Below are 56,623 nucleotides of genomic sequence, written 5' to 3'. Positions count from 1 at the left end.
GGGCGCCGGGCGGCGGCGTCGGATCCTGCGGCCCGTTGACGCAGACCTGCTCGGCGGGGCGCGGTTCGGTGTTGCTCATGCTGACCTCCGACGTCGGCGTCGTGCCTGGTGCGGCCAGCCTAGCGGAGAGCTCCCGCGAGCACTGAGTGGTCACTTGTGACGACGATTCGCCCGGGTGGAACGATCCACTCGCCGCAGAAGCCGTCAGGAATGGCCACTCAGCGCGAGGCGGGGAGGCATCGGCCGGGCGGCCCCGCCCGGCATCCCTGCGGCACCGGTCACCACTGCGTCGTCCAGAGGAGCTCGACGACGATCGCCGTGGCCAGCTGGCTCGCGATCAGCGGCCGGTGCCAGCGCACGGGCAGCAGCACCGGCAGGATCAGGACCCACAGGGTGAACGGCAGCCAGATCCGCTCGACCTCCCCCTTGCTCATCCCGGAGAGCGTGGCCACCAGGATGGCCGCCATCCCCGCGCAGCCCAGCACCGCGACCACGAAGCGATCCCGGCTGGCGCGCCGTCGCACCTCGGCGACCGCCCGGGGGAAGGAGGCCCATGTCGCCAGGCCCGCGGTGAAGGTCCAGACGCCCAGATTCGCCCACACCCAGTACCCGTAGGGCCGCTCGGTCTGGATGCCGTCGTAGTAGCGCGTGACCAGCACCGGGTAGGCCTCCCACCAGCTGAAGCCGGCCAGGGAGAACGCCCCGGCGACCAGCAGCGCGGCGCCCGCGGCCCAGGGGAGCGCCCACCATCGCCGGCCCAGGAACAGCACCGCGAGGGCCAGGACGCCCAGCAGCACCAGCCCGTAGGACAGATGGACGCACAGACCGAGCACGAGCCCGGCCGCGACGCCGCATCCCACCAGGCGCGTGCGACGTCCGGCCGTGGCGGCGAGCGCCAGGAGCGCCAGCCCCCAGGCGCCCGCCGCCGTGAAGAGCGCATCGCCCGAGACGCCCATCCAGATCCACGACGGCGCGACCACCAGCCAGGGCGCGGCGCGCCGGGCCAGCCGCTCGGAACCCAGCGCCCGCAGGGTCAGCAGGACCGCGACCACTGCCGTGCAGCCCAGGCTCAGCACGATCATCCCGGCGGTGTAGGGGTCCTGGATGCCCAGCCGGTCCAGCAGGATGAAGAACATCGTCGCCGCCGGGGGATGGCCGGCGATGTGGACGGGCCAGTTGTCCGGCGCGTCCAGGGGGATGCGGTCGATGAATCCGGAGAGGAACTCCGGGACGGAGGAGACCTCCTTGGCACCCACGAAGTACTCGCTGTCCCGGCCGAAGACCCTGCCGATGCTCTCGGCCCCGCCCACGTGCCCCAGAGAGGCCGTCCACAGCCACGACGCGGCGAACGTCAGCAGCAGGAACGGGGCCCAGGTCAGCCGGCGGCTGACACGCCCCCAGCACAGGAGTCCGAGGACCGCCGCCACCATCGGCGGCAGCAGGGTGGCCGTCAGCTCCGGCTCCCACGCGGCCTTCAGCGGAGTCCAGTCGTCGAACACCGCCTTGCCCGTCGCGACGTCGGTCCCCGAGGCCCGCGGCCAGATGATGGCGGCGGCGACCAGTGCGACACCTGCGAGGACACTGGACACAGCCTTGATCCTGGTCAGGCGCGCAGACTGCAGTGTATGGTCAGCCATCACCACATGCTACCCCGCTGATAACATCAGTCCATGGAAGGCCCGATGACGGATCATCCGAGGTGCGACGTGATCGTTCCCTGCCGGAACGAGGCACCCGCTCTGCCCGACGTGCTGGCCCGCGTGCCGCAGGGCATGGACGTGATCGTCGTGGACAATGGGTCCACCGACGACACCGCCGCAGTGGCCCGCCGGCTCGGCGCGACGGTGGTGCCAGAAGGAGTGCCCGGCTACGGCGCCGCCGTCCATGCCGGGGTCCTCGCGGCCGCGGCGCCGCTGGTCGCCGTGATCGACGGCGACGGGTCCATGGATCCGGCCGAACTGGCCGAGCTGGCCGCGGTCGTCTCCCGCGGCGACGCCACGATGGCGGTCGGCCGCCGGAGGCCCGATGAGCGCGGCGTCTGGCCGTGGCACGCCCGCGCCGGCACCGCCGTGCTGGCCGGGTTGATCCGCCGCCGCAGCGGCTTCGGGATCCACGATCTGGCCCCCATGCGGGTCTGCCGGCGCGAGGAGCTGCTCGCCCTGGAGATCGCCGACCGACGATTCGGCTATCCGCTGGAGCTGATGATCAAGGCCGCCCACGCCGGCTGGACCGTCCACGAGCAGGACGTCGTCTACTCCCGGCGCGCCCGCGGCACCAGGTCCAAGGTCTCGGGATCGGTCAGAGGCACCGCCCGGGTGCTCGTCGACTTCGCCAAGGTCCTGTCATGAGCGACGAGCCGACTCTCCTGATCGTCGCCCGGGCGCCCGTCGCCGGACAGGCGAAATCCCGCCTGGCGGCCACCGTCGGCGACGAGCCGGCGGCGCAGATGGCCGCCGCCGCCCTGCTCGACACCCTCGAGACCGCCGAGGCCCTCGGCTGGCCGCTGGTCGTCGCGATGACCGGCGAGCTGCGCGACGCGGCCCGCGCCGAGGAGATCGCCGCCGTCTGCGCCCGGCACCGGGTCGTCGCGCAGCGCGGCGAGGACTTCACGTCCCGGCTGATCGCGGCCCACCACGACGCCGACGCCGGCCGCGGAGTGGTCCAGATCGGCATGGACACACCGCAGGTCTCCGCCGACGACCTGCGGCGGGCCGCCGTCCCCCTGGAAGACCATGAAGCCGCCCTGGGGCCTGCCGAGGACGGCGGCTGGTGGGTGCTGGGGGTCCGGGAGCCGGGCTGGACACGCTGCCTGACGGAGGTGCCGATGTCGCGACCGGACACCGGCGCGCAGACCGCAGCCGCCCTGGAACGCTCCGGCGCGCGCGTCGGCCGCGTCCCGCCCCTCGCCGACGTCGACACCTGGGCCGACGCCCTCGCCGTGGCCGCCCTGCGGCCCGGCGGACGCTTCGCCGCCGAGGTCTCCCGCACGCCCGACCACGAGCAGGCAGGACCAAGCCCATGACCGATCTGATGAACATGCAGCCACTGACCGCCTGGGACGCGGTGCTCTCCGGACACGACTGCGAGGTGATCGGGTCCGACGGCACGGCGATCCCCATGGACGTCCGCCGCTGGATGGGCCTCTCCGACGCCGCTGATCACGCCCTGCTGGTGGACCGCTGCACCGGTCCGACGCTCGACGTCGGCTGCGGCGTCGGACGCGTGACGCAGGCTCTGGCGGCGCGCGACATCAGGGCCCTGGGCATCGACATCTCCCCCGAGGCCGTGAGGATGGCCCGGGAACGCGGCGCCGACGCGGTGCACCGGAACATCTTCGACGAGGTGCCGGAGGAGGGGAGCTGGCGGGAGGCGCTGCTGGCCGACGGCAACATCGGCATCGGCGGAGATCCCGTCCGGCTGCTCCGCCGGCTCCGACGCCTCATGCGCCCGGACGGAGCCGTCATCGTCGAGGTCGACGGCCCGGGGACGGGCGTGGTCCATGACATCATCCGGCTGCGCGTGGCGGGGCGGCTCACCGAGTCCTTCGCCTGGACCTGGGTGGGCGTCGACGCCGTCGCCGAGCTCGCGGCGGAGGCCGGACTCGCCGTCGGCGAGATCCGCCGCCACGACGGCCGGTGCGTGGCACGGTTGATGCCGAGAGCCGCAGGGAAGGAGACCGCATGACTCCGAGACCAGAGATCGCCATCATCGGCGGATCCGGGTTCTACACGTTCCTGGAGGACCCTCAGGAGGTGGACGTCGAGACGCCGTTCGGGACGCCGTCCTCCCCCATCGCCGTCGGCACGGTGACGTCCGACGAGCCCGGCGGGACCGGCCGCACTGTGGCCTTCCTGCCCCGACACGGGCGGCGCCACGAGTTCCCCGCGCACCGGGTGAACTACCGCGCCAACCTCTGGGCGCTGCGCAGCCTGGGCGTGCGTCAGGTGCTGGCACCGTGCGCGGTCGGCGGGCTCCACGACGGCCTGGGGCCCGGGACCCTGGTGGTCCCGGACCAGCTGGTGGACCGGACGAGCCGCCGCGAGCAGACCTATTTCGACGAGGGCGCCTGCCACATCTCCTTCGCGGACCCGTACTGTCCCCGGCTGCGCACAGCCCTGGTGGACGGGCTCGACGACGAGGAGTCCCCGCCCGTCGACGGCGGAACCATGGTGGTGATCGACGGCCCGCGGTTCTCCACCCGCGCGGAGTCCCAGTGGTATGCGAAGCAGGGCTGGGACCTGGTGAACATGACCGGGCAGCCCGAAGCGACGCTGGCCCGCGAGCTGGAGCTCTGCTACGCGGCGACGGCCCTGGTCACCGATCTCGATGCCGGGATCAGCGCCGGACACGCCGTGGACCAGGAGCAGGTCTTCCGGGTGTTCGCCGAGCACACCGCGGCGCTGAAGCGCCGGCTGCACACGGTGATCTCCTCCCTCTCCGGCGAGCGCGACTGCTCCTGCTCCGCGGCGCTGGCGGGCATGACGCCGCCGCTGGAGCTGCCATGAAGGTGCTGCTGACCGGCGCGGCCGGCTTCATCGGCCGCCACATCGCCGAGGCCGCCGCCGACGCCGGCCACGAGGTCGTCGGCGTCGACATGCTGCTGCCGCAGGCCCACGGGGAGAGTTCGACGACGCCGCCGGGCGTGGTCCGGGGCGACGTCCGCGATCCGGATCTGCTGGATCGACTGCTGCCGACGGTGGACGTGGTGTGCCACCAGGCGGCCACTGTGGGCAACGGCGTCGACGCCCAGGATCTGCCCGGCTATGCGGCGCACAACGATCTCGGCACCGCGACGCTGCTCGCGGCGATGGCCCGCGCCGGCACGACGCGGCTGGTGCTGGCGTCGTCGGTGGTGGTCTACGGCGAGGGACGGTACACGTGCCCCCGCGACGGCGACGTGCCTCCGGCGCCGCGGCGGGAGAGCGACCTGGCCCGGGGCCTGTTCGATCCGCGGTGCCCGCGATGCGGCGACGACGTCGAGCCTCGCCTCGTCGACGAGGACGCACCGTTCGCCCCGCGGTCCGGATACGCCGCCTCGAAGATCGCGCAGGAGCACTATGCCGCCTCCTGGTGCACGCTGGAGTCGGCCCGGGCGATCGCGCTGAGGTATCACAACGCCTATGGCCCCGGCATGCCGGCCGACACCCCCTACTCCGGCGTGGCCGCCATCTTCCGCTCTGCGCTCGAGCACGGGGAGCCGCCGCGGGTCCTCGAGGACGGCGAGCAGCGGCGCGACTTCGTCCACGTGGCCGACATCGCCCGGGCCAACCTCGCCGCGATCGAGGCGGTGGGCTCCGGACCGGTCGGGCTGCGCGCCTACAACGTCTGCTCCGGCAGCACGTTCACCATCGGCGACATGGCCCGCCGGCTGGCCGCCGTGATGGGCGGGCCGGAGCCGGTGGTCACCGGCGAGCACCGGGCCTTCGACGTCCGGCATGTGACCGCCTCGCCGGAGGCCGCCCGGGCGGAGCTCGGATTCGAGGCCGCCGTCGGCCCGCACGAGGGCATCGCCGAGCTGGCGACGGCGCCGCTGCGGCACCGGTAGCGGCCGGCACCGGCCGCCGTCGAGCGGACGGAGGCCGCAGCGGCGCCCTGAGTGGTCACTTCTGACGACGGATCGCCCCGTTGAAACGTTCCATCAGGGGGAGAAACCGTCAGAAGTGACCACTCAGCGCGGGGCGGGACGGGGAGAGGGCCGCTCAGCGCAGGATGGAGGCACTCAGCCCGGCGACCACTCAGCGCGGGGCATGCCGCAGCGCCGGATCACAGCCCCTGCCAGCTCGGCTTCGAGGCGTAGGCCTGTCGGTAGTAGTCGGCCAGCTGCAGCCGCGAGGCCGCGCCCTCGTCGAGCAGGACGGTGGCATGCGGGTGCAGCTGCATCACGGAGGCCGGCCACAGCGCCGAGACCGGACCCTCGACCAGCTGGTGGACCGCCTCGGCCTTGTGCCGGCCGGTGGCCAGCAGCACCAGATGCCGTGCGTCGCTGATCGTGCCCAGCCCCTGGGTGAGGCAGTGCGGCGGGACCTGGTCGACGTCGTCGTCGAAGAACCGGGCGTTGTCCTGCCGCGTCTGATCGGTCAGCGACTTGATCCGCGTGCGCGAGGCCAGCGAGGAGCCGGGCTCGTTGAAGCCGATGTGGCCGTCGGTGCCGATGCCCAGCAGCTGCAGATCCACTCCCCCGGCGTCGGCGATGGCCTGCTCGAACGCCGCGCAGGCTGCCGGCAGGTCCTCGGCGAGCCCGTCGGGTCCGTGGACCTGATCGGCCGGCCAGGCCACCCGGTCGGCGATCTCGGCGGAGATCACATTGCGGTACCGCTGCGGATGCTCGGCGGGCAGGCCCACGTACTCGTCGAGCATGAAGCCCTGCGCCTGCGCGAAGGACAGCCCCTCCTCCGCGTGGCGGCGAGCCAGCTCGTCATAGACGGCCAGCGGGCTCGATCCGGTGGCCAGCCCCAGCGCCGCCGTCGGCTTCGCGCGCAGCAGCTCCTCCACGGCGTCGGCGGCCAGTCGGGCCAGCTCCTCGGCCGGAGCGATCACGACCTCCATCACCCATCACATCCTCTCGTCTCGTCCCGGACTGGTCCTCCGGATCAGCAGGGTCAGCTTCTCGCGCCCGGTCACCGAGCGCGAAGGTCCTCGGGCCGCGGCGTGTCGACGACGTCGCGGCCTGCCGCTGAGTGGCCACTTCTGACGACATTCTCTGCGATTTGAACGATTCGTCCAGGGCAGATGCCGTCACAAGTGGCCACTCAGTGCGCGCCGAGCCCCGCGCCAGGCCCCGGGGCAGGCGCCGGGGCAGGCCCCGGGCCCCCGGCGATGACGTCGGCCAGCACCTCCAGCACGTGCCGATAGTCCCGGCCGGTCGCCCGGGTCATCGCAATCTCGCAGGCGCGGTTGCAGGAGGCGTGCTCGACGGCGTCGAACGCCTCCACCTCGACGGCCTCGGCGGCAGCGGCCGCGGCCGTCAGCTCCGGATGGAGCATCCCGCGGTCGCCGGCGAAGCCGCAGCAGCCCCAGTCGACGGGGATGTGCACCTCCACCGCGGCGGCCTCGGCGACGGCGCGCAGATCGCCGTCGAGCCCGGCCCGATGCGCCGAGCAGGTCGGGTGCACCGTCAGCGAGGCCACCTGGGACCCCTCCGGGATCTGCAGCCGCGGCAGCACGTCGTCGGCGACCAGCCGCAGCGCGTCGACGACGGCGCCGGCCCGCGGATCGCCCGCGCGCTCGGCGGTCTCCATGATCGCCGCGACGCCCTCGGTGCAGGAGCTCGCGTCGACGAGGACCGGCACGGCCTCCGCCTCCCGGCCGTCACCGGCGGCGACCCGCTCGCGGGCGGCGGCGACGGCGTCGAGGACCCTCTCGGCCATCGCCTCATGGCCGGCGGTGAAGCCCTTCGACGACCACGGGGTGCCGCAGCACAGCCCGTCCAGCCCCTCCGGGACCACCAGGCTCAGCCCGGCGGCCGCGCACAGCCGGGCGACTGCGCTCTGCACTCCGACGGATCCCTCCGCGGGGGCGAACATCGCCCCCTGGCAGCTGGACAGGAAGACGGCGGCGACCTCGCCTTCCGAACCCCGACCGCCCGACGCCCCGGCCGGCACGCCGGTGCCGCCCGGCGTCGCGCTGCGCCGTCGCCCGCCGCGCGGTAGGTCCGTGCTCCACTGCGGCACCGTCTCCGCACCGAGCACCGACCGGGCGAGCGCGTTCGGCCCGGTCACCGCGACTGAGGGCACCGTCGCGGCGAGGTCCAGCCCGCGGGAGGCCGCCGTCGTCGCCGCGCCCCAGTGGTCGGCGGCGGTGCGCCAGGCCCGCTGTTCCACCGGCCCGCGGGACTCGGCGCGCAGCCGCTTGACCAGCGCGCCGGTGTCGATCTGCACCGGACAGGCGGTGGCGCACATGCCGTCGGCGGCACAGGTGTCGAGGCTGTCATAGGCCTGCTGCTCGTCCAGCTCGGCGGCGAGCTCGACGTCGCCGTCGGCCAGCGCCCGCTCGCGCGCCCGGCGGACGACGATCCGCTGTCGCGGGGTCAGGGTGAGATCCCGGCTCGGGCAGACCGGCTCGCAGTAGCCGCACTCCACGCAGCGGTCGACCTCCTCGTCGACGCGGTCGACGGGCTTGAGGTCGTGGACGTGGGCCCGGGCGTCCTCGGTGAGCACCACCCCGGGATTGAGGATGCCGGCGGGGTCGAAGGCGGCCTTGACCTCGTGCAGCACCGCCACCAGGGTCGGCGAGTACTGCCGGTCGATGAACGGCGCCATCGCCCGCCCGGTGCCGTGCTCGGCCTTCAGGTTCCCGCCGCGGCGCAGGATCAGCTCGACCAGATCCTCGGTGAAGGCCTCCAGCCGGGCGACGGCGGCCGGGTCCTCAGTGTCCTCGGTGAGCATGAAATGCAGGTTGCCGTCCTTGGCGTGGCCGAATATCACCGGGTCGGCGTAGTCGTGGGCGGCGAGCAGCCCGGCCAGCTCGTCGCAGGTCTCGGCCAGCTGCTCGACCGGCACGACGACGTCCTCCAGCAGCGCCATCGTCCCGGGCGGCCGCGCCCCGGCGACGGCGGCGTAGAGGCCCTTGCGCACTCCCCACAGCGCCGCGCGCCGGGCCGGATCACGGGTCAGATCCGCCTTCGGATCGACCTCCCGAGTGGTCTCCAGCCCGGCGAGGACCTCGGCGGCGGCCGCGACGCGGGCGGCCAGGGCGGCGTCGTCGTCGCCGCGGTACTCCACCAGCAGTCCGGCGTGCTGGTCGACGTCGAGGGCGGTGATCTCCTCCGGCGCGTCGGGCCCGCGGCGGGCGACCTGCAGCGAGGTCGCGTCCATCAGCTCCAGGGCGGCCGCACCGGTGTCCACCAGCGCCGGCAGCGCCCGGGCGGCGGCGTCGACGGAGTCGAAGACCAGCAGCCCGGTGGCCGCGCGGGGCTGCACCGGCACTGTGCGGAAGACGGCCTCGGCGACGAAGCCCAGCGTGCCCTCGGAGCCGATGAGCAGCCGGGAGAGCAGCGCCACCGGGGAGTCGACCTCGCAGAAGGCGTCCAGGGCGTAGCCCATGGTGTTCTTCATGGCGAAGCGCGCGGCGATCTCGGCGACGGCGGCCTCGTCGGCGCGGACGGCGTCGCGCAGCCGCTCCAGCGTGGCCACCAGCTGCGGCTCGGCGGCGCGCAGCCGCGCCTCGGCGTCGTCCGCGGCGGTGTCGACGACGGTCCCGGAGGCCAGCACCACCGTCATCGACTCCAGCGTGCGGACGGTGTTGTGCTCGATGCCGGCGGCCATGCCCGAGGAGTTGTTCGCGATGATCCCGCCGACGGTGCAGGCGGCCTCGCTGGCCGGGTCCGGGCCCAGCGCGCGGCCGTGGCGGGCCAGCCGGGCGTTGACCGCGCGCAGCGTGGCGCCGGGCTGCACCCGCACCCGCGCGCCGTCGTCGAGGACCTCGATGCCGCGGAAGCCGCGGCGGGTGTCCAGCAGCAGCCCGTCGCCGGAGGCCTGCCCGGAGAGGCTGGTGCCGCCGGCGCGGAAGGTCACCGGCGTGCGGTGCTCGGCGGCGACGGCGAGCGCGGCGGCCACCGCTTCGGCGTCCTCGGCGACGGCGGCCAGCTGCGGGACGAGCAGGTAGTGCGAGGCGTCGTGGGCGCGGGCATGGCGGTCGATGGCGCGGCCCAGGACCTGCTCGGCGCCCAGGGCGGCGGCGAGGTCGGTCGCGAGGTCGGTCGCGGGTGCGGTCGAGGGGTCGGCGGAGGCGGAGCCGGTCGGCTCCGCGGGGGCGGCGGTCATGTCCAGAGGAATCCCTCCTGCGTGACGATCCCGGAGGCGGCGGCCAGCCGGGCCAGGTGCAGTGCGCCGTCGAGCGGGTCGCCGGCGACGGCGGCGATCTCCGTCTCCGGGCGGCGGGCGGCGATCTCGGCGGTGAATCCGGCGGTCAGCGCCCCTCCGGCGGCGGCGAGCCCGCCGGTGAGCACCACGCGCCCCGGGTGCTCAGGGGTCAGGGCCGCGAGCGCGCTGGCGGCAGCCTCGCGGCCGGCGGCTTCGACGAGTCGGCCGGAGACGACGTCGCCGGAGGCGGCCAGGGCCACGACGTCGGCGGCGAAGCCGGCCAGCACGCCGGCACGGTCGTCGCGGGTGTAGAGCTGCGCCGGCCAGTCCGCCGGCGCGCCGAGCCGTTCCCGTCCGGCGGCGAGCAGCGCGGCGCCGGCCGGGTCGACGCCGTCGTGGGCGCGCAGCGCCTCCTCCAGCCCGCGGCGGCCGAGCCAGGCCCCTCCGCCGCGGTCGCCGAGCAGATGGCCCCAGCCGTCCACGCGGCGCCAGCCGGCCGGGCAGGCGGCGGAACCGGTGCGCTCTCCCGCCGCGCTCGGCAGCGTGCTGCCGGGGTGCCCGACGGCGACGGCGCCGGTGCCCAGCGCGACGATCGCCCCGCCGGCGCCGTCGAGGGCGCCCAGGTGGGCGGTGACCGCGTCGATGGCCGCGGCCGCCGGCACGGAGAGCCGCTCGGCCATCCGTCGCGGCAGCGTCTCCGGCTCGTCGACCAGCGAGGCCAGCCCGGTGGCACCCAGCGCGACGCCGCGGAGCCGGTGGTCGCCCGCGGCAAGGTCGAACACCTCCGGCCAGGCCTCCGCCGCATGATCGAGCAGCGCATCGACGACGGCGGGAGCGCTGCTGCCCTCGGGGCCGATGTGCACCCGGGGACCGGTCAGCTCGCGGCGGGACGCCGCAGATCCCGCACCGTCTCCGGCATCCGGCAGGGCGCCGGAGGCCGGATCCAGCGGGGCCAGGGCGATGCGGCTGCCGGTGCCGCCGACGTCCAGGCCGAGGACCAGCTCGCTCACCCGCGGCTCCCCTCGTCAGCCCTGTCGCCACCAGCGCCGGCCCCGTAGGCCGCCGCCAGCGCCTCGCGCACCGAGCCGTCGTGCCGCCCCAGCAGACTCCGGGCGGTCTCGACCGCGACGTCGGCCAGCGTGGCCACCAGCGCGACCTTCAGCTCGCCGTCGGCGCGCTCCAGCAGCTCCCGGGCCGGCTCCTCCTGAAGTCCTGTGGCTTCCTGCAGGATCCGCACGGTGCGGTCACGCAGCTTCGCGTTGGTCGCGACGACGGAGACCATCAGGTTCTGCCAGGTCCGGCCGATGGCGATCATCAGTGCAGTGGAGAAGCCGTTGAGCACCAGCTTCTGCGCGGTGCCGGCCTTCAGCCGGGTCGAGCCGGTGACCACCTCCGCTCCGGTGTCCAGCGTCAGCACCGTCCCGGCGCGGTCGGCCAGCGGAGCCCGCGGATTGCTGGAGATCAGCACCGTCTCCGCCCCGGCCTCGGCCGCGGCGGACAGCGCCCCGCCCACATACGGGGTGGAGCCGCTGGCCGCCAGGCCGATGGCGACGTCGTCGGCCCCCAGCCGGGCGGCGTCGCGGCGGCCGGCCTCCTCCGAGTCCTCGGCGTTCTCCACCGCGTCGACCAGCGCGGCCGAGCCGCCGGCGATGTGGCCGACGACCCGTCCGGGCTCCAGGTTGAAGGTGGGCATCAGTTCGCTGGCGTCCAGGACGCCGAGCCGCCCGGAGGTGCCGGCGCCGAAGTAGTGGACGGTGCCGCCGCGCCGCAGCCGCTCGGCGGCCTGCTCGACCACCGGGGCCAGCTGGGGCAGCACCGCCGCGGCGGCGTCGACGGCGACGCGGTCCTCGGCGTTGAGCAGCTGCAGCACTCCGAGGGTGTCCAGCTCGTCGAGGGCGGCGCTGCGCGGGTTGCGCCGTTCGGTGGGCGGCAGCGAGGTGTCGTGCTCGGTCATCGGCGGGGTGCGTCCTTCCGGGTCTCGTCACGGGTCTCGGCGGCGAGGCCGGTCCGCGGCGCCGCCGGGCGGCGCAGCGAGAGCAGACCGCCGACGACGAAGGTCACGATCACGCCGAGCAGCGGGTACCACTGCCAGGCGACCCAGACCTCTCCGGTCACATACTTCTCCATGACGAAGAAGTAGGCGTTGACCGCCACGGCGGCGACGAAGGCGATGTTCGCGTCGGCCGCCGTCGCCCGCCGGTTGAGGATGCCGAAGGCGAAGGCGCCGAGCAGGCCTCCGTAGGTGATGCCGGCGACGCCCAGGGCCAGGATGACGATGTTGCCCTCGTCGGACTGGAAGATCGTCGCCGGGGCGATGAACGCCAGGCCCCAGCCGATGGTGGCCCAGCGGCCGACGCGCAGCCCCTGACGGTCGGTCAGCGGCGTGGAGCGGAACTTGCCGATGACGTCGGTGACCGTCGAGGAGGACAGCGCCGAGAGCGAGGAGGACAGCGTGGACATCGCCGCGGCCAGGATGCCGGCGAGCAGCAGCCCGGAGATGCCCTGCGGCAGCCCCTCAATGATGAAGTGCGGGAAGATCTCGTCGTCGCGCGTCAGACCCATCGCCGACGGCGACTGCTGGTCGTAGTAGCTCCACAGCGCCAGGCCGACGACCAGGAAGATCGCGAACTGCACGAAGACCACGACGCCGGAGGCGATCAGCGCCTTCTGCGCCTCCCGCTTGCTGCGGCAGGTCAGCAGCCGCTGGACGACGAGCTGGTCGGAGCCGTGCGAGGCCATCGCGAAGATCGCGCCGCCCACCAGGGAGGTCACGAAGGAGCTGTCGGCGGAGACCGGGTTCCCGTCGAAGAGGAACATGGTGAACTTGCCGGCGTCGGCGGCCTCGGTGAACCAGCCGCCGCCGGTGGCCGCGGAGACGACGATGATCGAGAGGATGCCGCCGGCGACGTAGAGGCCCATCTGGGCGACGTCGACCCAGACGACGGCCTTGATGCCGCCGATGAAGGTGTAGAGGATCGTCACCACCGCGAGCACCACGATGATGGTGAAGTAGTTGGTGTGCACCCCCATGCCGTCGAGGATGGTCTTCAGCGGGATCGCGGCGGCGAGCACGCGGATGCCGTCGGCCATCAGCCGGGTGAAGAGGAAGGTCACTCCGGCGGTGGTCTGGGTGCTGCTGCCGAAGCGCTTGCCCAGATAGGCGTAGGCGGTGACCATCTCGCCGTCGTAGTAGCGCGGCAGCATGAAGAAGGCCACCACGATGCGGCCGATTATGTAGCCCAGCCCCAGCTGCAGGTAGGAGATGTCGCCGAGGTAGCTCATCACCGGGATGCCGATGACGGTCAGGGCGCTGGTCTCCGTGGCGACCACGGAGAGGCAGACCGCCCACCAGGGCAGGTCACGCCCGCCGAGGAAGTAGTCCTTCAGGCCGGACTGGCGTCCGCTGAGCTTCAGGCCCAGCCAGGCGGTCGCGGCCAGATAGGCCACGATCACCACGAGGTCGATGATCTGCATGGCATGTCTCCTTCGTCATGATGCGAGTGCGAGCGGGTCGAGGTCGGGTGTGCGGCGCGCGTCAGCGCCGCACGATCAGTCGTCGCGGGGCATGCTCGCGCGGCGCGGGAAGCCGCAGCGGCCGCGCGCCGGGGGTGAGTCGTCCGGCGAGCGTGGCCCGGCGCGCGCCGGTCAGCGCCGGGGCGACGGCGTCCAGCCCGTGCCAGCTCAGCCAGCCGACCAGCGTCATCAGACAGGCCTCCTTCGCCCCTTCGGGCAGCCCGAAGGCCTCGTCGCTGGTCCGCACGCCGACGGCGTCGCCCAATTCGGCGCGCAGCGCGGCCATCAGCGTCGGGTTGCGGGTGCCGCCGCCGGAGGCGACGACGGCGCCGACGTCGTGCGCGGCGCAGGCCTGCGCGACGGTGCGGGCGGTCAGCGCCGTCAGCGTGGCGATGACGTCGTGCTCGTCCAGGCCCGGATGCGCGGCCAGATGCCGGTCGAGGTAGGCGGCGTGGAAGAGCTCCTTGCCGGTGGACTTCGGCGGGACCTGCGCGTAGTAGGGCTCGGCGAGCAGGTCGTCGAGCAGCGCGGGGATCACGCGGCCGCGGGCGGCGAGCGCGCCGTCGCGGTCGAAGCCGCGCTCGTCGCCGGTGATGCGGCGGGCCATGAGGTCGATGAGGGCGTTGGCCGGGCCGGTGTCGAAGGCCATCGGCTCGGCGTCCGGGGAGATGACGGTGATGTTGGCGATGCCGCCGAGGTTGAGCACCGCCGTCGGCTCGGCGACGTCGGCGAGCAGCATCCGGTCCAGGATCCCGACCAGCGGCGCGCCCTGGCCGCCGGCGGCGACGTCGCGGGCGCGCACGTCGGAGAGCACCGGGGTCCCGGTGCGCTCGGCGATCCAGGCCGGCTGGCCCAGCTGCAGCGTGGAGGTCACCGCGCCGTCGGCGACGTCGTGGCGGACGGTCTGGCCGTGCGAGACGATCAGCTCCGGCTCGACGCCGGCCTCGGCGGCCAGGGCCGCGACCGCCTCGGCGCTGGCCTGCCCGAGGCGGGCGTCGACGTCGCTGACCAGCGCCAGCGGCACGTCCCGGGGCTCGAGCAGGCGCAGGATGTCCAGGCCGAGGGCGGCGTCGAAGGCCACCTCGCGCGCGGCGAGCAGACGCATGGTCAGCGCGTCGCCGTCGGCGTCGCTGTGGGGCTCGAGCTCCACCAGAGCGACGTCGAGGCCGTCGGCGGAGGTGCCCGCCATCAGTCCGGCGATGATCATGACGCCTCCTCCGTGCCGGGGGCGGTGAGCTCGGTGCGGATCTTGTAGCGGTCGCCGCGGTAGACCGAGCGGACGAACTCCACCGGCTGGTCGTCGGCGCTCCACGAGGTGCGCTCGAAGAGCAGCGCCGGCGAATGCACCGGCACGTCGAGGTCGGCGGCCTCCTGGGCGTCGACGACAGTGGGCTCGATGGTCTGGACGCTGCGGGCGACGACGATGCCACAGCGTGCGAGCAGCAGGTCGTAGAAGGACTGGTCCTCCAGGTCGGCGGCGGCCAGGTCCGGGACCAGCGCGCGCGGGACGTGCAGCTCCTCCAGGGCGATGGGCTCGTCGTCGGCCAGGCGCAGGCGGGTGACCTGGGCGGCGTCGTCGTACTCGGCCAGCTTCAGCCGGCTGCGGATGCGCGCGCCGACGGGGCCGACGTCGAAGGAGAGCGTCCGGGCGCCGGGACGCAGGCCGCGGGCGCGCATGTCCGCGGTGAAGGAGCTGGCCATCAGCGCCTGGTCCAGCTTGGGGCCCAGGGCGAAGACCCCGGAGCCGTGACGGCGGCGGACGGCGCCGCGGGCGACGAGCTCGTCGATCGCGCGGCGCAGGGTCATGCGCGAGACGCCGAGCTCGACGGCGAGGTCACGTTCGGGCGGGAGCTGCTCGCCGGAGGCCATCTCCTCGAGACGGTCCAGCAGCTGGTCGCGGACGGCGTGGTACTTGGTCACGCACCTATTGAGACACAGCCCACAGCCGAAATCAAGACCACTGGACTAACTTTTGGCCTCGCGGGGATCTCGCCGGGGCGGATCGGGCGCTCCGGGAGCGCTCCGGGGCGCCCCGAGACGTCCGCGCGAGCCCTGAGCGGCGCTCCGGGAGTGCTCCCCGACGTTGAGTGGCCACTCCTGACGACACTCACCCCGGCCGGAACGATTCATCCGGGGCAGATGCCGTCACACGTGGCCACTCAGCGCAAGGGAGGGCCTGCGAAGAGCCCGAGGCGCCGGACCCGCCGCACCGGGACTCGCCGCTCGTGTAGCGTCCTGCCCATGGACCAGCACTCCGACGACGCCCCGTCCCGACCGCGCCGCCGGGTGACGATCGCCGACGTCGCCGCCGAGGCCGGAGTCTCCACCGCCGCAGTGTCGAAGGTGCTCCGCGAGGCCTACGGCGTCAGCGAGGAGATGCGCACCAAGGTCAGGACGGCCGTCGACGCCCTCGACTACCGCCCCCACACCGGAGCCCGCACGCTGCGCGGACGCTCCTTCACCGTGGGCGTGATGCTGCTGGACGTGGCCGCGCAGTTCCAGTGGGAGATCATCGAGGGGATCAGCACCCACCTGGAGCCCACGCCGTTCCAGGAGGTCCTCATCACCGGAGGGCTGGACCCCGCCCGGCAGAAGCGCGCCGTCGAGGCCCTGCTGGACCGCCAGATGGACGGACTGATCCTCATCACCCCCGGTATGGAGGCCGCGTGGCTCGAGGAGCTGGGACGCCGCGCGCCGCTGGTGACAGTCGCGCGCCACGGCCCTGCGGATTCCTATGACTCGGTGGTCACCGACGACCACCTCGGCGCAGGCCTGGTGGTCGATCATCTCGTCGCCCTCGGGCACCGGCGGATCGCGCACATCACGGCACCGCTCGGCGAGCTGGCACGCCCTTCGGTGCTGTCCCAGACGCCGCGGCTCGACGGGTACTGCGCGGCCATGGCCCGCCATGGACTCTCGCCCCACGTAGTCGAAGCGGACTATTCGGAGGCCGGGGGCCACCGCGCCACCGCCCGGGCGCTGGACGCCGCCGTCCCGCCGTCGGCGATCTTCGCCGGAGCTGACAGCAGCGCCCTGGGCACCCTGCGCGCCGCCGAGGAGCGGGACCTCGACGTACCGGGGGACCTCTCCGTAGTGGGCTTCGACAACGCCTCCGTGGCCGGCATCGGTCGGATCTCACTGAGCACTGTGGATCAGGACGGACCGTCCACCGGGACGTTCGCCGCAGAGCTGCTGCTGCAGCGGCTGGACGGCCGGGCCGACCCCGCGCATCGGGTGATCACCCCCGAGCTGGTGATCCGCGGCACCAGCGCTCCCCCGCGCTGACCTGGGCCTCCCGGGGCGCGCGTCGACGCGCTTCATGAATCGTTTCACCATCCGCTTGTAAAACGTTCTACGCACCTCTACGCTGAGTGATCACGACCACGTGACCGGGCTCACCGGACGCCCTCCCGTCCGGCGCCCCCTCCGCACCAGAGGAGCTGCACCGATGCCCCTGATCCCCTCGACTCCCGAACGCCGACGCGCCTGGTGGACCGCCGGCGTCGCCGGCATGGCGTCCTACCTCGACGCCGGTGCCATCGTCACCACCGGCACCGCGCTCGTGCTCTATCAGGAGCCGATGGACATCACCTCCGCCCAGTTCGGTCAGCTCTCCGGGCTGCTGACGCTGATGATCGGTCTCGGCGCGCTGATCGGCGGCAACCTCTCCGACCGCTTCGGCCGTCGGCGCGTCTTCACCGTCACGGTGACGCTCTACGCGATCGGCGCGCTGCTGCTGGCCGCCGCACCGGGAGTCGGCGCCCTCTACGTCGGCATCCTGCTGCTGGGCTTCGCCTCCGGCGCCGACCTGCCGCCCTCGCTGGCGATGATCGCCGAGGCCGCCCCGGAGCACGACGAGGGCAAGATGGTCGCCTTCTCGCATGTGCTGTGGATGGCCGCGATCCCGGTGGTCAACGTCTTCGGGATCATCGTCGGCGACATGGGCGCCGCCGGCGCGCGCATCATGTACGGCCATCTGCTCGTCGTCGCCACCGTCGTCCTGCTGCTGCGCCTGCGACTGCCGGAGTCGCCGCTGTGGACTCGGCACGCGATCAGCATCGACACCGGCGCCGTCGACCGCACCAGCCTGCGCCGGCTGTTCTCCCGCCGGTGGCTGCCCACGCTCGCCGGCGTGGCGCTCTTCTACGCGATCACCAACATCGTCGCCAACACCCATGGCCAGTTCTCGCAGTACCTGCTGGTCAACGTCGTGGGCACTGACGTCTCCACCGCCTCGGCGGTGAGCCTGATCGGATTGGGCTGCAGCCTCGCCGCCGCGCTCTTCCTGATGCGCATCGTCGACACGCGCTTCCGCATGCTCGGCTTCGTGCTCGGCTCGATCGCGGCGATCATCGCCTGCCTGGTGCCGGCAGTCGTCGGGATCTCCATCGCCGCGGTGGTCATCTTCGGCGTCGTCTACGGCATCTCCGGCATCGTCTCCGGTGAGCCGATGTTCAAGGTGTGGTCGCAGGAGCTGATCCCCACCGAGCACCGCAGCACCGCGCAGGGCATCTCCATCGCCTTCGCCCGCGCAGTGGCCGCGGCGTTCGGCCTGGTCACTCCACTGATCATGGACTACAGCGCCGAGCTGATGTTCCTGGTGCTGGCCGCGGCGATCCTGGTGTCCGGACTCATCGGCCTGCTCTGGGTCTCGCGCCGGCCGCAGGTGCTGCGCGACGAGAAGACCACGATCCCCACCGGCGCCGTGCCGGCGGCGGACAGCACGCGCGCGTCCGGAGACTGAACAACACCCCCGCCCGCCCCGCACCCCGTGACAGAGAGAATGGGCCCATGACCACGCTTCCCCCGCTCACCGCCTCCGCCGTCGCCCCGGCCGCCGCGCTGGACTCCGCACCCCGCTTCCGCCGGGTCTTCCGCCTGGAGCCCGGCCACGGCGCCGTCGTCTCCGCCATGCTGCGCGCCAGCGCCCTGGGCGTCTACGAGGCGCAGCTCGACGGCGCGCCCGTGGACGAGGACGTCCTCGCGCCCGGCTGGTCCAGCTACGAATGGCGGCTGCGGTACCAGACCTATGACCTCACCGACCGCCTGCGGGGCGCCTCCGCCGAGGACGGGGGCCCGCATGTGCTCGCCGCCGTCGTCGGCAACGGCTGGCATCTCGGCCAGCTGGGCTGGCAGGAGAAGCGGCGGCTCTACGGCGAGCATCGCGCGCTGCTGGCGCAGCTGGACATCGTCTACGCCGACGGCCATGTCCAGACCGTCGGCACCGACGAGTCGTGGCAGGCCCGCGGGTCCGAGATCCTCACCGACGACCTCTACGACGGCCAGACCATCGACGCCCGACGCCGCGAGACCGACTGGGCCTCGCCGCGGCGCGCCGACGACGACGCCGACTGGGCCGCCGTCGCCGCCGTCGGCGTGGACGCCGAGCTCGTCGAGCCGATCGGCCCGCCGGTGCGCCGGCAGCAACAGATCGCCCCGCAGCGGATCTGGACCTCGCCGAGCGGCAGAACGCTGGTGGACTTCGGGCAGAACCTGGTGGGCTGGATCCGGCTGACGGTCCGCGGCGCCGCCGGCAAGACGGTCACCGTCCGCCATGCCGAGGTCCTCGAGCACGACGAGCTCGGCACCCGGCCGCTGCGCCACGCCGACGCCGCCGACCGCTTCATCCTCTCCGGCGACGAGGACACCTTCGAGCCGACCTTCACCTTCCACGGGTTCCGCTATGCCGAGGTCAGCGACTTCCCCGGCGAGCTGACCGCCGCGGCGCTGACCGCCGTCGTCGTCCACTCCGAGATGCCGCGCACCGGCACCTTCCGCAGCTCGCACGAGCTGGTGAACCAGCTGCACGAGAACGTGGTGTGGGGACTGCGCGGCAACTTCCTGGACGTGCCCACCGACTGCCCGCAGCGCGACGAGCGGCTCGGCTGGACCGGCGATATCGCCGTCTTCGCGCCGACAGCGGCCCACCTCTTCGACGTGCGCGGCTTCCTGGCCGACTGGCTGCGCGACGTCGCCGCGGAGCAGCGCGCCGCCGACGGCTTCGTCCCGTACGTGGTGCCGGACGTGCTGAAGCACCAGGACATGCCCGAGGAGTTCACCCCGGTGGAGTCGGCGGCCATCTGGTCCGACGCCGCGGTCTGGGTGCCCTGGGCGCTCTGGGAGGCCTACGGCGACCGCGAGGTGCTGGACGCGCAGTATGAGTCGATGACCGCGCATCTGCGGCGCGTGGAGTTGCTGCTCTCGCCGACCGGGCTGTGGGACACCGGCTTCCAATTCGGCGACTGGCTGGATCCCGACGCCTCGCCGCACCGGCCCGCCGACGCGAAGGCCGACCCCTCGGTGGTGGCCACCGCCTGCGTGATCCGCACCGCGCGCATGGTCGCCGAGACCGCGGAGATCCTGGACCGGCCCGACGACGCCGATGCCTTCCACGCGCTGGCCGAGCGGGTGCAGGCCGCCTTCCTCGAGCACTACGTCGACGGCGATGGGCGGATCACCTCCGACGCGACGACCGTCTACACGCTGGCGATCGTCTTCGACCTGCTCGACGAGCCGCGCCGGGCCGCCGCCGGCGAGCGGCTGGCCGAGCTGGTGGCCGCCGCCGAGTACAAGGTCTCCACCGGCTTCGCCGGGACCCCTTACATCACCGAGGCGCTGAGCCGGACCGGGCATGTCGAGACCGCCTACCGCCTGCTGCTCGAGACCGGCTGCCCGTCCTGGCTCTACCCGGTGACGATGGGGGCGACGACGGTCTGGGAGCGGTGGGACTCGATGCTGCCGGACGGGAGCATCAACCCCGGGGAGATGACCAGCTTCAACCACTACGCACTGGGGTCGGTGGCCGCCTGGCTGCATCGCGTGGTCGGCGGTCTCGCCCCGGCCGAACCGGGGTATGCGCGGGTGCGGATCGCCCCGCAGCCGCCGCAGGGCGCGATGGCCAAGGAGCTGACCTGGGCGGAGACCGCGCAGGAGACTCCGCAGGGACTGGTGACCGTCCACTGGGAGCGCGTGGGCGAGGAGCTGGTGCTCGATGTGCGGCTGCCGGAAGGTGTGGAGGCCGACGTCGACGTCTCGGCGACGGTGCCCTCGGCCGCGCCGCAGGTGATCGTCGGCGATGGCGCCGAGCGGCGGATACGGTTCAGTCGGGAGGAGGTCGGGGCGCCGATGCGGTGAGCGGAGCTCGCCGCGGCCTCGAGTGGCCACTCCTGACGACTTCTCGGCCGGCTGGAACGATTCATCCGGGGCAGAAGCCGTCACACGTGGCCACTCAGTGCGCGCACATCCCCCGAGACGCGAGAAGGGGGCCGAGCGTGATGCTCGGCCCCCTTCAGCAGCGGCGAACGCCTCGGACGAGGCATCTGATCGCCTCGGTCAAGAATCGCGGGCGATTCTCGCCTCTCGGCTCGATCAGTCGTCCGTGACGACGACCTTGACCTCGATGTTGCCCCGCGTCGCGTTGGAGTAGGGGCACACCTGGTGGGCCTTGTCGGCCAGGCTCTGGGCCTCGTCGTGCGGCAGCTCCGGCACCACGACCTCGAGGGTGACCTCGAGGCCCATGCCGCCGTCGTCCTGCTTGCCGATGCCGACCTTGGCCCCGACGGAGGAGTCGCCCAGCTCGGCCTTCTCCTGGCTGGCGACCAGCTGGAGCGCGCCGTGGAAGCACGCGGCATAGCCAGCGGCGAACAGCTGCTCGGGGTTGCTGCCCTCGCCGGAGCCGCCCATCGCCTGCGGGGCGGCCAGGTCCAGGTCCACGCGGCCGTCGTCGGTGCGGGTGCGGCCGTTGCGGCCACCACCCGTGGCGATCGCCTCTGCGGTGTACAGGGTCTCCATAGTGCACTCCTCTCGATCGGGGTCGATCCACCGATCAGCACATCACATGCCCCGGAGCTTGGCCAGGGCTTTCTCCCCGTATTCGCTGAGAGCTGTGCGACGTTCATGCCGCGGCTCCGACCGGGCCGCAGCCGCCCGTTTCGCGCCGTCGTCGCCCAGACGGCAGAATTGCCCGCATGGACACCGAAGACGCCGCCTGGCTGTCCCCCGGGGACGCCGCCGAGATCCGCCGCAGCCTCACCTCGCAGTTCGCCGAGGAGTTCGGGCACGGCCCCTCCGGCGTCTGGTTCGCCCCGGGCCGGGCGAACCTCAACGGAGAGCACGTCGACTTCCACGGCGGCCGCTGCCTGCCGATGGCCCTGGCCCACGGCACCTACGTCGCCGCCGCGCCGCGCACCGACGGCATGCTGTACCTGCGCACGCTGGAGCCGACGCTCGACGCCGGCGTCCAGCAGGTCTGCATCAGCGAGGTCACCTCCGGCCCCGACGCCGACGTCCACACCATCACCGACGATCAGCCCTGCGGCTGGACCAAGTACGTCGGCGGCACGCTCTGGGCGCTGCGCGCGCTCGGCGAGGAGATCGACGAGCTCGCCGTCGACGAGAGCTTCGGCGCCGACCTGCTGATCACCTCCACGCTGCCGATCGGCGGCGGGCTGTCGTCCTCGGCGGCGCTGGAGTGCTCGGCGATGCTGGCCTTCGTCGCGATGGCCACGCCGCTGGGCCGCGCGAACCCCGGCGCCGCGCTGGACGCCGCGCTCACCGACGAGCTGCGCGCCCGGCTGGCCGCGGCCTGCGTGCGCGCGGAGGTGGAGATGGTCGGCGCCGGCACCGGCGGGCTCGACCAGACCGTCAGCCTGCGCGGACGGGCCGCGCATCTGCTCTCGCTGGACTGCCGCGACTTCACCGTCGATCGCATCCCGGCCTCCGGCCTGCTGGCCGACCACCGGTTCGTCGCCGTGGACACCGGCCAGGCGCACTGGCTGGGCGACGGCCAGTTCGACGACCGCCGCGCCGACTCCGAGGCGGCGATGCGCCTGCTCGAGGTCGAGCGGCTGCGCGACCTGCTGCCCGATCGCCCCGGCACCGCCGACGTCTCCGCAGTGCTGCGGCGCTTCGACGAGCGCGCCGGCGCGGGCGAGACCCTGCCGTCGCCCGTCGACGGCGCCCCGGCCCGCGACCGTGCGGCCTGCCGGCGTCGCCTGCGGCATGCGCTGACCGAGATGGTCCGCTCCGAGGAGCTGCACGGCTTCCTCTCCGACGACGAGCTCGACGCCGAGTCCACCGCGATGCTGGTGGGCAATCTGATGACCGCCGGCCACGCCTCGATGCGCGACGAGGCCGAGGTCTCCTTCCCCGCGGCGAACACCGTCGTCGAGACCGCCGTGGAGAAGGGCGCGCCCGGGGCGCGGCTGATCGGCGGCGGCTTCGGCGGCTCGGCGCTGCTGCTCTGCCGCGCCGACGACGTCGCCACGATCACCGGAGCCGTCGCCTCGGCCTGCGCCGAGGCCGGACACCGGACGCCGCGCTTCCTGGAGATCACGCCGTCGGATCCGGCGCATGTGATCGCCTGACGCCGCCGCGGCACGCCCCGCCCGGGCCGTCGCGCGCGACGGCCGGGATCACGAGGCGGGGCGGCGCATCTCGGGCAGGGCGCGATGGGCGAAGCGGATGTGCTCCTCGGTCAGCCGGGTTCCGCGCGGACCGTCCCCGGCGGCGATCGCGGCATAGATCTCGCGGTGCTGGGCCTGCAGGCTCTGCCGGAGGTCCTGGGAGTCGTCCATGTCGTGGAAGGCCCGGAGGATCACCTGTCGCAGGGAGCTGCGGATCGCGGTGGTGAGATCGGCGACCAGCCGGTTCCCCGCGGCCTCGGCGATGGCCACGTGGAAGGCGGTATCGGCGTCGTTGAACTCCTCCAGCGGCACCTCGGCGGACTCCATGCGGTCGAGGGGCTCGCGGATGGCGGCGAGCCGCTCCTCGTCGGCGTGCTCGGCGGCCAGCAGGACACTGGCGCGCTCGAGGGCCACGCGCACCTCGACGACGTCGTCGACGGGGAAGTTCGACAGGCCCACGTGCATCCGCAGCAGGCGGGTCAGCGCGGCGCTGGGCATCGCAGTGATCACCGTCCCGGCGGACCGGCCGGAGCCCACCCGGGACTGCAGGACCCCCTGGCTCTCCAGCACGCGGATGGCCTCACGGACGCTGGCCCGGCTGACCTCCAGCTTGGTCGCCAGATCCCGCTCGGGCGGGAGGGAGTCCCCGACGGTCAGCCGGCCGGCCATGACCTGGTCCTCGATCGCGTCGATGACCAGCTCGTGCGCACGGCTGCGCGGCACGGGCGACCAGTCGATGGCGGGACCGGAGTCGTCCGGGGAGGAAGCTGACATGATTCCTTTCTATCACTGCCGCCGGGTCACTTCTCACCCTGCAGACGGGCACGACCGGCACGATCGCGCCGCATCACCCCCGCGGCCAGCGTCCCCAGCCCGGCGACGACGACGAACAGCCCGATCGTGCCGAGGTTGAGGCCGAACCCGTGGGCCATGACGTAGGTGATCGATCCGCCTGCGGTGCAGTAGTACAGCGTCACCAGCAGCACCTTGCGCAGCAGGTCGCCCTCGCGGCCGAGCAGGCCGACAGTGGCCGAGGCGGCGACGATGTTGTGCACCGAGATCGGGTTGCCGCCGGCGCCGCCGACCGCCTGCGCGGCCACGACGGTCTCCGGGCTGACGCCGATCTGGGCGCCGGTGGACCACTGGAACTGCGCGAAGGTCAGGTTCGAGATGGTGTTCGAACCGGCCACGAAGGCGCCCAGCGCGCCCAGGAAGGGGGCGAAGAACGGCCAGGCCCCGCCGGTCAGCGTCGAGGCCCCTTCGGCGAGCATGACCGGCATGCTCTCCAGCCCGGACTCGTTGATGCCCGACTGCAGCAGCACGCGCACCAGGGGGACGGCGAAGAGCAGCGCGACGGCCGTGCCGGCGAGCTGCCGACCGGCGGTCTGCCAGGTCCGCAGGATCTGCGCGCCGGACATCCGGTAGATGCCGTAGCCGAAGACGACGGCGAGGATCAGCAGGAATCCGGGGAGGTAGAAGGGGTCCAGCGTCGCGCTGATCCCCTCCACGCCCAGCAGGTCGGGGATCACGAAGCGGGTCAGGCCCGGGGTGGTGAGCAGCTCGGTCAGCGGCTCGATGACACGGGTGGCGACCAGCAGGCCGGCCAGCACCAGGTAGGGCGACCACGCCCGCAGCAGGCTGATCGGCGCCCGACCCTCGGCCTGCGCGGACTGTTCGGGGGCGATCCGGCCGGTCCAGCGCGTCTCCCACTCCGCCCGCGGGCCGAAGCTGAAGGTCGTCCGGGGCATGAGGAAGCCCTTCGAGGAGGTCAGCATCACCAGCATCAGGCCGGCGAATCCGCCCAGCAGCGCGGGGAACTCCGGACCGAGCAGCCAGGCCACCAGCACTGAGGGCGCCGTCATCGCCACTGAGGCGTACACCGCGAAGGGCGCGACCTTCAGCCCGTCGGCGAAGCTGCGGCCCGGTCCGAAGAACCCGGTGAGCAGGACGACGATCAGCATCGGGATCAGCAGGCCGACGGCGGCGTGGATCAGGGCGACATGCAGGCCGATCTCGGCGATGTACTCCGAGTAGCTGAGCCCGGTCTCCGCCAGGCGGGACTGCACGGCGTCGGAGCTGCTGTTCAGACCGTCGCCGACGCCGATGAGGATCGGGGTGCCGACGGCGCCGAAGCTGACCGGGGTGGACTGCACGATCAGCCCGACCATCACCGCCGCCATCGCGGGGAAGCCCATGGCCAGCAGCAGCGGCGCCACCACGGCGGCGGTGGTCCCGAACCCGGAGGCTCCCTCGATGAACGAGCCGAAGAGCCAGCCGATGATGATCGCCTGGATGCGCGGGTCCGGGGAGATGCGGTTGAACCCGGCCTTGATGGCCTCCATGGCCCCGGAGCCGACCACGGTGGCGAGCAGCAGCAGCGCGCCGAAGACGATGTAGAGCATGGTCCCGGCGATGACGAGCCCCTCCAGGGAGGCGGCGGCCACAGTGGCCGGGGCCATGTCCCAGGTGAGCCAGGCGATCGTGACCGCGACCAGGTAGCCCACCGGCATGGCGTACTTGGCGGGCCAGCGGAGCACCGCCAGCAGGATGCCGACGACGAGGATCGGAGCGATGGCGAGCAGGCTGTACCAGGCGATGGAGTCCACAGCGGTCGTCCCTTCGGGAGCGGGCTGGCGAGGGGTACGGTCAACCACCTATGTGGTCTGACCATTTGAGGAGAGTAGCCGGAGAATGTGACGTGCGTCAACGTCTCCGACTCGACGGCTCCAACTCGACGGCGCCCGAGCTGCCACCGTTGACCACGACGGCGTCCAGTCGTATCGTCAGTGTGGTCAGACCACTGAATGCGCAGACCACACACCAGGCCGTGGACGCGCCGCCGACGACCCGCTCGCCTCGGCGCCGGCCGGCGACCTCGGACTGCGCCCTCCCGAAGGAGACTCCCGCATGGTGAAGCGTCAGATCCCCGACCCCCGCGAGCTCGTCGAGCTGATGCAGTTCCGACGCCCCAGCCTCGACCGCGTCGGCAGCCGCCTGGCACGCGCGCAGTCGATCGACGATCTGCGGACGATCGCCCGCCGCCGCACCCCGGCGGCGGCCTTCGACTACACCGACGGCGCCGCCGAGGCGGAGGTGTCCCTGCAGCGGGCCCGCCAGGCCTTCGAGGACGTCGAGTTCCACCCCGGCGTGCTCCATGACGTCTCCGACGTCGACACCAGCACCACGATCCTCGGCGGGCCCTCGGCCCAGCCCTTCGGCATCGCTCCGACCGGGTTCACCCGGCTGATGCAGACCGAGGGCGAGATCGCCGGAGCCGGGTCCGCCGGCGCGGCGGGGATCCCGTTCTCCCTCTCCACGCTGGGCACCAGCTCCATCGAGGACGTGAAGCAGGCCAACCCGGACGGCCGGAACTGGTTCCAGCTCTACGTCATGCGCGACCGCTCCATCTCCTTCGGCCTCGTCGACCGCGCGGCGGCCGCCGGATTCGACACGCTGCTGTTCACCGTGGACACCCCGGTGGCCGGCTCCCGCCGGCGGGACAAGCGCAACGGATTCTCGATCCCGCCGCAGCTGAGTCTCGGCACTGTGCTGAATGCGATCCCGCGCCCCTGGTGGTGGTGGGACTTCCTGACCACGCCGCCGCTGGAGTTCGCCTCGCTCTCCTCCACCGGCGGCACCGTCGGCGAACTGCTGAACTCCGCGATGGACCCGACCATCGACGTCGAGGACCTGCGCGAGATCCGCGACCGGTGGCCGGGACGCCTGGTGGTCAAGGGCGTCCAGACGGTGGAGGACGCGAAGAAGCTCACCGACCTCGGCGTGGACGGCCTGGTGCTGTCCAATCACGGCGGCCGGCAGCTGGACCGCGCGCCGGTGCCCTTCCACCTGCTGCCGGAGGTGGTCCGCGAGGTCGGCGACGACGTCGAGGTCATCGTCGACACCGGCATCATGCACGGCGCCGACGTCGTCGCCGCGCTCGCGCTCGGCGCGGACTTCGCGCTGGTGGGCCGGGCCTACCTCTACGGCCTGATGGCCGGCGGGCGCCGGGGCGTGGACCGAGCCGTGGAGCTGCTCTCCGAGGAGGTCGAGCGCACGATGAAGCTGCTGCAGGTCACCAGCGTCGCTGAACTGGAACCGGACCACGTCACGCAGCTGCGCTCGCTGGGCCCGGTGCCGCGGGACTGATCCGCCGACGACGGCGCCGATTCGGCCCATCGAACCGGCCAGCCGATGGGTCGCCCATGTCCGCCGGCACGTCCATGATCGGAACGCGCCGCCCCGACCGGAGTGCGCCACGCAGCCAGCAGCTGCAGGGCCGACTCCGAGACACCCAGATCCCGGCAGACCTGCTGCGGGGGCATGCCGGACTCGAGACGCTCCGACGCTGTGGTCCTGAACTCCTCGGAGCAGTTCTTCGGCACGGCGACAGGGGCCGGACACGGGAGACGCGCGCCGAAGCCGTGAGGAAGGCTTCTGCGCGCATCGCGCATCCCGTCGCGCCGTGCCATGACGACACGTCTTCCCGGTCGCCTGCAAGACGTCGGGCCACGGAGTCGAGGGGAGGGGCGACTCCGTGGCCCGTGAAGAACCCGTCAGACCGAATGTTCGACGCGGTCTCTGCGGCCCACGTCAGCGGGGGTTCCGGACGACGGCTCGACACCCCGCGGGGAAGGTGCCGACACGTCGGGGAGCGGACCCTGCTCGTCGTCGGAGATGCGCACCGCGTCCTCGATGCGCAGCAGATCGCGGCCCCGGGTCTCCGGCGTGAGCACCGTCGCCGCCGTGGTGATCGCCGCCAGCGTCGCCATGTAGATCGCCGGGAGCAGCCAGTTGCCGTCGGACACCGCCAGCATCCAGGCGCCGACGACGCCGGCCAGACCGCCGGCCAGCACGGCGGAGAGCTCGCGGGCCATGGCCACCCCCAGGTAGCGATGCCGATTGCCGAAGAGCTCCGGCAGCATCGCGCACTGCGGTCCGAGCATGGTGTTGACGCCGACGCCGTAGCCGATCGCCACTGTTGCGATCACCGCGACAGGACTGCCGGTCTGCAGCAGCCACCAGCCGGGGAAGGAGAAGACCAGCAGGAACAGTGACCCGGCTCGGTAGATGGGGAGACGGCCGATGCGGTCGGAGAGGCGGCCGGTGATCGGGATGACGGCGATGCCGATCAGGGCGCCCAGGGTGATGCCCCAGGTGGCCAGCGACTGGTCCACAGTCGCGGCAGCCGTGCCGGTGGCGAAGCTCAGCGCCAGCGTCTGCATCATGTACGAACCGCCGTTCTCGGCCATGCGCAGCCCGATGCCGGCGACCACGCCGGGCAGCCCGCCGGTGAGCACCTGACGGAGCGGCTGCTTGGTGACGTCCTCGTTCTTCTCCAGCTCCACGTAGGTGGGCGTCTCCTTCAGTCGGGCCCGGATGAACAGCGCCAGCAGGATGAGGACGAAGGAGCAGAGGAACGGCACGCGCCAGGCCCATTCGACGAAGATGGCGTCGGGCAGTGCGGAGAGCGCCGCATAGACCACCGAGGCCATCAGGGTGCCGAGCTGGATGCCGATGAAGGGCAGCGACGAGAGATACCCGCGCCGTCGGATGGGTGAGTACTCGGCCATCAGGACGGTCGCGCCCGCCTGCTCGGCGCCGGCGCCGAAGCCCTGGGCCAGGCGCAGCACCGTCAGGAGGATCGGCGCCCAGATGCCGATCGATTCGTAGGTGGGCAGTGCGCCGATCAGCGTCGTGGAGCCGCCCATGAGCAGGATGGTCACCACGAGGACCCACTTGCGGCCGATCCGGTCCCCGAGCGTGCCGAAGAACAGGCCGCCGAGCGGGCGGGCGACGAAGCCGACGCCGAAGGTGGCCAGCGACGCGACAACGCCCATGGCGGGATCGAGGTTCGAGAAGAACAGACGGTTGAAGATCAGCGCCGAGGCGAGGCCGTACAGCGCGAAGTCGAAGTATTCCAGGGCGGATCCGACGGTGGAGGCCAGAGTCGCGCGTCGCAGGTTCGCGACGTACTCCGGGTCCTCCTCCGCGGCGGGGTTCTGCGGCTCCTTCACCGGCATCTCCTCAGTCGTCCGGGGGCATGTCTGGGACGCACTCACAGTGCGCAGTGTGTGCTGGAGCACATCCAGCATGCGGCCAGCGTAACCATATTCTGAATCACGTTCAAGATGATGAACCGCCCGAGGGATCGCGTGACGGCGGCCGAAAGACGGGCGAGGCCGTGTCCCGAAAGGGGAGGGCCCGTGACGTCGCGCTCGGCAGGCGGCCGGAGTCCGCGGCGCACGTCAGAGTGCGGCCGGGCGCCTCAGGAGGTGCGGCGCGCGAAGGGGTTCGACAGCTGGGCGACGGCATCCTGCAGGGCGGCGGCGACGCAGCCGACCGAGTCCTCGTCGGCCTCCTCGGCGGGCAGCGGCACCCCGAGCGCGAACGGGGGATCGCTGGGCGTCCAGGGCTCCAGCGGCACCGCGATGCCGGTGACTCCGTGGACGGATTCGTTGACGTCGACGGTGTAGCCACGACGGCGCCCCCGGCGGATCTTGTCCAGCAGCCCGGCCAGATCCACCACGCTGTCGCGGGTGAGCTGCGGAAACGGCTCGGTGGGGCCGACCAGCTCGATGATCTCCTCGTCGCTCATCCGCATCAGATGGGCGTTGCCGGCAGCCGTCAGCGTCGCGGGCAGCCGGGAGCCCAGCGGCGTGCCCAGGCGGTAGCGGCGGCGACCCTCATGGCGCGCCAGATACAGCGCGTCGAGTCCGGCGAGGACGGTCATCTGCACCACGTGGCCGGCCAGCACCTCGGAGGCCTCGCAGACGGCGTAGAACTCGCGCGCCTGGTTGAACTGCTCGGCGTAGGATCCGCCGATCTCGGCGGTGCGCCGCCCCAGCGTGCAGCCCTGCGGGGACCGTCGCAGCATCCCGCCGTCCTCGAGGGCCGCGATGAGGTTCGTGGTCGAGGACTTCGCCAGGCTCAGAGTGCGGGCGATCTCGGCCGGGGGCAGGGGCCGTCCGTCCGCCTCGGCCAGCAGATCGAGGATGCGCAGGGAGCGGGTGACCGCCGGCGAGGGGTCCCGATCGGGGCTCTGGGACATGGCCGACCTTCCTCCGCGGGGCCTGAGGTCCCCGGGGCGATGCTGCTCGTCGGGCCTGTGGGCAGGCCCGTGGGCGACGATCCCGCCCGTCGTCCGGAGCGGGCGGGACGTCTCTGGAGATTGTCAGTAGAACTCCATGGTATCCACGCGGCTGCGCATCGGCTCCCCGTCGAGGAGGCGTCGGGCGTTCTCCGCGAACATCTTCGCGATCCGCTCCTCCTCGGCGCGATTCAGCGCGGCGGTGTGCGGGCTGACCAGCACATGCGGATGGTCCCACAGCGGGCTGTCCTCCGGGAGCGGCTCGACGGCGAAGACGTCGAGGGCGGCGAAGCCGACCCGGCCGTCGTCGAGGGCGGCGACGAGCGCATCCTCGTCGATCACCGTGCCGCGCCCGACGTTGACCACCGTGGCGCCGGGCTTGATCGCGTCGAGCACGTCGCGGCCGACCAGCCCCTCGGTGGCCGCGGTGCCCGGCAGGGTGACGACGACGGCGTCGGCCTCGGCCGCCGCCGAGGGCAGATCGGCGACATCGACGATCCGGTCCACCCCGTCGACGGGGCGCCCCGAGCGGCTGGTGCCGACCACCGTCGCGCCGAGGGCATCGAGCTTCTCGGCGACCGACGAGCCGATCCCGCCCAGGCCGACGACCAGCACGGTCATCTCGTCGATCTGGCGCATCTCCCAGCGCTGCGTCCAGCGGTGCTCGCGCTGCTGGGCCTGCAGCCGCGGCAGGTCCTTCGCCCCGGCGAGGACGCCGAAGAGCGCGAATTCGGCCAGCGTGTCGCCGTGGACTCCGGCGCTGCTGGTGAAGGCGATCGATGCCAGGGCCTCGCGCGGGAGGTCGGCGGCCTTCACCTGGGCGCCTCCTCCCGCCGCCGTCGCGTGGACCCAGCGCAGCCGCGGATTCGCCGCCACGGTGCGGGCCAGCTGGGACGGGTCGACGTCGGGGAGTCCGAAGAGCGCCTCGGCCGAGTCGATCATCTCCTCGTAGGCGCTCCGCTCCTCCGGACTGCGGACGTGCTCGGGGTCGCCGGACCAGTCGGCCGGTCCGCGCATCGGTCGGTACAACGAGTGGTCGCGGATCAGGTCGATGCGCGGCTCGAGCTCCTCGATGCGCCGGCAGAGCCGCTCGTCGAGGTCGACGGCGACGACGGCGCGCAGTGAGGTCGTCTCCGCGGCCGCAGGACGTCCGGATTCCTCGGCGAGGTCGCGGCGCGCGGCGGCGGGAACGGTCGGGACGTCGGTCATGGGGCTCCTCCCGGAACAGGGGCGACTGTCGACCTCCACTGTAACCGGAGTTCAATATATTGAACACCACAGGCCAGCGAAGGGAGCGTGATGCGAGGACGACGTGATCGACGCCGGGCCGGTCGGGCGGCGCACCCCTCCGGGCGCGCACGCGGCGGTCGACGACCTCGACCAGCTGCCGACCGGCCACGCGGCGAGAGGACACCTCCATGGCGAACGCGGCATACATCCAGTCGGCGAATGTGCGGACGGCAGGCGGAGACACCTCCCGCGTGCCGGGACATGCCAGCGACCCGCAGAGGATTCGGCGCCGTCGCGGTGACGTCGCGACGCAACTGAACGTGCACCCTCCCCGGTCCGCAGGCCCCGCCGCTCGCCGGCTTCAGCCATGGCCTCGAACTCGCCACGCGCACACATCGCGGATCCACCACCATCCCACCACCCCACTCACCAGACGTCTTGTGTCCTGGCTCACACCGTGGAATAGTGATTGCTAACTATTCGACATTCCTCGCAGGACACGGAGAGTCCCCATGAGTCAGAGCACCACCGCATCCGGCCCGCGCTTCGGCGTGCGCTGGGCCAACACTCCGCCGATCGGCGAGACCCCCACCGAGCCGAAGAGCATCGGCTTCCTGATCGCGCTCTGTGCGGCGCAGCTGGGACTCTTCACCGCACTGATGGGGCCGGTGATGGTCTCGATGGCCATGAAGGTCAGCGCCCTCACCGAGGACCCCGTGGAGCGGACCTCGATGGTCGGCACGATCCTGGGCACCGGGGCCATCGCCGCGGCCATCGGCAACGTCTTCTTCGGTCGACTCTCCGACCGCACCATGTCCCGGTTCGGCCGGCGCCGCCCCTGGCTCGTCGGCGGAGCGCTGGTCATGGCGCTGGGCATGCTGATGGTCACCCAGGTGGAGACCACCGCGCTGCTGACCCTCTCCTGGTTCATCGCCCAGATCGGCGCCAACGCCGCGCTGAGCCCCTTCATCGCCACCCTCGGCGACCAGCTGCCGCAGCAGCAATACGCGCGAGTCTCCGCGCTGATCGGGATCATGCAGAACATCGGCATCCTCGGCGGCATCTGGCTGTCGAACGTCTTCGCCGAGAGCCTCTTCCTGGTCTTCATGGTCCCGGCGGTGTTCGGCCTCATCGGCATGACGATCTACGCGGTGATCCTGCCCGACCCGGTGCGCACCGAGCGGCCGCCGCGGTTCAGCCTCCTCGAGATCCTGCGCTCCTTCTGGGTCAGCCCGATCAAGCACCCGGACTACGCCTTCGTCTGGTGGTCCCGCTTCCTGGTGATCCTCTCGGCCTTCCTGTTCACCACGTTCCGGCTGACCTTCGTCCAAGACCGCCTCGGCGTCCCCGAGGCGGAGGCCAACGGCGTGGTGCTCAACGGCGTGCTGGTCTACACCATCACTCTGGTGCCGATCGGCTACCTCGCCGGCTGGATCTCGGACAAGACCGGCCGTCGCAAGGCGCTCGTCGGCATCTCGGCCATCATGTTCGCCGTCGGCAGCTACCTGCTGATGCACATCGACTCGCCGCTGGAGTTCTACCTGGTCGAGGTCCTGCTGGGCGCGGCCTTCGGCATCTACATGGGCGTGGACATGGCCCTGGTGCTGCAGGTGCTGCCGAACAAGGACGACACCGCCAAGGACCTCGGCGTCTTCAACCTCGCCAACGCCGGCCCGCAGTCGCTGGCGCCGTACGTCGGCGCTTTCCTGCTGGCCACCGCCGCCGGAGCCTCCGGCCCGAACTACACCCTGCTGCTCGGCGCCGCAGCCGCTGCGGCTGTCGCCGGCGCCCTCGTCATCATCCCGATCAAGAAAGCGAAGTGAGCATGACCGTCACCTCCACCTCCGGAACCGCGGCCGACGCCGCCGACTCCACCGACTACGCCGCGCTGATCGCGCAGCTTCCGCTGGAGGAGAAGGTCCACCTGCTCACCGGCGAGACGGCCTTCACCCTGCCGGGGAACGGCGGGATCGGCCTGGCCCCGCTGGCCTTCTCCGACGGCCCCACCGGCGTGCGCGGCCTGAAGTTCATCGGCGGCGACCACGTCGCGCTCTTCCCCAACGCCACGCTGGTCTCCGGGGCCTGGGACGACGACGTCGCCCGCCAGGTCGGTGAGATGCTCTCCGAGGAGGCCCGCCGGCAGAACATCCACGTGGTGCTGGGCCCGACGATCAACCTGCACCGCACCCCGCTGGGCGGGCGGCTCTTCGAGGGCTACTCGGAGGACCCCTACCTCACCGGGCGCACGGCATCCCACTACGTGCAGGGCCTGCAGAGCGCCGGCACCGCGGCCTGCCTGAAGCATCTGGTGGCCAACGAGTCCGAGGAGCTGCGCAACTTCATGGACTCCCGCGTCAGCGAGGAGGCTCTGCGCGAGGTCTACCTGCTGCCCTTCGAGATGGCCGTCGAGGACGCCGGGGCCTGGTCGATGATGGCCGCCTACAACGACGTCAACGGCGTGCCCGCCACCGAGCAGGACGAGGTCCAGAACCGCATCGTCAAGGACGAGTGGGGCTGGGACGGGCTGATCATGAGCGACTGGTTCGCCACCAAGCGCACCGCCCCGGCGGCGAACGGCGGCCTGGACCTGGTCATGCCCGGCCCGGACGGGCCCTGGGGCGAGCACCTGGTCGCCGCCGTCCGCGACGGCCGCGTCGCCGAGTCGACGGTCGACGACCACCTCGCCCGCCTGCTGCGTCTGGCCGACCGCACCGGCGGCCTGGACACCGGCGACGGCGTGCGCTCCTTCGACGAGGCCTTCCCCGCCCCGGGCTCCAGCCTGCGCGCCGAGCAGCTCAAGCGGCTCGCCGCCCGCGGCATGGTCGTGGTGAAGAACGACGGCGACGCCCTGCCGCTGACCGCCGGGTCCTCCGAGGCGCTGACCGCGGAGACGCTGGCCGTCGTCGGCCGCCACGCGCTGAAGACCCAGGACATGGGCGGCGGCTCGGCTCAGGTCAACGCCCCCTACTACGCCTCAGTGGCCGAGGGTGTGGCCGCGACCTTCGGCGCCGAGGTGCCGGTGCTCGACGGCCCGGCGGTGCGCCGTCGCCCGCTGGAGGCCGACGCGGCGCTGCTCACCCACCCGGAGACCGGCGAGGCCGGCCTCGAAGTGACCATCACCGACGCCGAGGGCACTGTGCTCAGCCGGCGCACCTCGTCGACGCCTTCCCTCTCGCTGGGCTTCGACGACGACTTCACCGGCACGCCGGCGCGGGTCACCCTGCGCACCCGCCTCGCCCATCCCGGCGGAGCGGCCGACCTCGGCGCCGTCGGCGCGGCCCGCTGGACCCTGCACCACACCGACTCCGCCGGTCAGGAGCAGCAGATCGCCGAGCACCTCACCTTCACCGGCATCGACCCGGGCGAGGGCATGCTCTGCCCGCCGGCCTTCGACCGGCGCGTGGACCTGGCCGCGGACTCGGTGATCACCGCCGTCGCCGACCTCGAGCCGGTCGACTGGCGGGAGAAGCTGCTGCCGCGCACGGAGCTCAACCTCTCCGAGGAGTCGCATCTGCTGGCCATGGGAGCCTTCGGCCGGCTGACGCTGACCGCCTCCGCCGCCGGCCCCGGCGACGATGAGCTGATCGACGACGCCGCCGCGGCCGCCGCGCGCGCCGGCACCGCCGTCGTCGTGGTCGGGCTGACCGAGGAGGACGAGACCGAGGCCGCGGACAAGACCACGCTGGCGCTGCCCGGTCGGCAGGACGACCTGGTGCACGCCGTCGCCGCGGCCGCGGAGAAGACCGTCGTGGTGGTCAACGCCGCCACCCCGGTGCTCATGCCGTGGCTCGACGCCGTCGACGCCGTGCTCATCGCCGGGCTGCCCGGCCAGGAGGGCGGCCATGCGATCGCCGCGGCGCTCTCCGGGGAGCTGGAGCCCACCGGCCGGCTGGTCACCACCTACCCCGCCGCCGACGGCGCCGCCCCGGCCTGGTCCACCACGCCCGGCGACGACCTGGGCCTGGACTACGCCGACGGCACCGCCATCGGCCACCGCGGCTGGGCCGCCGGCGACGCTGACGCACCGCTGTTCTGGTTCGGCCACGGGCTGGGCTACGGCTCCTGGGAGTACGGTGAGGCCGAGCTGGTCGAGCCGGGCGAGCAGGCCGGCGCGGCCGCGGCGCCCTCGGTGCGCGTGTCGGTGGCCAACACCGGCGGCCGCGACTCGCGCGAGACGGTGCAGGTCTACTTCCAGCCGGCCGAGGCCGGGCAGCCGGTGCGGCTGGTCGGCTACCAGGGCGTCGACGTCGCCGCGGGGGCCGCCGCCACGGTGGAGGTCGCCTGCGACCGGCGGCTGTTCCGCCGCTGGGACGCCGCCTCCGGCGCCTGGGCCCGGCTGACCGGCGGCGAGCTGCTCGTCGCCCGCGGGCTGGGCGACGTGCGGGCGCGGCTGCCCCTGGGCTGAGCAGGGCGGACCGGGACCTCGTGCGGCCCGGGGAGGAATGGCGGCTCCTCCCCGGGCCGGCGTCGTCGGGCCTGCCACCGAGCCTGCCACCGGGCCTGCCACCGGGCCCGCCACCGGGCCCGCCGTCGAAGTCCGGCGGGCCGCGGATGCTCGGTTAGAGTGGTCATCCAGTCCGCCCGGCGACCACCTGTCGCCGGGGCCCCGCCCCTTCCCGTGATGAGGACACCGACCATGGCCGCACGTCGTCCCCGCGCCACCAGCGGCAGGCCGCGCGGCGCCGACTCCGTCCAGCGCCGCGCCGAGATCCTCGACGCCGCCGAGGAGCTCTTCGCCGAGCAGGGGTACCGCGGCGTGTCGATGAGTGCGGTGGCGCGGGCCGCGGGGATCAGCCAGACCGGGCTGGTGCACCATTTCGCGACGAAGGACGACCTGCTCGCCGCCGTGCTCGACCGCCGCGACGAGCAGGACACCGCCCACCTGCTCACCACACCGGAGCAGGGGTGGCGCTTCGTCGAGACGCTGGTCGGCATCGTGCGGCAGAACGAGGAGCGGGAGACGCTGGTCCGGCTCTACACCGCGCTCTCCGGCGAGGCCGTCACGCCGGACCACCCGGCCACGCGCTGGCTCCGCCGGCATCATCACGACGTGCGGGAGAACATCACCGCCGCCGTCGAGCAGGCCGTCGCCGACGGCGAGCTGGTCGCCGAGACGCCGGCCGACCACATCGCGCGGCTGCTCATCGCCGCGATGGACGGGCTGCAGGTGCAATGGCTGGTGGACGAGACGGACCCGCCCATGGCCGAAGACTTCCGTCGGCTGGTCGAGACGCTGCACGCGCAGTGGCGGGCGGACTGAGGCTCAGCTGCCCGGTGCGGCGCGGCGCGGTGCGGTTCCCCGCCCCCGGCAAGCCGGCGATTCCGATCGCACACCTGAAGTGTCAGTCGGGACGGCTCAGCCCGGAGCCAGCGGCACATCAGGTGTGTGATCGCCGCGTCAGGGCCGGATGGCAGACGAGGCCGCCGGCCCGCAGCACACCGCCGTCTCTCCTCCATCAGTCACCGCGCTGGTGACGCTTCACCGGGACATATCGCGACGAAGGCTCAGGACTCCGGCTCGATGCCCCGGCGTCGGCGATGCTCGGCCCGGCTGGTCCGCGCATGGTCGAGCACCATCCCCGCCACGCGCTCCTCGTCCCGGGAGGCGACGGCCTCACAGAGCAGCCGATGCTCCTCGGCGACGGCGACGAGGTCGACGTGCTGGCTGAGCATCCAGCGCACGCGGCTGTCGATAGTCCCCCACAGCTGCAGCAGGTGCCTGTTGCCGGCGAGCTCGACGACGGCGGCGTGGAAGTCCGCCGCGGCGCGCCGCGCGACGACGGCCTCCCCTGCGGCGGCGGCCGTCTCGCCGCGGGCGACGACGGCGCGCAGCCGCTCCAGGCCCGCGGCGTCGTGCCGGCGCGCGGCGCCGGTGAACGCCAGGCTCTCCAGCGCGACGCGCAGCTCCTCGATCTCGGCGACGTCCTCCTCGGTGAACTCGCGCACGATCGCCCAGGTGCGCGGCCGCGGCGTCACCAGCCCCTCGGCGACCAGCTGACGCAGCGCCTCGCGCACCGGCACGCGGCTGACCCCGAGCTCGGCGGCCAGCTCGCGCTCGACGAGCCGGCTGCCGGACTCCCGCTCACCGTCGATGATCTGGTCGCGCAGCGTCCGCGCGGCCCGCGTCGTCTCCGACTCGGCCGCAGAGGAAGAGGCCGTGCTCGGCATGCCGTCACCGGCCCCCGACGTCGGCATCTTCTGCGGCGGCGTCGACGCCGTCTGCTGCGTCGGCGTCCCGGACCGGCTCCAGCTCCGCGTCCACGCTGCCCGGCGCGCCGGCGATCCAGGCGGCGAGCCCCATCAGTCCGGCCAGCACGAGCAGCGCGACCAGCGGCACCTCCCAGGAGCCGGTGGCCTCGAGCACCACGCCCAGCAGCAGCGGCCCGACGGCGGCGAGCAGATAGCCGACCGGCTGCACGAAGCCCGAGGTGCGGGCGGTGACCTCGGGGCGGCGGGTGCGCACTGTGATCAGCGCCAGCGCGGACGGGAAGGAGAAGCCGCCCACGGCCAGGCCGACGGCCCAGAGCCACGGCAGGGTCGTCGGGGCCAGCAGCAGGCCGGCATAGCCGCCCATCGCGGCGATCGCGTAGCCGACCAGCACCGGCCGGACGTGCCGGCCGCGGGCGACGATCTGCGGGGCGATGAACCCGCCCGGGATGCCGCCGGCGACGATGATGGTGACCATCAGTCCGGCAGTGACCGGATCCAGGCCGGCGTCGCGGTAGATCTGCGCGGCCCAGCCGAACTGCACGTAGGCGTGCAGCGACTGCAGGCCGAAGTACAGCGTCAGCGCCCAGACCCCGCGCGAGGCGGTGATCGGCCGCGGCCGGGCGCCGGAGGAGGCCGGAGTGCGTGCGCCGAGGTCGGGAGTCGGTCCGAGCCCGCGCAATGCGAGCCAGACGACCAGCGCGAGCACCGGAAGCGCGGCCCAGAGGCCCAGCCCGGGTCGCCACCCGCCCAGCACGTCGGCCGCCGGGGCGGTCAGCAGCGTCGGCAGCGCCGCACCGAGGCCCAGGGCCATCATGAACACGGTGACCGCACGGGTCTGCGCGGTCGGGAAGCGCGCCTTGACGTAGACCGGCAGGACCACGTTGCCCATGGCCATGCCGGCCAGCGCCAGCGTGGTGAAGCCGGCGAAGGCCGCCCAGCTGTCGCCGAGCACGCGCACCAGCAGCCCGACGGCGATGGCGACGACGCAGAGCAGCAGCGCCCGGAACATGCCCAGGCGGCGGAGGACCAGGAAGGCCACGGCGCCGAAGACGACGTAGGCGGCGCCGGGCAGCGCGGTCAGCAGTCCGGCCTGCCACCCCTGCAGCCCGAAGGCGGCCTCCACCTCGGCGAGCACCGGCCCCAGCGAGGTCGCCGCCGGGCGCAGGCAGGCGGCCATCAGCACGATGCTGAGCACGGCGAGCACCGCGCCGAGACGGGACGACGCCGGCGAGGCCTCGTGCCGCGCGGCCTGTGCTGCGGGCTCCGGCCCAGTCTCCGTGGCGGGCTCCGGCCCTGTATTCGCGGCACGACCCGTCGCGGCCTCCGGCTCCATGGGCCCGCTCCTCTCCTGGACGACGTCGTGCGGCAGACTGCCGCCGCCGAACGACTATTTTGGTATACCATATTCCCGGGACTCCCCACCTGTCATCCCTGCATCCCATGACGCCCCCCACGCTGAGGGGCGTCATGGACGAGCCGGGACCGACGCCGCCGTCAGCGCCGAGCGGGGACGCTGTCTCCGCTCGAACACGAGGCCGTCTACACTCAGAGCCTCGCTCTGACGGGGTGGTCCGCAGAGTCGACGGAACGCCCAGCAACCCCGCCGCCCGAGTACCTGCTGTTGACGTGGAACATCTCCGTCGATATACCTGGATGCGCGCGGGAGTCACACCCGAATAACTCCGCGGACATGGCATAGTCATTCGTTCCTGGAGGAATCATGGATCGCCGGACCGCCTTCCGAGCCTCAACGGGCGTCGGAGCCGTCGCCCTCTTGAATGGCACGGTCGGGCAGGCCGCACACGCGGCGGGAAGATCCGCCAGCCGGAGGGCCCCGGAAAAGGATCCGCTGGCACTCGTCGAGGACGGGATGTCCACCAGGGACGTCGCCGACCTTCTGTTCGAGGGGCACCCCGAGGAGAACATGTAGATGGACTCCTCGGGCATCAGGTACTTTCTCGCCGCTGGAGCGGCAGCCATCATCGCAAGCTGGGCGTTCGACTCCTTCAGCTCCGACATGAGCACCGACAGCACAGTCGTCGCCATCGCGCTCTGCGCGGCGCTCTCGATCCTCTTCAGCCTCACCCATCTCATCGACCGCTGGTCGGTTCGGAGTCGGGCATCCACGGCTGACGGGGCGAATCGCCCCGGGTCCGGTAGTAGCCCTGGTTCCACAGAAGGATGAGGAGCATGGCAGCCCCGAAGAAGCATCCCGCCGAGCGATCCCGCAGCAGCACCGGCACCCGCTGCTGCTACTCTCCCGGCCCGCTGATCACGGTGGACTGGGCCACCTGAGCGACGGCGGCCTCGGCGACAGGCTCAGCCGGCTGCCGCGCCGTCGTCGCGGGCGGCCCGCCGGTCGGCCGGGCGCATGCTGGCCAACGGCAGCCGCCAGCCACGGACGACGGCGAGCAGACGTGCCGCGAAGACCAGCAGCGCGACGGCGACGGCGGCCGGAGCGCCGAAGAGCTCCAGCTCGAGCAGAAGCACGGCCAGCCCGGCCCCGAGGAAGGTCGGGGTGGCGTAGACGCCGTCGGGGTCGACGATCTGCGGCACCCGGTTGGCGACGACGTCGCGCATCGCCCCGCCGCCGACGGCGGTGGTCACGCCCAGCAGCACTGCGGCGACCGGGTTGAGCCCGGCGGTGTGGGCGATGGTCGCGCCCATCACGCAGAAGGTGGCCAGCCCCAGGGCGTCGAAGACCAGCAGAGTGCGGTGCAGCCGCCCCTCATGGACCAGCCCGACGAGCACGATGAGCACGGCGAGCACGACCGGGACCAGGTACAGCGGCTCGGCGAAGGCGTTGGGCACCCCCTGGTCCAGAAGGAGGTCGCGGATGACCCCGCCGCCGAGACCGGTGAGGCTGGCCAGCAGCAGCGACCCGACGACGTCGAAGCCCTTCTGCACCGCCAGCAGCGCCCCGGAGATCGCGAAGGCGAAGGTGCCGAGGAGGTCGAAGACGAGGACGGCGAGGTCCAGGGGCATGCTCGGCCTTTCCGGTCGTCGGAGCGGGGCGACGGCGCGCCGGTGCGGGCACGGCCGTCGGAGGAAGGGTACCGGACAGACTTGCTCGCGAAGACTGCGATCCAGGAGATGCCCAGGTGGCCATGAGATGATCCCTTCGCCTTGCCTCGGCGAGGATGAGCCCGAATCTCCATCAGGCACCCGCCTTTCTCGGCTGTGCTCCCCGCACACGCGGGGATGAGCCGCTTCGGATGGCCTCGGTGTCGTCGACCTGGATGTGCTCCCCGCACACGCGGGGATGAGCCGGTCCGCGACGCGGTCGCCGCCGGCAAGTCGAGGTGCTCCCCGCATACGCGGGGTTGAGTCGCCTGAGGTCCGTTGGCCACCGGGCAGCGGACTGTGGTCCCCGCATATACAGGGGCCCGGATTCGTAGCCGCCGAAGAGGCTCCGGTCGTGCAGCTCCCCGGCACAGCGGGGATGACTCAGAATTTCAGACTCTGACGCGTCGGGGACTGAGGCTGAACCCAACAATGGCTTGGAAAGCGGCAGTCCAAGCACACGAGCGGGCGGGGCGCGCATCCTGCGCACCCCGCCCGCTCGGCGTCGATCTCTTCGTCGGTCGGCCGCCGTCACCCGCTGTCCGGGCCGGCGGCGACTGGGGAGATCACTCCTCGCCGGAGCCCTCCGAGGACGAGCCGTCCCCGCTGGAGCTCTCCGAGGGCGAGCCGGAGCTGTCCGGCTCCTCGACCTCGAGCTCGTTCTCGATGTCAGCGTCCTTCTTGAGCTTCTTCACCTCAGCGACCAGAACCTCGTTCTGCTTCTGCTGGGTCAGCTCCTTCTCGATGGAGTCGCGCTGATCCTCGAAGGAGGGGACCTCAGGAGCGCTGCTGGACCCGCCCGAGCCCTGCGACTGCTGGGCCTCCATCTGCGACTCCATCTGCTGCTTCTGCTGCTTGTAGGCCTCCTTGAGCTCCTTCTCGGTGGGCTCCTCGTAGCCCAGGTCCTCGGCCAGCTTCTCCAGCAGCACGCTGTCCTCCGCATTGCCGCGCAGGAACTCCTCGGACACGCCCTGCTCCTCGGCAGTGGACATCAGCTCGTCCACGGAGCTCAGCTGCTGCTGCTCGGCAGCCTCCTTCAGCTGCGCCTCGATCTCGTCGTCGGACGCCTCCAGGTCCCGGTCCTTCGCCTCCTGGAGCGCGAGCTCCGTGTCGATCATCTGCGTGGCGACCTGGGCCTGCATCTGCTTCCGCTGCTCCTCGGGCAGCTCCTGACCCTGCATCTGCGCCTGCTGGGCGCTGCTCTGGAAGGCGGGCTGGTAGCGAGTCTCGAAATCATCCTTGGAGATCTCTTCGCCGTTGACCGTGGCCACCACGTCGGGCACGTCGGACAGGTCGGGCTCGGGTCCAGCAGACTGGCTCGAGGACGAGCTGGCGTTCGCCTCGGAGCCCTCGCCGGAGTCTCCGGAATCGCCGCAGGCGCTCAGGCCCAGCACCAGCGCGAGCATCGCCGCACTGCTCAGCAGCTTCTTGGACATGGAACTACCTCATTCGGGTCGACGGGGGCCGTGCCGGCCTCCGCTCCACACTAGACCCTCTGTCACGCCGTCGGCTGGACAGATCCTCTCCGCGGGCTGATCGTCATGACGCCGGCCCTGGCCCCTGAACCACGCCCGCGACGCCGCCCCTCCGGTATCGTCGGCGCCGATGACCACCGCGCTGATCACCGGCTTCGATCCCTTCGGCGGCGCCGACCACAACCCGTCCTGGGACGCCGCCGAGGAGCTGGCCGCCCGCGCCGCCGACGGTCGCCTCATCGCCCAGACCGAGCACACCGGCCTGACCGTCGACATCCACCGGCTGCCGGTGGTCCACGAGGCCGCGCTGGAGACCCTCGACGCCGCGATCGCCGCCGTCGCGCCCGACGTCGTCATCAGCCTGGGCCTGGCCGGCGGCACCGACGCCGTCCGGCTGGAGCGGGTGGGCCTCAACCTGCGCGACGCCCGCATCCCGGACAATGCCGGCGCCCAGCCGGTGGACGAGCCGATCGTCGACGACGGCGCGCCCGCCCTGTTCAGCACGCTGCGCCTGAAAGCCGCCCATGCCCGCATCACCGCGGCTCAGATCCCGGTGCAGCTGTCGCTGAGCGCGGGCAGCTTCGTCTGCAACGAGGTCCTCTACGGGCTGCTCCACCGGCTCCGCGGCGGGCAGGCCGAGCCGTACGACGCCGCGGCGCCCGCGCCGGTCCGCGGCGGCTTCGTCCACGTGCCGTCGCTGCGCGAGGCGGACTGCCCGGTGAGCCTGCAGCAGGCCGTCGAGGCGGTGGACCTGCTGCTCGCCGCCTCGCTGGACGACCGGCCCGACGTCGAGCACCCCGGCGCCGCGCTGCACTGACGACGGCCTGCGGCGGACCGCGTCCCCGCACCCGGACGCGGAGGAAGCCTCCATCGATCGTCCAGCAGACGCCCAGCGCCGGGCGCTAGAGTCGCCGGTCATGATGATCAGTGCGGCCGCCGGCCGCGAGGGGCCTCGATGACGCCCCGCACCGCCTCCCGCGCCGACGCCCGCGACCCGGGCCCGGCGCCGCAGGCCGCGCGTCGCGCCATGGGCTTCGGCGTCTGGCTGATGGGCGGCATCCTGGTCTACCCGACAGTCCGCGGACTGGCGGAGATCGTGCTGTTCGCCGTGCGTCAGGGGCGACCGGCGGCCGACCTGCCCGTCGCGATGATCGTGCTGGCCGCCGTCCTCACTGCAGTCCCGGTGTTCCTGGGCCTGCTGATTGGCACGCTGCGCGTGCGGCGCGCCCTGGCGCACACTCCCTGGATCACCGCGCTCTGCTGCCTCCTGGTCGCCGGGACGACGCTGCTGCCCGCGCCGCCGGGCTGAGCCGCACCCGCCCGCGATACCCTGACTGACGATGAGCGCGCCGAAGAGATCCCGCCCCGCGAAGACCGCGTCGAAGGCCTCCTCGACGTCGGCGTCGAGGTCAGCGTCGAGCTCCACCTCGAGACCCGCCGGACGCGGCTCGGGCATGCGCTGGGCCCGCTGGCTGTGGGCGGTGGTGATCACCGTCGTGCTGGGCGCGCTGCTCTTCGAGTTCACGATGGTCTGGACCATCGGCGTCGGCACCTACATGATCACCATGGGCGAGCTGACCGGGCTGTGGTTCCTGGTCGCCGGCTACGTGCTGGCTTGCGTGCCGCCGGCCTTCGGCCTGCTGGTGGCCACCGGCGGCTTCTGGCGCAGCATGACCCACGCGCTGTGGATCGGACTGATCTACGGCGCCGTCGGCTTCCTCTTCCTCGACCAGGTGGCCGGCCTGACCATCTGACCCGTCGGGCGGCGATCCGGGCCGTCCGCGCGCATGGGGCCTGCCGTGTGTCCCCGGCGACTCCTAGGCTGTGACCATGACGGACATCGACGGCCGATCCGTCCCGCCGCCCCCGCCCCGACCAGCAGGAGGCACGCCCCATGGACGCTGCACCCACCACCCCAGGCCCGACGTCGACCGCCGAGACCGGGCGGTGGCTCGTCGTCGTCGACACCGACGACGTCGACGTCCGCCACCGCGAGGTCCCCGAGATGCTGGCCGCCGAAGGGCTGAGCGTCGTCGGCTACTATCCGCGGCTGGGCGTGGCCGTCGTCGAGCGCGACGACGACCGCCTGGAAGGGCTGCGGCTGCGCTGCCGACAGCGGCGGCGCCCGCTGACCCTGCTGCCCGAACGCACGTACCAGGCGCTGGACCGGCCGGGCGACGCCGCAGACTCGACCGCTCCGGCCGACCCGGCAGGTCCGCCCTTCGCCGACACCGCCGAGCACACCTGGGGGCTGCAGGCCGTGCGCGCCGTCGCCTCCGCAGCCACCGGGGCCGGAGTCTCGGTCGCCGTCCTGGACACCGGCTTCGCCGTGGACCACCCGGACTTCCGCGACCGCCGGGTCACCGCCGAATCCTTCATCGACGGCGAAGGCCCCGAGGACGGCCACGGGCACGGCACCCACTGCATCGGCACCGCCTGCGGCCCGCGCACCGCCGGGACGGTGCGCGGCTACGGCGTCGCACCGGCGGCCGAGATCTTCGCCGGCAAGGTGCTCGGCGCCGACGGCGGCGGATCGGACGCCTCGATCCTGGCCGGACTGGACTGGGCGCTGCAGCAGGAGTGTGCGGTGATCTCGATGTCGCTGGGATCCGACGTCCGCGAGGTCCACCCGCCCTATGTCGCCGCCGGGCGTCGGGCGCTGGAGCAGGGCTCGCTGATCGTCGCCGCCGCGGGCAACAACGCCTCCCGCTCCGCCGGCGACCCCGGATTCGTCGGAGCCCCGGCCAACAGCCCCTTCGTGCTCGCCGTCGGGGCTCTCGACGCCGAGCTGGGCATCGCCGACTTCTCGGCCCGGACGCTGCCCCGGCGCGGCGGGCAGGTCGACGTCGCCGCGCCCGGCGTGGAGATCTTCTCCTCCTGGGCCGGCGAGCAGCAGCACCGCACGATCGGCGGGACCTCGATGGCGACGCCGCACGTCGCCGGCGTCGCCGCCCTGCTGGCCGAGAGCACCGGACTGCGCGGCCGCGCCCTGTGGGCCGCGATCGTCCAGGAAGCGGTGCGGCTGGACCTGCCTTCGCTCGACGTCGGCTCCGGGCTGACCGTCGTGCCGCCTGTCGAGCAGCTCGCCGAGGCCCCTGCGGAGGACCCCGTCGAGGACTCCACCGAGGGTCCGGCCACCTGAGCGGCGCCCGGGCACGCTCGGACGCCCGGGCCTGGGGCGGACCCGCCGGGCCGGGCTACGCTGACCCCATGGCACAGGACGAGCCGACCACCGCCTGGATCGTCACCGTCGACGATCCCCGGACGGACTCCCTCGACGCGGTGGCCGCAGCGCTGGAGGCCTGCGGCCTCCGCGTCGACCGGGTGCTGCCCGCCGCCGGGATGATCCACGGCCGGGCGGACCGGACCCGACGCGAGGCCCTGGCCGCCGTCGACGGCGTGGCCTCGGTGGACCCGGTCCGGGACGTGAGCATCGCTCCGCCCGAGGCCGACGTGCAGTGAGCCGGCCGGTCGGCCTCAGGCCGCCGCGCGGCCCGGCACCATGCCGTGCGGGTCGATGACGAACTTCCGCGCCGCGCCGTCGTCGAACGCCCGGTAGCCCTCCGGCGCACCATCCAGGTCGATGGTGGTGGCGTTGACCGCCTTGGCGATCTGGGCCTTGTCGTGCAGGATCATGTTCATCAGCTGCCGGTTGTAGGACTTCACCGGGCACTGACCCGTGGCGAAGGTGTGCGACTTCGCCCAGCCCAGTCCCAGCCGGACCCCGATCGTGCCCTCCTCGGCGGCGGCGTCGACCGCGCCGGGGTCCCCCGTCACGTAGAGCCCGGGGATGCCGATGCCTCCTCCGGCCGTGGTGACGGTCATGCAGTCGTTGAGCACAGTGGCCGGCGCCTCTCCGGCACCCTCGCCATGAGCCCTCGCCTCGAAGCCGACGGCGTCGATCGCGGCATCGACCTCGGGAGCGCCGAGCACCTCGGCGATCTTGTCGGCCAGCTCACCGTCGGTGCTGAGGTCGATGCCCACGCAGCCGAAGCTCTCCGCCTGGTCGAGTCGAGCCCGGTTCATGTCGCCGACCAGCACCGCCGAGGCGCCGAGCAGCTGGGCCGAATGCGCGGCCGCCAAGCCCACGGGCCCCGCCCCGGCGACGTAGACCGTCGATCCGGTGGTGACCCCGGCGGTGTAGGCGCCGTGATAGCCGGTGGGGAAGATGTCGGAGAGCATGGTCAGGTCCATGATCTTGTCCAGAGCCTGATCACGGTCCGGGAACTTCAGCAGGTTGAAGTCCGCATAGGGGACCATCACGTACTCGGCCTGACCGCCGATCCAGCCGCCCATGTCCACATAGCCGTAGGCGGCGCCGGCGCGGGCCGGGTTCACGTTCAGGCAGATGCCGGTCTTGCCCTCGTCGCACATCCGGCATCGGCCGCAGGCGATGTTGAACGGCACCGAGCAGATGTCGCCCTCGCCGACGAAGAGCACGTCCTCGCCGGTCTCGACGACTTCGCCGGTGATCTCGTGGCCCAGGGTCTGGCCGACCGGGGCGGTGGTGCGGCCGCGGACCATGTGCTGGTCCGAGCCGCAGATGTTGCTGGTGACGACCTTCAGGATCACGGCATGCGGAGCCTTCTTCGGGATGCCGAAGTGGTCCGCCACCTGACCGGGGATCTCCAGAGAGGGATAGTCCATCGACTGGACCTCCACCTCGCCGGGCGACTTATAGGTGACGATGCGGTTCGAGCTGCTCATGGCTGGACTCCTGCTTCGCTGAGGATGATGTGTATCACATTCCGCTCCTCACACTCACAGCCGCAGGCTCCCGTGGCAAGAGGTGCGGCCCCGCCCGACAGAAGCCGCTGAGGTGGACCTCCGAGGGCCGGTCAGCTCGCCGCCGGGGCCAGCTCCCCGACGTCGACCCAGGCGCCCAGCACCCGGGCGATGCCCTCGTCGTCGTGGGTCGCGGTGACGACGTCGGCGGCCTCGCGCGTCTCGGCGATCGCATTGCCCATCGCCACTCCGACGCCGGCGGTGCGCAGCATGGTCACGTCGTTGCCGTTGTCGCCGAAGGCCATGGTCTGCTGCACTGCGATCCCCTCGGCGCGGCAGAAGTCGGTCAGCGCGCTGGACTTGTCCACTCCCGAGACGGTCGCCTCCAGGTAGATCCGCGAGGAATACGTCAGCTCGATCTGCTCGGCGAAGCGCTCCCGCAGCGCGGCCTCGAGCACCTCCAGCTCGGCGCGCTCGGCGCAGAAGAGGATCTTGGTCGGGTCGAGGCCGGGCCGGGCGACGTCGTCGACCGCACGCAGCGCGAGCCCGTTGCCGGCGGCCTCGTGGATCGCCTGCGGGTGGGCGTCGTCGCCGACCACCAGCTCGTCGTCGTGCGGCAGCATGATCAGCACCCCGTGCTCGAGCCCGCAGGTGATCAGCGGCTCGGCCAGCGCCGGGTCGACCGGATGCCGGGCCAGCTCCTCGCCGGAGGCCTGGTCGACGACCACCGACCCGTTGAGACCGGCGAGGATGAGGTCCTCGCCCAGTCCGCAGCGCTCGGCCAGCGCCCGCAGCCCGGGGATCGGCCGGCCGGAGGCGAGCATGATGCGCGTGCCGGCAGCGCGCAGCCCGTCCAGCGCCCGCAGCGTGCCCGGCTGGGGCCGCTTCGTCGAGTCGAGCAGAGTGCCGTCGATGTCGAAGGCGACCAGGCGGGGCGGGGCGGAGGAGGTCTCAGGCGTCGTCTCAGTCGTCACACCCCGATCCTATCGGCCGGGCTCACCGCCTGGTCATCTGCCGGCCGACTCGCCGTCGCGCCGTCGCCACCTGCATCGAGGAGGATCGGCGACGGCCATCCCCGCGTTCGACCCGAGAGGGAGCATCGTGACCGACCGTCGCACCCATGTCCTGGCCGGCCTCGCCGCCGTCGCCTTCATCTCCGTGCCCACCGCCGCCCATGCCGCGCCCGCCCAGGCGGCCGCGTCCGCACAGGACGGACGCCCCGCCGAAGTCGCGGTGACCGAAGTCGCCCACCGCGGCTCCAGCGCCGAGGCCCCGGAGAACACCCTCGCCGCCGTGCAGGAGGGCATCGCCGACCGCGCCGACTATGTGGAGATCGACGTCCAGCGCTCCGCCGACGGCGAGCTGGTGGTCATCCACGACGTCGACCTGACCCGGACCACCGACGTCGAACAGGTCTTCCCGGACCGGGAGTCCTACCAGGTCGGCGACTTCACGCTGGCCGAGCTCAAGCAGCTCGACGCCGGCTCCTGGAAGTCCGCGGAGTTCGCCGGCGAGCGCATCCCGACCTTGCAGGAGGTGCTGGACGTGCTGCGTCCCTCGGCGTCCGGGCTGCTGCTGGAGATGAAGTCGCCGGCGCTCTACCCGGGCATCAGTGAGGACCTGGTGGCCGCGCTGCAGGCGCAGCCGGGCTACCTGCCCTCGACGACGGCGAACGGCCGGCTGGTCGTGCAGTCCTTCGACTGGGAGTTCATGGCCGCGTTCGACCAGCAGCTGCCGCAGGTCACCGCAGGGCTGCTCGGCGAGCCCACCGACGCGCAGATGGAGGAGTTCTCCTCCTGGGCCGACCAGATCAACCCGCATCACAGCGTGGCGACGCCGGAGTTCGTCGACCGGGTGCACGAGCTGGGCATGGAGACTCTGGTCTACACGGTCAACGACCCGGCGCGGATGGAGACGTTGGTGGACAACGGCGTCGACGGGATCATCACCGACGAGCCCGACGTGCTGGATGAGGTGCTGCGCGGGCTCTGAGCTGGAGTCCTGCCCTCCCGCCGGCATCGAGCGGCGGCTCCCAGGGCCTTCTCCCTTCCGACACGCCGTGTCGCCGGGGCAGATACTGCTGGGAGTCGCCACTCGACGGGCGAGGGAGGAGCCGCGCCGGGTCCGGCGGGTCTGGAACGCCGCTCATCGCTGCGGCGCGTGCCGGGCCACCACATCCCGGCCGCGGGCGAGCATCGTCTCGCGCAGATGCTCCGGGGCGCGGACCTCGACGCCGGGCACGGCCAGCAGCTGGGCGGCGGCGATGTCCGCGCGCTCGACAGTGAGCTCCAGCTCCAGCCGCTCGCCGTCGTCGTCGTCGGTCATACTGCGGCGGGCGGGGTGCTCCAGAGCACCGTCGACGTCGACGCCGGGCAGCGCAGTGCGCAGCGCCGGGACCGAGGACTCCGGGATCGCCAGCCGCACCCGCAGGTGGAACACCGAGGCCTCGAACTCGGCCCGCGCCGCCCGCCAGTGCTCGGCCAGCGAGAAGCCCTCCGGGCGCCGGCACGGCTCCTCGCGGACGACGGCGTCGAGGATCCGCGAGAGCCGATAGGTGCGCACTGTGCCGCGGTGAGCGGCGACGAGGTACCAGCGGTCGGTCTTCAGCACCAGGCCGAGCGGGTCCAGCAGCCGGTCCGTCGGCGGACGATCCGGGCGCTCGTAGCGCACCGACAGGCGCCGGTCCTGCCACACTGCGCGGGAGACCTCGGGCAGCGCCGGCGGGCGCTCGGGCTCGGTGAACCAGCGGCCGTGGTCGATGTGGACGCGCTCGGCCGCCCGCGCCGCTGCACCGGCCGCCGCGCCGTCGTTCTCAGCACCCGCCGCCCCGGGGCTCGCGGCGAGCATCTTCGCCCGGGCCGCCTCGAACTCCGCGGCCAGGCCGAGCTCGCCCGCGCCGGCCGCGCCGATCAGCAGGGCCTGCACCTCGGCGCCGGTCATCCCGGTCAGCGGCGAGCGCCAGCCCTCGACCAGCCCGACGCCGCCGGCCGGGCCGGTGCGCGTCCACAGCGGCACCCCGATCTCCTGCAGCGCGACCAGATCCCGCTGGACGGTGCGCTCGGAGACGCCGTGCCGGTCGGCCAGTCGGGCGACGGTGGTGCGGCGCAGCCGGGTGAGCTCCATGAGCACCGCGATCAGCCGTGAGGTCCGCATACGAGGAATCCTAGAGATTCCCGACACCGGTTGTCGTGGATCGGCGGCAGACTCGCCGGCACAACACTTCTATGAGCCCCGAGGAGGCATCCGATGACCGCACGTACCGAGCCCCATCCCGCGGATCCCGCACCCGCCGCCCAGCCGTCGACGCCGGACCTGGCCGGCCGCATCGCCCTGGTCGCCGGAGCGACCCGCGGCGCCGGCCGGGCGATCGCCGTCGAGCTCGGCCGTGCCGGCGCGACCGTCTACTGCACCGGCCGCTCCACGCGCGGGGCTCCGTCGGACTACGGGCGCGACGAGATGATCGAGGGTACTGCCGAGCTGGTCGCCGCGGCCGGCGGGACCGCGCATCCGGTCGTCGTCGACCATCTGGACCCCGAGGCGGTGCGCGGGCTGATCGAGCGCCTCGACGCCGAGCAGGGCGGTCTGGACATCCTGGTCAACGACATCGGCGGCGAGGCCTACGTCGAGTTCGACGTCCCGCTGTGGGAGTACGACCTCGAGGCCGGGCGGAGGCTCTTCGACACCGGATTCCTCACGCATCTGACCACCAGCCAGCGTGCGCTGGAGCTGCTGATCCGACGGCCCGGCGGGCTGGTGGTGGAGGTGACCGACGGGACGCGGGACTACAACGCCGACCATTTCCGCGGGACGGTCTTCCTGGACGTCACCAAGACCGCCGTGGATCGGCTGGCCTTCGCCGAGGGTCACGAATTGGCCACCCACGGCGGGACGGCGGTGTCGGTGACGCCGGGCTGGCTGCGCTCGGAGATGATGCTCGAGGGCTTCGGCGTCACCGAGGAGACCTGGCGCTCCGCCGCGGAGGCCAACCGCGGGGTCTCCGGGGCGATGCCGCCCTACGAGTTCGTCATCTCGGAGACGCCGACGATGCTTGCCCGCGGGATCGCCGCTCTGGCCGCCGACGCCGAGCGCGCGGCGTGGAACACCCGCTCGACCAGCTCCCACGAGCTCGCCGAGCACTACGGACTGACCGACGTCGACGGCTCCCGCCCGAACGCCTGGACCTTCATCCCGCTGCTGGAGACGACTCCGGCCGAGGAGATCGACGTCGCCGAGCACCGGTGAGCGCAGGAGATCACCATTCGTCGACGGCGCCGGAGACCTCGGAGTCCTCGGCCAGTGCGGCGAGCTGCCGAAGCTGTCGGCGCATCATGACCAGATCGCCCCAGACCAGCAGCCGTCGGCGCAGGTCTGCGGCGCGGCGGCCGATCGGCGGAACGGCCATCATCGCGACCAGTCGCGAGCGCCCGTCCACCAGCGTCTCGATACGGTACACCAGCGTGATCGCGCCGAAGAGCGCCGTGGGAGTCCCCGACGTCATCCGCAGCGTCACCGATCGCCCCGGGACCACGTCGAGGAGCGTGAAGATCCTCATGAACGTCTGGCCGCGATCCAGTTCCCGACACCGCGGATCGGGCCGCCTCGGACTGCGCCGCCCGAGATTGTCGATCCAGTCGTAGCTGTACGGAGCGCGGCGCAGCTGACAGATCCACAGGAACAGCGTGTCCGGGGCCGCTGTCGAGACCACCGCACGGGTCACGAGCCGGTCCTGAGAGCTTCGCGGGAGCACGGTCAGGCTCTCCGCCGTCGGCCGCGGGCCCCACGCCCAGGGCAGCTCACGCATCCGACTGCTCCACCGCCCCCATCTCCCCCTCCGCGTCCCGAAGGAGCCCCGGGGCCAGCCGACGATGGATGGCCGCCAGCGGCGTCCAGATCAGCGCCGCGCGACGGCCGGTGTACTTCATCGCCGTCGTCAGCACGATCCGATCCGGGCGGGCACGGACGATGAGGTGGCAACGCAGGAAGTCCGAGGAGGCCTGCAGACGGATGGCCCCGTCCGCCCGATCGACGACGGCGAAACCGACCACGGTGTCCGGCGACGCGGTCCGCGCCAGATGCAGACGCAGCAGACCACGGAAGATGAGGAGCTGCCCACGGTCAGGGGTGTCCCCGAAGAGAGCCCGCGCCCAGGCCTCGGCACTCGCGACGGCGGAATCCTTCGGGACGAGGACGAATTCGTCGGCATAGTCTGGCTCCTGCCCCGGAATCATCGCCCGGGCCGCTCGGGAGACTGCGTCGGTGCCCACGACAGCGGTGACAGTGCCCATGGCACGCAAGCTACCGGCCGCTCCCCCACGGGGCGAGTGCTGCCGGCCCGCTGCGCGTGACGGCACGTCGCGGAACGCGGTCGACGGCGCCTCTCGTCGGGACGCCTGTCACTGTCCGTCCCCCGCGTCGTCGTGTTCCTCGGTGACCGACCGTTCCGCCCGGCCGCGTCGCGTGCGCGGGTGGTCGCGGCGGTAGCGGACCGTCTCGACGACGAAGTACGCCAGCGGCCCGAGGATCGGCACGCAGAAGATCACCACAGTCCAGGTCACCGCCCGCGCCGGGCGGTGCCGGGCCTGGATCAGCGCGATGATCGCCGCCAGGGCCAGCATCCCGGCGGCGATCAGCCCGATGCGCAGCCACCAGGGGGCGACGACGTCGTCGCCCGAGGCGCCCTGCGCGGCGGTGAGGACGAGCAGCGGCAGGTCTGTCATAGTCCTGCCAGCGTAGGCCGCCGGCCCCGTTGCTGGCATCGACCGGCGGCTCCGCGGCACGTCCCGGCCCGGCTGTCACGTCCTCGCCGCGATGTCACGTCCGGGCCAAGGCGTGAGATCTGGGCGAGGACGTGACACCTCGCGGCAGAGGTCCCGCCATAGATCGAGTGGCGGCTCCCAGCGCGATCTGCCCTCGCGACACGGCGTGTCGTCGGGGAGATGCTGCGGGGAGCCGCCACTCGATGCACAGGGCGGCGACGCCGGGCAGTGCCGCGATGCCGCGATGCCCCGGGGAGCCTCGACCCGCACCCCGCCTACAGGTCCTGGGCCATGTCCTGGAAGCGGGCGTAGTGGCCCTGGAAGGCGACGACGATGTCCTTGGTGGGCCCGTTGCGGTTCTTGGCGACGATGATGTCGGCCTCGCCGGCGCGCGGGGACTCCTTGTCGTAGACCTCCTCGCGGTGGAGCAGCAGCACCATGTCCGCGTCCTGCTCGATCGAGCCGGACTCGCGCAGGTCCGAGACCTGCGGGCGCTTGTCGGTGCGCTGCTCGGACCCGCGGTTCAGCTGAGAGAGCGCGACGATCGGCACGTCGAGCTCCTTGGCCAGCAGCTTCAGCGTTCGCGAGAACTCGCTGACCTCCTGCTGGCGGGACTCGACGCGCTTGCCGGAGGAGAGCAGCTGCAGATAGTCGAGCACGATGACCTTGAGGTTGTTCTTCTGCTTCAGTCGCCGGCACTTCGCGCGGATCTCCATCAGCGACATGTTCGGCGAGTCGTCGATGAACAGCGGCACCTCGTTGAGCTTGTCCACCGCCAGCGACATCTTGTCCCAGTCGTCGTCGCGGATGTCGCCCTTGCGCAGATCCTGGAACTGGATCTTCGCCTCGGCGGAGAGCAGACGCATCGCGATCTCGTTGCGCCCCATCTCCAGCGAGAAGAACGCCGCCGTCATCCCATTGGTGACCGCCGCGGCGCGCGCGAAGTCCAGCGCCAGGGTCGACTTGCCCATCGCCGGACGCGCGGCGACGATGATCATCTGCCCGCCGTGGAAGCCGTGGGTGAGGTCGTCGAGGTCGCGGAAGCCGGTCGGGATGCCGGTCAGGCCGCCGTCGTGGTTGGCGTTGGTCTCGATCTCGTCGATCGTCGGCACCAGCACCTCGGAGAGCGCGACGTAGTCCTCGCTCTGTCGGTTCTCGGCGACGTTGTAGATCTCCGCCTGGGCCTCGTCGACGATGCTCTCGACCTCGCCGTCGGCGGTGTGGCCGAGCTGCGCGATCTTCGTGCCGGCCTCGACCAGCCGCCGCAGGATCGCCCGCTCGCGCACGATCTCCCCGTAGAAGGCCGCGTTCGCCGCCGTCGGCACCGACTGGGCGAGGTTGTGCAGATACGCCGGGCCGCCGGCGCGCTGCAGCTCCTGGCGCTTGGTCAGGTGGTCGGAGATCGTGACGACGTCGGCGGGCTCGCCGCGGCCGTAGAGGTCGACGATCGCGTCGTAGATCAGCTCGTGGGCCGGACGGTAGAAGTCATGGCCCTTGAGGACCTCGACGACGTCGGCCACCGCGTCCTTGGACAGCATCATGCCGCCGAGCACGGACTGCTCGGCCACCATGTCCTGCGGCGGAGTGCGGGCCTCCATGCCGGCCGGGGCGGCGTCGTAGGCTTCCAAGCTCACCGGTGGTCCTCCGTGGGGTCGTTCAGCGGACAGTCGTCGCACAGCGACGCCGCCGGATCGGCGGCACCCTCCATCATGTCACCCTCGCCAGGACGCCGCGCCCGCGCCGGAGGGGCTGTGCAGGGCTCTGCCGGCGGCGCGCGGCCCGCCGGACGCGGACGACGACGGCGGCGCGCCCGGCTCATGGGCGGCCGCATGCTCGGCGGCCCGCGCCGGCCAGGCGTCCAGCTGCTCGGGAGTCGCCGCGACCGCCAGCCGCGAGTCCTCGAGGAGCTCGTGCAGCCGCTCGGCGGTGGCGACCGGATGTGCCGGGTCCTCGGTCCAGGCCAGGAGCAGCGTGGGGATCTCCAGCGCCGCGATCCGCTCCGGGTCGGGCAGGTCGGAGTCGGCCGCGCCGCGCAGCACCGAGCCCAGCAGCTCGGCGGGGACGGCGGGCTGCTCGCGGCGGGGACGGCCGGCCAGCGCCGGCGGGGCCGCGGTCTGGGCACGGGCGCGCACGAAGCTGTCGACGCCGCGGGATTCGACGACGGCGGCGGTGCGGCGGTACTGCTCGGCCTGCGCCGCGCGGGTCTCCCAGGCCGTCGGCGGGATCAGCAGCGTCAGCGAGGCGAAGCACTCGGGCTCGGCCAGCGCGGCGTGCAGCAGCGTCGCCGCGCCCATGGAGGGGCCGACGGCGTGGACGGCCTCGCCGGGGAGCATCGTCTCCAGCACCGTCAGCAGATCCTCGGCCAGGCGCGGCCAGGTGTGGTCGGCGGCGACGGGACGGCCGGTCGAGGCCCCGTGGGCGCGGGCGTCGCAGCGCAGCACCCGGCGCTCGACCAGCTGCCCGGCCATGTCCAGTCCGGACTCGCCCGCCCGGGCGGTGCAGGAGGTCAGTCCGTGCAGCTGCACCACGGGAGCGAGGTGCTCGCCGCCGGCGCCGCCTGCTCCCCGGGCGGGACGACTGAGCTCGCAGGCCAGCGTCGCGCCGTCGACGGAGATCGTCTCCACGCTGCTGCTCACCTCGTCCAGCTGGTCATCGTGCTCGGTCATGGCGCCTGCGCGAAGCCGCCGGAGCCGCCTGCGGGCCTCATGGGCAGGCCTCGGCCCCAGACTACGCCCCGGCGACCGACCGCGGCGTCCCGGCGTGGACGCCGCCGGGATGGGCGCTCCGCCGCAGCGGCCCGCGCCGTCGTCGTCGCCCGATGTTCGGACGGACGACGGCGGCGCGGGCCGGCCGGATCCACGCGCCGCGCGTCCCGGCCCGGAGGCGGCTCAGACCCGGATCAGACCCGGCTCAGCCCTGTCCGCCGGCGGCCTTGACGCCGCCGGGCACCGGGTCCTTCCCCTCGCGGCGGCGCAGCACCAGCGATTCGTGGGTCGGGGCCTGGGGAGTGGTCTCCGGCGCGCGGGCGGCGACCTCCCGCCGCAGCACCGGCACGACCTCCTCACCGAGCATGTCGAGCTGCTCGAGCACCGTCTTCAGCGGCAGGCCCGCGTGGTCCATGAGGAACAGCTGACGCTGATAGTCGCCGGCGTACTCGCGGAAGCTCAGCGTGCGCTCGATGACCTGCTCGGGGCTGCCGACGGTCAGCGGGGTCTGCTCGGTGAAGTCCTCGAGAGACGGCCCGCCGCCGTAGACCGGGGCGTTGTTGAAGTACGGGCGGAACTCGCGGACGGCGTCCTGGGAGTTGCGCCGCATGAACACCTGCCCGCCGAGCCCCACGATCGCCTGGTCGGCGGAGCCGTGGCCGTACTCCTCGTACCGCTGCCGGTACATCTCGATCATCCGTCCGGTGTGCTCCTTGTTCCAGAAGATGTTGTTGTGGAAGAAGCCGTCGCCGTAGTACGCGGCCTGCTCGGCGATCTCCGGACTGCGGATGGAGCCGTGCCAGACGAAGGGCGGCACGTCGTCGAGCGGCCGCGGCGTCGCGGTGAAGCCCTGCAGCGCCGTGCGGAAGCGGCCCTGCCAGTCGACGTCGTTCTCCCGCCACAGCCGGTGCAGCAGCGCATAGTTCTCCACCGCCAGCGGGATGCCGGCGCGGATGTCCTTGCCGAACCAGGGGTAGACCGGGCCGGTGTTGCCGCGGCCCAGCGTGAGGTCCACCCGACCGTCGGCAAGGTGCTGGACATAGGCGTAGTCCTCGGCCAGCCGCACCGGATCAGTGGTGGTGATCAGCGTGGTCGCCGTGGAGAACCGGATGCGCTCGGTCTGGGCGGCGAGGTGGGCCATGAGGATCGGCGGGTTGGCCGGGGCGACGAAGGGCGGGTTGTGGTGCTGGCCCATCGCGAAGACGTCCAGGCCGACCTCCTCGGCCTTCTTCCCGATCGCGACCATGGCCTTGATCCGCTCGTGCTCCGTGGGGGTGCGACCCGTGGTCGGGTCCGGGGTGACATCGCCGATGCTGAAGATTCCGAACTGCATGTCCGCTCCTGACGTGATGGGGAGGAGCCGGGTCCGCCGGCTGCCTCGCAGGCTGAGTGTCGACGGCGGGGCCGCCGTCGAATATTTCAGATTTGAATCATCCAGTGCTTCTCAACACCTCTCCCCCGTCGGCTATTCCACCCTGGCGGCGTCAGCGGGGTCCACCTCTCGGTGGCTGACCTGGGGCGCGCTCTCCGGCGCGACGCCTCTGCCCCAGCGTGTGGAGAGTCTGTGGAGATCGGACGCCTCAAGGGCTTATACACCCTCTGCGGACGGCACGGCAAGGGCTGTCCTCCACGGCTCCATCCACGGGAAGAAATCC

Annotated in this window: 49 protein-coding genes (1 of these 49 running past the window's edge); 20 read left to right on the top strand and 29 right to left on the bottom strand. The window is 72.6% G+C overall.

Translation table 11 applies throughout. From position 1 onward, the window contains the following. Positions 1-79 carry the beginning of a pirin family protein gene (locus ABD652_RS04575; protein WP_344718642.1) on the bottom strand. 1,148 nt of this gene lie to the left of the window's left edge, so 79 of the gene's 1,227 nt are visible here — the first part of the coding sequence; its start codon is at positions 77-79; its stop codon lies beyond the left edge, outside the window. Positions 80-278: 199 nt separating this feature from the next. Then, entirely contained in the window at positions 279-1,637 is a 1,359-nt protein-coding gene (locus tag ABD652_RS04570) for a hypothetical protein (protein ID WP_344718640.1), read from the bottom strand. A gap of 69 nt (positions 1,638-1,706) precedes the next feature. Between ABD652_RS04570 and ABD652_RS04565 the strand changes: the two genes are divergently transcribed. Genes ABD652_RS04565 through ABD652_RS04545 form a run of 5 tightly spaced genes read left to right on the top strand, consistent with a single transcriptional unit; the run spans position 1,707 to position 5,545 of the window. Beyond that, positions 1,707-2,348: a glycosyltransferase family 2 protein gene (locus tag ABD652_RS04565; protein ID WP_344718638.1), complete on the top strand. Its 642-nt coding sequence runs from the start codon at positions 1,707-1,709 to the stop codon at positions 2,346-2,348. Continuing rightward, complete coding sequence (locus ABD652_RS04560; protein ID WP_344718636.1) at positions 2,345-3,022, top strand: TIGR04282 family arsenosugar biosynthesis glycosyltransferase; 678 nt, start codon at positions 2,345-2,347, stop codon at positions 3,020-3,022. Before ABD652_RS04565 ends, ABD652_RS04560 begins: the two co-directional genes overlap by 4 nt. Further along, positions 3,019-3,684, top strand: a complete 666-nt coding sequence (locus ABD652_RS04555) for a methyltransferase domain-containing protein (protein ID WP_344718633.1) — start codon at positions 3,019-3,021, stop codon at positions 3,682-3,684. Before ABD652_RS04560 ends, ABD652_RS04555 begins: the two co-directional genes overlap by 4 nt. Next, positions 3,681-4,505, top strand: a complete 825-nt coding sequence (locus ABD652_RS04550; protein WP_344718631.1) for an S-methyl-5'-thioadenosine phosphorylase — start codon at positions 3,681-3,683, stop codon at positions 4,503-4,505. Before ABD652_RS04555 ends, ABD652_RS04550 begins: the two co-directional genes overlap by 4 nt. Continuing rightward, positions 4,502-5,545, top strand: coding sequence for an NAD-dependent epimerase/dehydratase family protein (locus ABD652_RS04545; RefSeq protein WP_344718629.1), 1,044 nt, complete (start codon positions 4,502-4,504; stop codon positions 5,543-5,545). Before ABD652_RS04550 ends, ABD652_RS04545 begins: the two co-directional genes overlap by 4 nt. A gap of 218 nt (positions 5,546-5,763) precedes the next feature. On the opposite strand, the gene nagB is transcribed toward ABD652_RS04545, so the two are convergent. The 7 genes from nagB to ABD652_RS04510 form a co-directional block, all read right to left on the bottom strand. After that, positions 5,764-6,546 carry a glucosamine-6-phosphate deaminase gene (nagB, locus tag ABD652_RS04540; RefSeq protein WP_344718627.1) on the bottom strand — a complete coding sequence of 261 codons (783 nt, stop codon included), beginning with the start codon at positions 6,544-6,546 and terminating at the stop codon, positions 5,764-5,766. 203 nt (positions 6,547-6,749) lie between these two features. Continuing rightward, positions 6,750-9,761 (bottom strand): FAD-binding and (Fe-S)-binding domain-containing protein, encoded by a 3,012-nt coding sequence (locus tag ABD652_RS04535; RefSeq protein WP_344718625.1) that lies wholly within the window; start codon positions 9,759-9,761, stop codon positions 6,750-6,752. Next, on the bottom strand, positions 9,758-10,810 hold the full coding sequence (locus tag ABD652_RS04530; protein WP_344718623.1) for a BadF/BadG/BcrA/BcrD ATPase family protein: 1,053 nt from the start codon (positions 10,808-10,810) through the stop codon (positions 9,758-9,760). The genes ABD652_RS04535 and ABD652_RS04530 overlap by 4 nt, the downstream gene beginning before the upstream one ends. Beyond that, on the bottom strand, positions 10,807-11,754 hold the full coding sequence (gene murQ, locus ABD652_RS04525) for an N-acetylmuramic acid 6-phosphate etherase (protein ID WP_344718621.1): 948 nt from the start codon (positions 11,752-11,754) through the stop codon (positions 10,807-10,809). The genes ABD652_RS04530 and murQ overlap by 4 nt, the downstream gene beginning before the upstream one ends. Further along, complete coding sequence (locus ABD652_RS04520; RefSeq protein ID WP_344718619.1) at positions 11,751-13,274, bottom strand: sodium:solute symporter; 1,524 nt, start codon at positions 13,272-13,274, stop codon at positions 11,751-11,753. The genes murQ and ABD652_RS04520 overlap by 4 nt, the downstream gene beginning before the upstream one ends. 61 nt (positions 13,275-13,335) lie before the next feature. Beyond that, positions 13,336-14,520: an anhydro-N-acetylmuramic acid kinase gene (locus ABD652_RS04515; RefSeq protein ID WP_344718617.1), complete on the bottom strand. Its 1,185-nt coding sequence runs from the start codon at positions 14,518-14,520 to the stop codon at positions 13,336-13,338. Next, on the bottom strand, positions 14,517-15,233 hold the full coding sequence (locus tag ABD652_RS04510) for a GntR family transcriptional regulator (RefSeq protein ID WP_344718615.1): 717 nt from the start codon (positions 15,231-15,233) through the stop codon (positions 14,517-14,519). Before ABD652_RS04510 ends, ABD652_RS04515 begins: the two co-directional genes overlap by 4 nt. Positions 15,234-15,554: 321 nt before the next feature. Between ABD652_RS04510 and ABD652_RS04505 the strand changes: the two genes are divergently transcribed. The 3 genes from ABD652_RS04505 (at position 15,555) to ABD652_RS04495 (ending at position 20,447) form a co-directional block, all read left to right on the top strand. Then, complete coding sequence (locus ABD652_RS04505) at positions 15,555-16,598, top strand: LacI family DNA-binding transcriptional regulator (RefSeq protein WP_344718613.1); 1,044 nt, start codon at positions 15,555-15,557, stop codon at positions 16,596-16,598. A gap of 163 nt (positions 16,599-16,761) precedes the next feature. Then, the gene (locus tag ABD652_RS04500; protein ID WP_344718611.1) at positions 16,762-18,057 is read left to right on the top strand and encodes an MFS transporter; all 1,296 of its coding nucleotides are present in this window, start codon (positions 16,762-16,764) and stop codon (positions 18,055-18,057) included. 47 nt (positions 18,058-18,104) lie between these two features. Then, positions 18,105-20,447 carry an alpha-L-rhamnosidase gene (locus tag ABD652_RS04495; RefSeq protein WP_344718609.1) on the top strand — a complete coding sequence of 781 codons (2,343 nt, stop codon included), beginning with the start codon at positions 18,105-18,107 and terminating at the stop codon, positions 20,445-20,447. A 234-nt stretch (positions 20,448-20,681) separates the two neighbouring features. Here the strand turns inward: ABD652_RS04495 and ABD652_RS04490 are convergent, their stop codons facing one another. Then, complete coding sequence (locus ABD652_RS04490) at positions 20,682-21,104, bottom strand: organic hydroperoxide resistance protein (protein WP_344718607.1); 423 nt, start codon at positions 21,102-21,104, stop codon at positions 20,682-20,684. Between the two features lie 176 nt (positions 21,105-21,280). On the opposite strand from ABD652_RS04490, the gene ABD652_RS04485 reads away from it, so the two are divergent. Beyond that, positions 21,281-22,678: a galactokinase gene (locus ABD652_RS04485; protein WP_344718605.1), complete on the top strand. Its 1,398-nt coding sequence runs from the start codon at positions 21,281-21,283 to the stop codon at positions 22,676-22,678. A gap of 48 nt (positions 22,679-22,726) precedes the next feature. Here the strand turns inward: ABD652_RS04485 and ABD652_RS04480 are convergent, their stop codons facing one another. Together ABD652_RS04480 and ABD652_RS04475 are read right to left on the bottom strand one after the other, a co-directional pair. Beyond that, the gene (locus ABD652_RS04480; RefSeq protein ID WP_344718603.1) at positions 22,727-23,491 is read right to left on the bottom strand and encodes a FadR/GntR family transcriptional regulator; all 765 of its coding nucleotides are present in this window, start codon (positions 23,489-23,491) and stop codon (positions 22,727-22,729) included. A 26-nt stretch (positions 23,492-23,517) separates the two neighbouring features. Beyond that, complete coding sequence (locus ABD652_RS04475; protein ID WP_344718600.1) at positions 23,518-25,323, bottom strand: L-lactate permease; 1,806 nt, start codon at positions 25,321-25,323, stop codon at positions 23,518-23,520. Between the two features lie 301 nt (positions 25,324-25,624). Here ABD652_RS04475 and ABD652_RS04470 point away from each other — a divergent pair, with 301 nt between their 5' ends. Continuing rightward, positions 25,625-26,863, top strand: coding sequence for an alpha-hydroxy acid oxidase (locus tag ABD652_RS04470; protein WP_344718598.1), 1,239 nt, complete (start codon positions 25,625-25,627; stop codon positions 26,861-26,863). Between the two features lie 407 nt (positions 26,864-27,270). On the opposite strand, the gene ABD652_RS04465 is transcribed toward ABD652_RS04470, so the two are convergent. The 3 genes from ABD652_RS04465 to ABD652_RS04455 form a co-directional block, all read right to left on the bottom strand. Beyond that, positions 27,271-28,737, bottom strand: coding sequence for an MFS transporter (locus ABD652_RS04465; protein ID WP_344719049.1), 1,467 nt, complete (start codon positions 28,735-28,737; stop codon positions 27,271-27,273). 245 nt (positions 28,738-28,982) lie between these two features. Beyond that, positions 28,983-29,765 carry an IclR family transcriptional regulator gene (locus ABD652_RS04460; protein WP_344718596.1) on the bottom strand — a complete coding sequence of 261 codons (783 nt, stop codon included), beginning with the start codon at positions 29,763-29,765 and terminating at the stop codon, positions 28,983-28,985. A 123-nt stretch (positions 29,766-29,888) separates the two neighbouring features. Continuing rightward, positions 29,889-31,013 (bottom strand): D-2-hydroxyacid dehydrogenase, encoded by a 1,125-nt coding sequence (locus ABD652_RS04455; protein WP_344718594.1) that lies wholly within the window; start codon positions 31,011-31,013, stop codon positions 29,889-29,891. Positions 31,014-31,546: 533 nt separating this feature from the next. Between ABD652_RS04455 and ABD652_RS04450 the strand changes: the two genes are divergently transcribed. The 3 genes from ABD652_RS04450 (at position 31,547) to ABD652_RS04440 (ending at position 36,294) form a co-directional block, all read left to right on the top strand. Continuing rightward, positions 31,547-32,857 (top strand): MFS transporter, encoded by a 1,311-nt coding sequence (locus ABD652_RS04450; RefSeq protein WP_344718592.1) that lies wholly within the window; start codon positions 31,547-31,549, stop codon positions 32,855-32,857. 2 nt (positions 32,858-32,859) lie between these two features. After that, positions 32,860-35,439: a glycoside hydrolase family 3 protein gene (locus ABD652_RS04445; RefSeq protein WP_344718590.1), complete on the top strand. Its 2,580-nt coding sequence runs from the start codon at positions 32,860-32,862 to the stop codon at positions 35,437-35,439. Positions 35,440-35,670: 231 nt separating this feature from the next. Continuing rightward, entirely contained in the window at positions 35,671-36,294 is a 624-nt protein-coding gene (locus ABD652_RS04440) for a TetR/AcrR family transcriptional regulator (protein WP_344718588.1), read from the top strand. A 245-nt stretch (positions 36,295-36,539) separates the two neighbouring features. Here the strand turns inward: ABD652_RS04440 and ABD652_RS04435 are convergent, their stop codons facing one another. From ABD652_RS04435 to ABD652_RS04415, 5 genes are all read right to left on the bottom strand, one after another. Next, positions 36,540-37,202, bottom strand: a complete 663-nt coding sequence (locus tag ABD652_RS04435; RefSeq protein ID WP_344718586.1) for a GntR family transcriptional regulator — start codon at positions 37,200-37,202, stop codon at positions 36,540-36,542. 4 nt (positions 37,203-37,206) lie between these two features. Then, on the bottom strand, positions 37,207-38,577 hold the full coding sequence (locus ABD652_RS04430) for an MFS transporter (RefSeq protein WP_344718584.1): 1,371 nt from the start codon (positions 38,575-38,577) through the stop codon (positions 37,207-37,209). A gap of 212 nt (positions 38,578-38,789) precedes the next feature. Continuing rightward, entirely contained in the window at positions 38,790-39,329 is a 540-nt protein-coding gene (locus tag ABD652_RS04425) for a hypothetical protein (protein WP_344718582.1), read from the bottom strand. A gap of 234 nt (positions 39,330-39,563) precedes the next feature. Further along, positions 39,564-40,229 carry a trimeric intracellular cation channel family protein gene (locus ABD652_RS04420; RefSeq protein ID WP_344718580.1) on the bottom strand — a complete coding sequence of 222 codons (666 nt, stop codon included), beginning with the start codon at positions 40,227-40,229 and terminating at the stop codon, positions 39,564-39,566. Between the two features lie 644 nt (positions 40,230-40,873). Then, positions 40,874-41,743, bottom strand: coding sequence for a SurA N-terminal domain-containing protein (locus ABD652_RS04415; protein WP_344718578.1), 870 nt, complete (start codon positions 41,741-41,743; stop codon positions 40,874-40,876). Positions 41,744-41,912: 169 nt separating this feature from the next. Here ABD652_RS04415 and ABD652_RS04410 point away from each other — a divergent pair, with 169 nt between their 5' ends. The 5 genes from ABD652_RS04410 to ABD652_RS04390 all read left to right on the top strand — a co-directional run bounded on the left by ABD652_RS04410 (position 41,913) and on the right by ABD652_RS04390 (position 45,244). Then, entirely contained in the window at positions 41,913-42,599 is a 687-nt protein-coding gene (locus ABD652_RS04410) for a pyroglutamyl-peptidase I (RefSeq protein WP_344718576.1), read from the top strand. 138 nt (positions 42,600-42,737) lie between these two features. Further along, entirely contained in the window at positions 42,738-43,091 is a 354-nt protein-coding gene (locus tag ABD652_RS04405) for a hypothetical protein (protein ID WP_344718574.1), read from the top strand. Positions 43,092-43,122: 31 nt separating this feature from the next. After that, positions 43,123-43,536: a hypothetical protein gene (locus ABD652_RS04400; protein WP_344718573.1), complete on the top strand. Its 414-nt coding sequence runs from the start codon at positions 43,123-43,125 to the stop codon at positions 43,534-43,536. A gap of 140 nt (positions 43,537-43,676) precedes the next feature. After that, positions 43,677-44,924, top strand: coding sequence for a S8 family serine peptidase (locus ABD652_RS04395; RefSeq protein WP_344718571.1), 1,248 nt, complete (start codon positions 43,677-43,679; stop codon positions 44,922-44,924). Positions 44,925-44,992: 68 nt separating this feature from the next. Then, positions 44,993-45,244, top strand: a complete 252-nt coding sequence (locus tag ABD652_RS04390) for a hypothetical protein (protein ID WP_344718569.1) — start codon at positions 44,993-44,995, stop codon at positions 45,242-45,244. A gap of 15 nt (positions 45,245-45,259) precedes the next feature. Here the strand turns inward: ABD652_RS04390 and fdhA are convergent, their stop codons facing one another. Then, entirely contained in the window at positions 45,260-46,489 is a 1,230-nt protein-coding gene (fdhA, locus tag ABD652_RS04385; RefSeq protein WP_344718567.1) for a formaldehyde dehydrogenase, glutathione-independent, read from the bottom strand. Between the two features lie 131 nt (positions 46,490-46,620). Next, entirely contained in the window at positions 46,621-47,481 is an 861-nt protein-coding gene (locus ABD652_RS04380) for an HAD family hydrolase (protein WP_344718565.1), read from the bottom strand. 127 nt (positions 47,482-47,608) lie between these two features. On the opposite strand from ABD652_RS04380, the gene ABD652_RS04375 reads away from it, so the two are divergent. After that, positions 47,609-48,499 (top strand): glycerophosphodiester phosphodiesterase, encoded by an 891-nt coding sequence (locus ABD652_RS04375; RefSeq protein WP_344718563.1) that lies wholly within the window; start codon positions 47,609-47,611, stop codon positions 48,497-48,499. Positions 48,500-48,652: 153 nt separating this feature from the next. On the opposite strand, the gene ABD652_RS04370 is transcribed toward ABD652_RS04375, so the two are convergent. After that, on the bottom strand, positions 48,653-49,660 hold the full coding sequence (locus tag ABD652_RS04370) for a helix-turn-helix transcriptional regulator (RefSeq protein ID WP_344718561.1): 1,008 nt from the start codon (positions 49,658-49,660) through the stop codon (positions 48,653-48,655). A 93-nt stretch (positions 49,661-49,753) separates the two neighbouring features. On the opposite strand from ABD652_RS04370, the gene ABD652_RS04365 reads away from it, so the two are divergent. Beyond that, complete coding sequence (locus ABD652_RS04365; RefSeq protein ID WP_344718559.1) at positions 49,754-50,749, top strand: SDR family oxidoreductase; 996 nt, start codon at positions 49,754-49,756, stop codon at positions 50,747-50,749. A gap of 10 nt (positions 50,750-50,759) precedes the next feature. On the opposite strand, the gene ABD652_RS04360 is transcribed toward ABD652_RS04365, so the two are convergent. The 6 genes from ABD652_RS04360 to ABD652_RS04335 all read right to left on the bottom strand — a co-directional run bounded on the left by ABD652_RS04360 (position 50,760) and on the right by ABD652_RS04335 (position 56,301). Continuing rightward, a complete protein-coding gene (locus ABD652_RS04360) occupies positions 50,760-51,308 on the bottom strand; it encodes a hypothetical protein (protein WP_344718557.1) in 549 nt (182 codons plus the stop codon). Next, positions 51,301-51,792, bottom strand: coding sequence for a hypothetical protein (locus ABD652_RS04355; protein ID WP_344718555.1), 492 nt, complete (start codon positions 51,790-51,792; stop codon positions 51,301-51,303). Before ABD652_RS04355 ends, ABD652_RS04360 begins: the two co-directional genes overlap by 8 nt. Before the next feature lie 108 nt (positions 51,793-51,900). Then, positions 51,901-52,224 carry a PLD nuclease N-terminal domain-containing protein gene (locus ABD652_RS04350; protein ID WP_344718553.1) on the bottom strand — a complete coding sequence of 108 codons (324 nt, stop codon included), beginning with the start codon at positions 52,222-52,224 and terminating at the stop codon, positions 51,901-51,903. Positions 52,225-52,538: 314 nt separating this feature from the next. Continuing rightward, a complete protein-coding gene (dnaB, locus tag ABD652_RS04345; RefSeq protein WP_153143347.1) occupies positions 52,539-53,861 on the bottom strand; it encodes a replicative DNA helicase in 1,323 nt (440 codons plus the stop codon). Positions 53,862-53,975: 114 nt separating this feature from the next. After that, entirely contained in the window at positions 53,976-54,929 is a 954-nt protein-coding gene (locus ABD652_RS04340) for an alpha/beta fold hydrolase (RefSeq protein WP_344718551.1), read from the bottom strand. Positions 54,930-55,173: 244 nt separating this feature from the next. Next, positions 55,174-56,301, bottom strand: a complete 1,128-nt coding sequence (locus ABD652_RS04335; protein ID WP_344718549.1) for an LLM class flavin-dependent oxidoreductase — start codon at positions 56,299-56,301, stop codon at positions 55,174-55,176. Positions 56,302-56,623 lie beyond the last annotated feature (322 nt).

It is taken from the genome of Nesterenkonia halobia (genome assembly GCF_039536005.1).
GTDB lineage: Bacteria > Actinomycetota > Actinomycetes > Actinomycetales > Micrococcaceae > Nesterenkonia > Nesterenkonia halobia.
Note: the sequence above shows the minus strand (reverse complement) of the source record. Positions and strands in the feature narration are given on the sequence as shown.

Bases quoted from the DNA above. Each gene is read 5' to 3' on its own strand.
- ABD652_RS04470 (WP_344718598.1), top strand. From the start codon at position 25,625: ATGGTGAAGCGTCAGATCCCCGACCCCCGCGAGCTCGTCGAGCTGATG.
- ABD652_RS04495 (WP_344718609.1), top strand. From the start codon at position 18,105: ATGACCACGCTTCCCCCGCTCACCGCCTCCGCCGTCGCCCCGGCCGCC.
- nagB (WP_344718627.1), bottom strand. From the start codon at position 6,546: ATGGAGGTCGTGATCGCTCCGGCCGAGGAGCTGGCCCGACTGGCCGCC.
- ABD652_RS04550 (WP_344718631.1), top strand. From the start codon at position 3,681: ATGACTCCGAGACCAGAGATCGCCATCATCGGCGGATCCGGGTTCTAC.
- ABD652_RS04445 (WP_344718590.1), top strand. From the start codon at position 32,860: ATGACCGTCACCTCCACCTCCGGAACCGCGGCCGACGCCGCCGACTCC.
- ABD652_RS04560 (WP_344718636.1), top strand. From the start codon at position 2,345: ATGAGCGACGAGCCGACTCTCCTGATCGTCGCCCGGGCGCCCGTCGCC.
- ABD652_RS04535 (WP_344718625.1), bottom strand. From the start codon at position 9,761: ATGACCGCCGCCCCCGCGGAGCCGACCGGCTCCGCCTCCGCCGACCCC.
- ABD652_RS04435 (WP_344718586.1), bottom strand. From the start codon at position 37,202: ATGCCGAGCACGGCCTCTTCCTCTGCGGCCGAGTCGGAGACGACGCGG.
- ABD652_RS04390 (WP_344718569.1), top strand. From the start codon at position 44,993: ATGGCACAGGACGAGCCGACCACCGCCTGGATCGTCACCGTCGACGAT.
- ABD652_RS04365 (WP_344718559.1), top strand. From the start codon at position 49,754: ATGACCGCACGTACCGAGCCCCATCCCGCGGATCCCGCACCCGCCGCC.
- ABD652_RS04335 (WP_344718549.1), bottom strand. From the start codon at position 56,301: ATGCAGTTCGGAATCTTCAGCATCGGCGATGTCACCCCGGACCCGACC.
- ABD652_RS04455 (WP_344718594.1), bottom strand. From the start codon at position 31,013: ATGACCGACGTCCCGACCGTTCCCGCCGCCGCGCGCCGCGACCTCGCC.
- ABD652_RS04520 (WP_344718619.1), bottom strand. From the start codon at position 13,274: ATGCAGATCATCGACCTCGTGGTGATCGTGGCCTATCTGGCCGCGACC.
- ABD652_RS04460 (WP_344718596.1), bottom strand. From the start codon at position 29,765: ATGTCCCAGAGCCCCGATCGGGACCCCTCGCCGGCGGTCACCCGCTCC.
- ABD652_RS04450 (WP_344718592.1), top strand. From the start codon at position 31,547: ATGAGTCAGAGCACCACCGCATCCGGCCCGCGCTTCGGCGTGCGCTGG.
- ABD652_RS04490 (WP_344718607.1), bottom strand. From the start codon at position 21,104: ATGGAGACCCTGTACACCGCAGAGGCGATCGCCACGGGTGGTGGCCGC.
- ABD652_RS04465 (WP_344719049.1), bottom strand. From the start codon at position 28,737: ATGCCGGTGAAGGAGCCGCAGAACCCCGCCGCGGAGGAGGACCCGGAG.
- ABD652_RS04500 (WP_344718611.1), top strand. From the start codon at position 16,762: ATGCCCCTGATCCCCTCGACTCCCGAACGCCGACGCGCCTGGTGGACC.
- ABD652_RS04370 (WP_344718561.1), bottom strand. From the start codon at position 49,660: ATGCGGACCTCACGGCTGATCGCGGTGCTCATGGAGCTCACCCGGCTG.
- ABD652_RS04515 (WP_344718617.1), bottom strand. From the start codon at position 14,520: ATGATCATCGCCGGACTGATGGCGGGCACCTCCGCCGACGGCCTCGAC.
- ABD652_RS04410 (WP_344718576.1), top strand. From the start codon at position 41,913: ATGACCACCGCGCTGATCACCGGCTTCGATCCCTTCGGCGGCGCCGAC.
- ABD652_RS04505 (WP_344718613.1), top strand. From the start codon at position 15,555: ATGGACCAGCACTCCGACGACGCCCCGTCCCGACCGCGCCGCCGGGTG.
- ABD652_RS04360 (WP_344718557.1), bottom strand. From the start codon at position 51,308: ATGCGTGAGCTGCCCTGGGCGTGGGGCCCGCGGCCGACGGCGGAGAGC.
- ABD652_RS04350 (WP_344718553.1), bottom strand. From the start codon at position 52,224: ATGACAGACCTGCCGCTGCTCGTCCTCACCGCCGCGCAGGGCGCCTCG.
- ABD652_RS04405 (WP_344718574.1), top strand. From the start codon at position 42,738: ATGACGCCCCGCACCGCCTCCCGCGCCGACGCCCGCGACCCGGGCCCG.
- ABD652_RS04395 (WP_344718571.1), top strand. From the start codon at position 43,677: ATGGACGCTGCACCCACCACCCCAGGCCCGACGTCGACCGCCGAGACC.
- fdhA (WP_344718567.1), bottom strand. From the start codon at position 46,489: ATGAGCAGCTCGAACCGCATCGTCACCTATAAGTCGCCCGGCGAGGTG.
- ABD652_RS04415 (WP_344718578.1), bottom strand. From the start codon at position 41,743: ATGTCCAAGAAGCTGCTGAGCAGTGCGGCGATGCTCGCGCTGGTGCTG.
- ABD652_RS04555 (WP_344718633.1), top strand. From the start codon at position 3,019: ATGACCGATCTGATGAACATGCAGCCACTGACCGCCTGGGACGCGGTG.
- ABD652_RS04440 (WP_344718588.1), top strand. From the start codon at position 35,671: ATGGCCGCACGTCGTCCCCGCGCCACCAGCGGCAGGCCGCGCGGCGCC.
- dnaB (WP_153143347.1), bottom strand. From the start codon at position 53,861: ATGGAGGCCCGCACTCCGCCGCAGGACATGGTGGCCGAGCAGTCCGTG.
- ABD652_RS04355 (WP_344718555.1), bottom strand. From the start codon at position 51,792: ATGGGCACTGTCACCGCTGTCGTGGGCACCGACGCAGTCTCCCGAGCG.
- ABD652_RS04545 (WP_344718629.1), top strand. From the start codon at position 4,502: ATGAAGGTGCTGCTGACCGGCGCGGCCGGCTTCATCGGCCGCCACATC.
- ABD652_RS04485 (WP_344718605.1), top strand. From the start codon at position 21,281: ATGGACACCGAAGACGCCGCCTGGCTGTCCCCCGGGGACGCCGCCGAG.
- ABD652_RS04340 (WP_344718551.1), bottom strand. From the start codon at position 54,929: ATGACCGAGCACGATGACCAGCTGGACGAGGTGAGCAGCAGCGTGGAG.
- murQ (WP_344718621.1), bottom strand. From the start codon at position 11,754: ATGACCGAGCACGACACCTCGCTGCCGCCCACCGAACGGCGCAACCCG.
- ABD652_RS04400 (WP_344718573.1), top strand. From the start codon at position 43,123: ATGAGCGCGCCGAAGAGATCCCGCCCCGCGAAGACCGCGTCGAAGGCC.
- ABD652_RS04420 (WP_344718580.1), bottom strand. From the start codon at position 40,229: ATGCCCCTGGACCTCGCCGTCCTCGTCTTCGACCTCCTCGGCACCTTC.
- ABD652_RS04570 (WP_344718640.1), bottom strand. From the start codon at position 1,637: ATGGCTGACCATACACTGCAGTCTGCGCGCCTGACCAGGATCAAGGCT.
- ABD652_RS04430 (WP_344718584.1), bottom strand. From the start codon at position 38,577: ATGGAGCCGGAGGCCGCGACGGGTCGTGCCGCGAATACAGGGCCGGAG.
- ABD652_RS04480 (WP_344718603.1), bottom strand. From the start codon at position 23,491: ATGTCAGCTTCCTCCCCGGACGACTCCGGTCCCGCCATCGACTGGTCG.